Below are 56903 nucleotides of genomic sequence, written 5' to 3' on the forward strand. Positions count from 1 at the left end.
CCCAGCCCGCGGCGCCGGCCGCCGAGCCGGTCCAGTCCGCGGCGCCCGCCGCCGCTCCCGTCTCCGCCGACCCGACCAAGCCCGAGGACGCCCGATGAGCACCCATCAGCCCCCGATGCCGCAGGCGCCGCAGGCGGCCGTGGACGCGACCGACTGGCGGCCGGCCCCGGGCGGCTCGTTCCCCGGCTACACCTCGCCGATCCCGGTGGTGCGCACCCATCTCGGGCATGCGGTCGCCTCCGAGTGGACGAAGATCAAGTCGGTGCGTTCGACGATGTGGACGCTCGGCGTGTTCGTCCTCCTCGTGATGGGCATCGGCCTGCTGGCCGGGGCGCTGGTCAGCGGTTCGTCCTCGTCCATGTCCGGTGAGAACCCGCTGGCGCTCGGCTTCTTCGGACTGCTGCTCGGCAGCATGTGCATCATCACGCTGGGCGTGCTGACCACGGCGTCGGAGTACGGCACCGGCATGATCCGTACGACGACGGCGGCCTGCCCCTCGCGGGTGCGGGTGCTGGCGGCGAAGGCGCTGGTGTTCTTCGTCGTCGCCTTCGTCGTCACGCTGGCGGCCACCTCCGTCGTCGCCCTGGCGCAGACGTCCATGCTGGACGGAGTGCCCGGTGCCCGGACCCCGTCCGGCGGGGAGTGGCTGAAGGGCACGGTGGGCGCCAGCCTGTACATCGCGCTGCTCGGGCTGCTCTCGCTGCTCGTCGGCTCGATGATCCGGCACTCGGCGGGCGCGATCACCATCATGATCGGTGCCCTGCTCGCGCCGCTGGTGATCGCCCTGTTCATGTTCTCGTCGTCGCTGGAGAAGCTGCGCGAGGCGCTGTTCGAGTACTCGATCCCGAACCAGCTGAGCGTCTTCTACGCCAACTCGCTGAGCACATCGGGCCCCTCGGGCTGGGACCCGCTGTGGATCGCCCTGGGCGTGACGGCGGTCGCGTTCGGCGCGGCCTGCCTGATCCTGGAGAAGCGCGACGTCTGACCCTGGAGAAACGCGACGTCCGACCCCGCTCGCCGCCACCCCGGGCGGCGGGGCCTAGAACCGCGGTGCGTTACGGGACCGCTGCGCCCGTGTGGTGCGGCGGTCCTTCGCGTTCCAGCAGGCCTTGTGCCAGTGGCGGCGGTCGTCGACGCCCGTGTGCTCCGGCCAGGCCACCACATGCGGAAGGCCGGCGGGGATGACCTGGTCGCAGCCGGGGCAGCGGTAGGTCTTGCCCTCGGCGCCGGCCCCGGCGACATGGCGCACGCTCCAGTCCTCGCCCTGCCACCGCTCCGTGGACTGCCAGCCGCCGTAGCGGCCGGCGCGGTCGTCCTCGGCGCTCCGGCCGGACGGGGCCGCACCCTTGGGGACCTTGGGCCGGTTGCGACGCGGGGACACGGGACACCTCACGGGGCTATACAGGATGCAGGGCTGGGTCCAGCCTACGCGGCCCGCACGGGGGTACGCGAAGGGGTGTCAAAGCACACAAGTCGCCCATCACAGCCCCGCATTCTGCAGACAATCGGCAAATCCCGTCGCCAGGCCGTGTCCTCGGCACGTGTCAGAGGGTTATGCCGCGTGGGGGAGCTCCGCGTCGGAGCCAGGAAAGCAGGAAACACAATGCACGTTGGAAGTTTTGTGCTGGCCGCCCAGTTCCCGGGGCAGGGCCAGGGGGAGGCGCTGCACCGGGCCGTCCGCTCGGCGCAGGTCACCGAGGAAGCGGGGCTCGACGCGGTCTGGCTGGCCGAGCACCACTTCGTGCCGTACGGCACCTGCCCGTCCGCGATCACCCTGGCGGCGCTGCTGCTGGGCCGCACCAGCCGCATCCAAGTGGGCACGGCGGTCAGTGTGCTGCCCACGGTCCATCCGGTCGCCCTCGGCGAACAGGCCGCGCTGCTGCATGTGACGAGCGGCGGGCGCTTCACCCTGGGCGTCGGCCGCGGCGGCCCCTGGGTGGACCTGGAGGTGTTCGGCGCGGGTCTCGCCGCGTACGAGCACGGCTTCCCGGAGTCACTCGATCTGCTGGTGCGCTGGCTGCGCGAACCGGCCGTCGCGGCCTCGGGCGAGCGGTTCGCCTTCCGTGAGGTGCCGGTCGTGCCGCGCCCCGCGGAGGCGCTGACGGACGCGCCGGGCCCCGAGGTCGTGGTGGCCTGCACCTCCCCGGCGAGCGTACGGCTGGCGGCCGAGCACGGGCTGTCGATGCTGCTGGGAATGCACGTCGGGGACGAGGAGAAGGCCGAGATGATCGCCCTGTGGCGGCGGCACGCGCGCGCGGCGGGGCGCTCCGCCGACGAGATCGCCGGTGCCGCCCATGTGTCGGCGGGCGTCTGCCAGATCGCCGACCGGGGCAGCGAAGCAGTGGAGACGCTGCTGAAGGCGATGCCCGGTTGGCTGAAACAGGGACTGGAAGCACATATGACGGTGGACGGCCGGGTGCGCGCGATGCGCGATCCCCTCGCCTACACCGAACTCCTCTGCGGGCTGCACCCGGTGGGCACCCCGCGGCTGTGCGCGGACCGGCTCGCGGCGACGTCGGAGCGGACGGGCATCTCCCGTTTCGCCCTGCTCGTCGAGGGCTCGGGCGATCTCACGACGACGGAGGAGAACGTACGGCGGCTGGGCGCCGAGGTACTGCCGCAACTGCGCTGACGCCGTGCGGACTCCGTGCCGAGCGGGGAGCTTGCCGCCCCGGTGCCGATGGCACCTCCCGCGGGCGGGGCGGCAAGCAGGCGGCTCACCCCGTCAGCAGTCCCGGAGTTCGGGCGACTGGTTGAGCAACTGGCCGCGCACCGAGGTGAAGCGGGCCAACGTCTCGTCGACCGTGGTGTCCAGCGGGAACACCGCCACCCGATGGCAGTTCTGGAAGGCCAGCCGCACACCGAAGTGCCGCTGCAGCGCGCCGCGTATCGCGTCACTCGCGAGCGCACGCAGCAGCTGACCGCGTGCCTGCTCGTCCGGCGGGGGCGTCTGGTTGTCGGCGAATTCTCCGCCGTCCACCTTCAGCTGGGCCACCAGGGAGCTGATCATCTCCCACGCGTAGGGCAGGGAGGTCCGGACGCAGTCGACGAAATCGGCTTCGTCGACCTCGCCTCGCTCGGCCTGTTCGAGTAGGGCCGGTGAGACGTCGAGCGACATGGGTTCTCCTCTCGCACCCCCGCTGTGCAGGGGTTGCCGGACAGGTCAGGGAGTTCGCGATGACGGACACGCTGAGTACATATGCAGCGACCTCCCGTTTACTACGGTAGGCAACGGTCGGTGACGGCACCAGCAGAATGCGTACATGGGCCGATCGGATTGGGCTCGCAATCGGCCAGGGATGAACAACCCTTTACGCGCAAGCGGGACGACCCGCCCCGAGGACGGCCGGCGGGGGCGGGCCGGCGGGCGGATCGCGGGCATCGGGGCGCGTCGAGTAGCGTTGCCGACCATGCGTCTCGTCATTGCCCGGTGCTCCGTCGACTACGCCGGACGGCTCACCGTCCACCTTCCCACCGCTCCCTGCCGTGATCCTGGTCAAGGCGGATGGGTCTGACTTGTAGTTCTCCAAACGATCCCGCTACCTTTGGCCCGCACAACTGGACCCACGGGCGGCACGGTCGGGGATCCCGAGCGTGCGCAGGTTCCAGCGTCCGGCCGCGAAGCGCTTCCATTCCTTCCAGCGGATCTGCCGCATCCTGCGGCGCAGCCACTCCTCCAGATCCCGGAACGGCCTGGAGGCGTCCGAGAGCTGGAAGTAGCCCATCCATCCGGCCATGAACCGGTTGATCTTCGCGATACGGTCTTCCATCGCGATGCTCCACCGGCGAGAGGTCAGCTCCCGGATCCTCGCCTTCCAACGCGCCAGCGCCTTCGGGTCGATCCGGATCCTGACCCCGTCCCGAGTGAAGTAGAAGCCGAACCCCAGCAACGTCGCGACAGAGGCTGGAACCACCTTCGACTTCTCCCGGTTGACCTTCAGTTTCAACCGCTGCTCGACCACGGCCGTGACCGAGTCGAGCACCCTGAGAGCGGCCCGTTCGCTCCGCACGAAGACGCGCAGGTGAGTCGGCGGCGGGAATCTCACCCGCCGCCGCTCGCAGAACCGTGCGGGAACCTCTCGGCTCACACGGCTCCCATCGCCCAGCCATCAGGCTTGAGACCGAACCGCCAGTGGGCGAAGAGATTCGGGTACCGGCGGGCAGTGCCCGCCAACAGTTCCTTCGCTTTCCGCTCCCTGCGGTGAAGCCGTTTGTACTTCCGGCAAGCCCAGCGCACCAGATACTCGTTGAGGCGCCGGAGGAGGGGATACAACATGGACTTGTAGAAGCGCCCGTAATAGTTGACCCACCCGTGCACGACGCTGTTGAACATCCGCGCAAGGTCATTGAGGGACTTGTCACTGCGGGCGGCGATGTGCCAAGAGCGGATCTCCTTGCCCATCGCCTTGATCGCCTCCTTGCTGACCGCAGGCAGGAAGCTCACGAAGTGCTTCCCGTACCGGTTCTTGGCCAGCCTCGGACGGAACGTGTACCCGAGGAAAGTGAACGACGTGTGCTCGTACGAGCCGCGCCGGTCGGCGTCCTTGCAGTAGACGATGCGCGTCTTGTCCGGATGCAATTCCAGACCGACCTGCGCCAATCTCGCAGCGAGCGCATCCCGCACGAGGCGGGCCTGCCTCTCGCTCTTGCAGTGAATCACTGCATCATCGCAGTACCGCTCGAAGGTGACGTGCGGGAAGTTCCGCGTCAGCCACACATCGAACGCGTAGTGGAGATACAGATTCGCCAGCACGGGGGAAATAGCCGATCCCTGGGGAGTCCCACGAACCCGCTGCTGCACCGTGCCGTCCGGCTTCGCCAGCGGGGCCACAAGCCACCGCTTGACGTAGAGCAGGACCCACTTCCCGTCCGCGTCGACATGCCGCTCGACGGCCTTGAGCATCAACTCATGGTCCATGCTGTCGAAGAACGCCCGGATGTCGAGATCGACCACCCAGTCGCTGCGCCAACAGCGGCGCCGGCACTGCTCCACCGCATCCAACGCCGACCTCCTCGGCCGGTAGCCGTAGGAGTCCGGATGGAACACAGGCTCCACCCGCCGCTCCAGATACATAGCGGCCACCGTCTGGGCGATCCGGTCAGCCACAGTGGGCACCCCCAAGATCCTTTCGCCGCCACCAGGCTTCGGGATGATCACCTGACGGACCGGCGCCGGCCGGTAGGTGCCCGCATCGAGTTCGGCCCGAACCCCAGGCCAGTGCCCAGCGATCCACGACCGCAACTCCGCCGTGGTCATGCCGTCCACCCCGGGGGCACCCCGGTTCACCTCGACGCGGTTGAGCGCCACGAGCAGGTTCTCCCTGGAGAGCATCCGCTCCCACAACGAAGGCTCCCGTTCGCGGTGAACGTCCTCCATGGAGTGCGCCGACCGGACACTACGCTCCGCCGAGGGCCCCGCCGGACGCACCGGCTCCTCCCCCAGCGGCCCCGCCGAAGCGGGTCGGCTGCGATCACCGTGACCAGCACGAGCAACCACCACATCACCCGTTCCACTCGGTGTTCGGCCCTTCCCAGCCCGCCACCCATCGGCGGCCACCCCGGCTGGTACTACGGCCTCTGCTGACTTCTGCCCGGTCAGCCCACACCTCTCAGCACGAACCGTCGGCGCGGCGACATCTTCAGCACAACCGACACCCGGACAGATCTCCCCAGGTAAGAACGATCACTGTCCCCGGATCCCCGCCGCGTTTACGCACTGGCCTTCTTGGCAGTGACGGGCTTCACCTTCCGTTGCAGGCTCACCCGACCAGCACGCCTCATGCGCGGTTCGTGTTCCTCGGTACCCAGGTCTCGCCTCGGGCTTCCTCCAGACCCCACCTCACGATGACGCCCTTGCCTCCGGCTCGGGGTCAGCACCACCTCTTCCCCCAGGGGACTTCCACCCCCAAGCAATCGCCCATGCTGGGCGCACAACCAAAAGAGCCCCGGCGTTCACCGCCGGGGCTCTTTGTCGTATTGGGACGCTGTAAAGGCCCCGTGCGGTCCCGTGAGGGCCGAGCGGCTTTTCGATTACCCGTGATGACGACTGTTGCAACGTGGTCACGCAGCTTGGAGCACACGGGGCACACGTCGGGGTCAACTATCCCGGGGCGGGGCGTACACAAGTCACCGAACGGGTTCAGCATGCTTAACCCTTGGGGCAATTGACGTGCCGGTAGACCACGAACGGCGGTCCGGACTGCCTTTCAATGCTTCCACGGCGTACCTGTTCGAGCGGCTTAATCCGCTTCAGGCAGGCGGGGCATGTCTCGCCCCGTGGAGCGTAGGTCACATATTCCCACTGGCTTGCGTCTGTCGTATCAACCGGTGCCGTTGCACTCATCCCGTGGCCTTTCCCCGCGACTCCTGACGTCTCGGTAATGATGCCGGGTGCCGTGCAGCGGTATGCGTCTCATTCGCGTTGTCGGGTAAAGATCATGGACCACTCGGCCAAGATCTCCCGGCACTCGTCCCCGAACAGGGCGTAGGACTCGTACCGTTCAAAGTCGTCCCGGTACGCGTTCACGTCCCTGTGGTCTCGCAGGATCAGCGCCCCTGTGTGGGTTTCCACTTGGACTAGTCGCCGGTCGTACACGGTGAAGACGCTCAGCGGCGTCTCGGCGACGGGGCCGACCATTCCCAGAGGGATCACGCCTAGCCGAACGTTCGGAATGCGTGAGACGGACGCTAGCCGGTCGAGTTGCATAGCCATGGCGATAGGTGAGGATAGCGGCCATCGTACGGCCTGTTCTGTCAGTAGGAATGTGAAGTACTTCGAGGGGTCCATGAGGACCTGTTGGCGCTCTAGCTTTTTAGCGACGGTCTTGGACATGTCGCCGGGGTTCCGTGCGAGGCTCGCCCTTACGTAATCGGGCGTCGCCAGTAGGCCCGTAATCATCGTGGGCAGGAAGAATCGAAACTCCGTCGTGATGGCTTCAAGACGGGCTAGATCGTTCTGCTTCTTGTCAACGCCTCGGCGGCGTGAAGCCCATAGGTCTTGCCACTCTGTATTAGCCGTCCGGGCAAGCGCAAGGATGCGCGTGGCGACGGGGCTATCGGTCCCGATGGCTTCGAGGATTAGTTCAACGTCAACAATGGCGGGGGCTAGCTTTCCGCCTTCAATGTTGCTGATCTTTGTCTGTGACATGTTGCAGCGCTGAGCGAGCCGGGTTTGAGTCCACCCGGCCCGCTTGCGCTCGGCGCGTAGTGCTTCCGCTAGGTCTGACCTTGACTGACCTAGGGACTCTGGCTCAAAGGTCAAGGCCCTTCACGTACTCCTCGAAGGGAACCGACTCGGTTACTGCAATGCGCTGGTATTCGAGGAACGGAGTCACGTCCCCCTCGAACACTTCACGGCCGATCTGCGTACCGTCCGCGTCATAGTGCATGAGCACGACTTGGGACCGGTCGAATAGCCAGAAGTCCTGTACTCCTTCAAGGGGGTTGGGCCGGTCGGTGACGTCGAGGATGCGGATATCGTCCCCGGCCGCAGCGTGTACCCCGTAGTACATGAACTCGAACCGGAGATAGTCCGTGAGGGGCCTGGAGACGACGTGTACCCGTCCCTTGGCTTTTCCTTCGGCGCGCAGCTTCCGGAGTCCGTCCGTGTAGCTGGACGAGTAGTTAGCCGGGTCGATCCGGTGCCCGGCGAGGAAATCCCGGATATCCCCGTCTTCGCTCGGGACCCTGTACCAGGGCAGCGTCTCAAGTCGCCATGCCTCACGCTGGAATCCCTGCATGCGGGCCGTCCAGGCCTCACCATCCAAGAGCACGGAAAGCCTCCCTCAAGACGTGCTCGGGGATCTCCACCAACGCCTCACCCTGTGGGGGCTGGAATGCGTCGGATACGTCGCCCTGGACGACGATGGAGCCGGACGCGGTCCGGTAGACGTTGGGGCAATCGTCGTTGTTGCAGTTGCCGTTTCCGTTGCCGGTAAGGCGGGTCAGTTCCTCGCGGGCCATGTCGTAACCCCCTTGTGTTCGGCCCCTGTTGGGGCCCTCACACAGGACGGTACGAGGGTTGTTCATGGTCGTCTATGCGGCAACACCAATATTCGCGATGTCGGGTAAGGAAACCCTGTCGGCCCCATGCCTGCCCTCCAGGGGCGGCCATGAGGCCCGTGTGGGCCCGTGCGGTCTCTGGGTTGCGACGGGGCCGCTGGGGCCGGTGACACCCTCCGGGAGGACGGATGGCAACCCTTGCGGGCGGGGTGCTCCGAGGCTGGGGCGGGGGCGGCGCTGTAGCCCGTAGGCTGGCTCGCATGCGTCTTGTCATTGCCCGGTGCACCGTGGACTACGTAGGCCGTCTGTCAGCCCATCTGCCCTCTGCGAAGCGTTTGGTCATTTTGAAGATCGACGGCAGCGTCTCCATCCACGCGGACGACCGGGCCTACAAGCCCCTCAACTGGATGTCTCCGCCCTGCACGCTCAAGGAGGAGACGGGGGACTCCGACGGCTCCGCAAGTGTCTGGACCGTCATCAACAAGGCGGGCGAGAAGCTCATCATCACGATGGAGGAGGTGCTGCACGACTCCTCGCACGAACTCGGCGTGGACCCCGGCCTGATCAAGGACGGCGTGGAAGCGCACCTCCAGGAACTGCTCGCCGACCGCATCGAGACGCTCGGCGAGGGCTACACGCTGATCCGCCGCGAGTACATGACCGCCATCGGCCCGGTCGACATCCTGTGCCGGGACGCGGCGGGGCAGACCGTCGCCATCGAGATCAAGCGGCGCGGCGAGATCGACGGCGTGGAGCAACTCACGCGCTATCTGGACCTGTTGAACCGCGATCCGCATCTCGCCCCGGTGCGCGGCATCTTCGCAGCGCAGGAGATCAAGCCCCAGGCCCGGGTGCTCGCCACCGACCGCGGCATCGGCTGCCAGGTGCTGGACTACGACGCCCTGCGGGGCATCGAGGACGACAAGCTGCGGCTGTTCTGACGGGCGTGCGAGAGCCCGCGGCGGGCCGGATCCGGGGCGGCGGATCCGGCCCGCCGCGCGTCAGACGACGGAGTCCGGGCCGCTCGGCGAGCCCGTGCCGTCCGGTGCGCTCGCCGAACTGCTCGTCTGCGCCGGCGCGCTGGAGACGGGCCCGCCGGCCGAGTCGGACGTGGACGGCGAGGACTCCGGCGGCTGTGAGGTCGGCGACTCGGAGGGCGTCGGCTCCGAGGCCGACGGTGTCGTGGACGGCCCCGACGTCGGCGGCCTGGACGTCGGCGGTTTCGACGTCGACGGCTCACCGGCGGGCGGCTCGGACGGCGAACCCGACGAAGAGTCATCGCCCGGCCGCGTCCCGGTCGGGTCGTCCGACGGCCCGGTCGTGGCCGCGGGCGAGGGCGGCGTCGGGTCGTCCGAGGTGCCGAGCGTGCCGTCGGGGCCCGGGTCGGTGGGCCTGCTGGTCGCCGTGCCGGTGTCGCCGTTGTCGATCTTGGGCGTGTCCGCGCCCTGACCGCCGTCGTCGGCGCCCTGCCCTGCCGACGGGTTGACGTCGGCCTTGCCGGGCGGGTCGTCGGCGTTGTCGTGGGACGTCATGCCGAGTGTCACCACCGTGCCGAGCACGGCGGCGAGCAGCGCGCCGGAACCGGCGGCCACCAGGTTGCGCCGGGCCAGCCTGCGCAGCCCGCCCCGGGGCCCCGGCGCGGACGCCGGGCCCGGGGTCGCGATCCGGTGGGTGACGACCGTGTCGCCGACCGGCGGGAGTGCGGCGGAAAAGCCGGCGGGGACGCCGCCGGGCGGCGGGACGGGCGCCTCGCGGCGGGCCGCAGCTGCCTCCTGGCCCGGGCCGGCACCGCCCCCGGGCGCACCGCCCCCGGGTGCATCGCCCGCGCGGTCGGCGACCAGGGCGAGGGCGCGGCGGCCGGCCACGGCGCCCCGCTTGTCGGCGAGGGCGCCGTGCAGCCCGATGGATGCCTCCAGTTCGGCGCGGGCCCGGTCCAGTTGACCGCCGCACAGCGCGAGAACACCCAACTCGTGGTGGAAATAAGCCTGTTCGGCCACGTCCCCGGCCAGCCGGGCGGCCTCGGCGCCGGACCGCAGCGCCCGTTCCCAGGCGCCCCAGCGTAGCCCCGAGGCGAAGGCGGGCGCGGCCGTGCGGGCGAGCCCGACGGCGGGGCTCTCCTCGTCCTCGACGGCCGGCCCGGTCCGCGGCACGAGGACGGCCAGCGCGGCGAGCACGGCGTCGGCCTCGGCGCACACCCGCTCGGGCGTGACGGAGGGGTGACCGGCCCACCACGCGTAGTGCCGGGCGGCGGTCAGGGCCTCGGCCACCAGGTCGTCGGCGTAGCCCGCGGCCTCCAACTGGGTCTGTACGCCCGCCGCGAGGCGGTAGCGGGAGCCGACCGGGGAGACCAGTGCGCAGCTCGCGAGTTCACCGAGGGCGGCGTCCGCGTGGGTGTCGCCGACCAGGGCGGGCAGATGCGCCTGGTGCGGCACCTCGCCGCCGAGGGCGACGGCGAGCCGCAGGGTGGCGCGTGCCGAGGCGCTCAGCCGGGAGGCGAGCAGCGGTGCGGGCGCCGCCGCCTCACCGAGCGACGGCAGGGGTACCTCCTCGCCGTCCTCGGCGTCCGCGTCGAAGGACGCGGCGGAGCCACCCGGTTCGGAGCGCGCCGGCAGCGGGGAGGGCCGTACGTCCTCGAAGACACCGAACTGCTCCACGGCGCCCGCGCCGGCCCGCAGCCGGTCGCGCTGTCGCAGCAGGGCGCCGGCCTGGACGAAGCGCAGGGGCAGCCCTTCGGACTCGAACCAGAGGTCGCCGGCCCAGTTGGCCTCCTCCTCGGTGAGGACCCGGCCCACGGTGCGCTCCAGGAGTGCCACGCCGCCGGCCCGGTCGAGGCCGCCGAGGAAGACCTCCTCGACGCTGGAGTCGGCGGACGGTGCGGGCACCTCGGAGGTGGCGCCGATCAGGAACGCGCACTCGGGGGTGGCCCCGATCAGCTCGTCGAGGGCGGCACCGCCGAACTCGATGTCGTCGAGGACGACGACGGCGCCGATCTCCGCGACCAGGCCGAGCAGTTCGTCCCGCTCGGGCCGGTACCGGGGCGCGTCGTACACGGCGTGGAAGAGGTCGTACAGCAGCTCGCCCGCCGTGCGGTGGAAGCCGCTCAGCCGGACCACGCCGTCGGGGGCGAGGTCCGCGCAGTCCTCGGCGACGAGGTCGAGCAGAGAGGTGCGGCCGGACCCGGAGGGCCCGGTGAGGCGTACGGAGCGGCCGCGGGCGAGCAGCCGCAGCAGGCGCTCGCGCTCGTCCTGGCGTTCCAGCAGCGGCAGCGCGGGCCCCGCGGGGCCCGGCGGCACGGGCGGCCGCGCGGCACGCTCGGACTCGGTGCGCTCGGCCGCGGTGGACTTCACGGGCCGGCCGGGCCGCTGACTGGGCGGGCAGGGCTCTATCTCGCTGCCGTCGACGGGATTGACCGTGAGCAGGAAGTCACCGCAGACGAGCCGCGCCGTGCGGGCGAGTGCGGGTGTGCCCGGGCCGAAGTCCGCTGCGAGGGATTCCCGGGGCGGACGCGGGCGCGGCGGGTGGCCGGTGCCTTCGCGGCCGTGGTCCTCGGGTCCCGGGTTGATCGGGTCCATGGGTTCAAGCCCCCCAAAAGCGTCGTGTGCCCCTGTCCGGCCCCTGCCGGCCTGCTGCACACCGCGCTGTCGCCTCTGGTCCGGGCCCGCTCGAGGGTCGCATGGCAGCGGGCGACCGAACCTTAAACCTTGGCCCAGTATCTACGACAGGCCGGGGTACCGGTCGGCCCGAGACGTCACGGTCCAGTGAGGATTGCGTACGACGTGCGGTTCCAGGGGCCGCGCCCGGGTCCTTCCCGGCGCCCTGTTCACACCCGACCGCGGCGTCACACCCGGGGCGGGGACTCGACCCCGAAGCCCCCCTCGATGGCCAGGATCCGGTGCAGCCGGGTGGCGACGAGCAGGCGCCGCATCTGGGGCGGTACACCGCGCAGCACCAGGCGGCGACCGCAGCGGCCGGCCCGCCGGTGCGCCCCCATGATCACCCCGAGCCCGGTGGCGTCCCAGGAGTCGAGTTCGGACAGGTCGAGGACCAGGTCGCCGACGCCGTCGTCGACGGCCGAGTGCAGGACCGTACGGGCGTCCGCCGCGCTGCGGACGTCGAGGCGGCCCCCGACGACCAGCTCGGCGTGGTCGCCCCTGATGTGCATAATGCGCTCCCCGTGAGTGCGGCGGCGTACTCCGTGACGGTGCTGTGCACCGTCTGACTGCTTCAGCGGCGACCAGGTTGCCGTCTGTCAGCGAACCGATACCGATTTCACCCCTGAGGGTGATATCCCAGGGGTCGGTGCGGTCTCGGCGAGGCTGCTCGATCGGAGGTCAGCCGGAAGGTCGGCCAGAGGTCGGCCGGAGGTCAGTAGGTGTAGAAGCCCTGCCCGCTCTTGCGTCCGATGTCACCGGCGTCAACCATCCGGCGCATCAGCTCCGGCGGCGCGAACTTCTCGTCCTGCGACTCGGTGTAGATGTTGCTGGTGGCGTGCAGCAGGATGTCGACGCCGGTGAGGTCCGCCGTGGCGAGCGGGCCCATGGCGTGGCCGAAGCCCAGCCGGCAGGCCAGGTCGATGTCTTCGGCGGTGGCGACGCCCGACTCGTACAGCTTGGTCGCCTCGACGACGAGCGCCGAGATCAGCCGGGTGGTGACAAAGCCGGCCACGTCCCGGTTGACGACGATGCAGGTCTTGCCCACGGACTCGGCGAACTCCCGTGCGGTGGCGAGAGTTTCGTCGCTGGTCTTGTAGCCGCGGACGAGTTCTACCAGTTGCATCATCGGCACCGGCGAGAAGAAGTGCACACCGACGACCCGCTCCGGGCGCTCGGTGACCGCCGCGATCTTGGTGATGGGGATGGCGGAGGTGTTGGAGGCGAGCACCGTGTCCGGGCGCACCAGTTTGTCGAGCGCACGGAAGATCTCGTGCTTGACGTCCAGCTTCTCGAAGACCGCCTCGACGACGACATCGGCGTCGGCCGCGGCGTCCAGGTCGGTGGTGGCGGTGATGCGGGCGAGTGCGGCGTCGGCGTCGTGCGCCTCCATCCTCCCCTTGGCCACGAACTTGTCGTACGAGGCCCTGATCGCGTCGGTGCCACGCTCCACCGCCTCGTCGGTGACGTCACGCAGAACCACGTCCCAGCCCGCCTGCGCGGAGACCTGGGCGATACCGGACCCCATGAGACCGGCTCCGATGACGGCGAGCTTCCGTGCCACTCCGACTCCCCTTATGCACTGTTCGGATTGCCTCTTCGGCGGACCCTAGCAGTGCCCGTACGGGCCTGTGCGGCCGGTGATCGGCGATCCTCCTCACAGTCCGGAACGGGAGGATTCCTGCTCCCCGCGCATCACGCGGATCCGGGGCGGACCGATACCGGCGGGCCCGGGGCCGTCCGCCCTCCGCCGTACGCCGGTCACCCCTCGGCACACGTGGAGGCAGCGTCTAGATTGGCCACATGGTCAATCTGACGCGTATCTACACAAGGACCGGCGACCAGGGCACCACGAATCTCGGTGACATGAGCCGGGTCGCCAAGACCGACCTGCGGATCGCCGCGTACGCCGACGCCAACGAGGCGAACGCGGTGCTGGGCACGGCGATCGCGCTGGGCGATCTCGACGCGGAGGTCGTCGAGGTCCTGACCCGGGTGCAGAACGACCTGTTCGACGTGGGCGCGGACCTGTCGACCCCGGTGGTGGAGAACCCCGAGTTCCCGCCGCTGCGGATCGAGCAGTTCTACGTCGACCGGCTGGAGGCCGACTGCGACCGCTTCAACGAGCGGCTGACGAAGCTGCGCTCCTTCATCCTGCCGGGCGGCACCCGCGGCGCCGCCCTGCTCCACCATGCCTGCACGGTGGTCCGCCGCGCGGAGCGCTCGACCTGGGCGGCCCTCGATGCGCACGGCGACACCATGAACCCGCTCACCGCGACCTACCTCAACCGGCTGTCCGACCTGCTGTTCATCCTGGCCCGCGCGGCGAACAAGGAGACCGGCGACGTGCTGTGGGTGCCGGGCGGGGAACGCTAGCCGGGTATCGCCCCGAGGGTCGCGGGCGCGCTCAGGGCAGCTTGGCGGACTCCCGGTCCTCGGCGGGCGCGCGCTTGGGGAACAGGGTGTAGCCGGCGGCGATCACCACGTTGATCCCGATCAGCCACACCATCCTCAGCTGCCAGGCCCGCAGCGATCCGGTCCCGCCGTCGGAGCCGACGTACCAGATCGCGGCCTGCAACAGCGCGATGGCGACCGCGGAGGCGAGGATCCAGCGGCCCGCGGTCCGCCACTCGTGGACGGCACGGGCCATGCCGTACTTGGGCGGCTTCACCGGCGGCGGTCCGCCCGCGAAGCGATGGGCGACCCGGGCGTCGACCCACTTGATCGTGGCGTGCCCGAGGCCCACCGTGAAGCCGATGTAGACGGCCGCGAGACCGTGCCGCCAGTCCGGTTCCGCCCCGTTCTTGAGGTCGATCGCCGTGACGGTGAACAGCACGACCTCCAGCAGCGGCTCGCACAGCAGCAGCGCCAGGCCGGTGCGCGGCATCCGCAGCAGATACCGGAACGCCAGCCCGGCCGCCAGCAGCGCCCAGAACGCCACCTCACAGGCGATGACCAACCCGACGATCATGATTCGCTCCCCTCGGTCGCCCCTCCAGACTCCCGGACCTGGCCGCCCGTTTCGTCGTCACCGGCGATGAACTCGCGGTACATCGAAAGATGCAGTCACGGACCCTTCCCCGGGTGCAGGCGGGCCGCCCGCGGGCCGTGTTGGATGGGGCCATGGCCCCGACCCTGCCCCTCCCGCACCGCGACGATCTGCGCATCGCGGTGGGCGGCTGGTTGGCCGGGCTGCTGCTGTGGGCGGTCGGGATCTTCCCGAGAGCCATGTCGGCCGACCTGGTCCTGTGGCCCGGGCACTGGGCGCCCCTGGTGCCGCTGGCCGTGACGGCGGCCTGCGAGCCGCTGCGCCGCGTCCGGCCCGGTCTGGGCCTGCTGATCGGCACGGCCGCGGTGCTCGCGGACCTGCTGACCCGGGGCAGCATCGCCACGATCGTGCTCTACACGGACCTGGTGTACGCGGCGGTCCTGTACGGCACGCCCGCCGCCGCCCGCCGCATCCCGTGGATCACCGGGCTGCTCACCGTGCTCGGCGGGGTGGTGCCGACGGCGCTCTGGCGCGATCCGCAGGGGATGCTCATCGGGGTCGGCGTGGGCGTCATCGCCTTCGCGCCGGCCGCGACCGGCTGGGTGGTGCGCGACCACCGGGACGCGGCCGAGGCGGCGCGGCTGCGCGCGGAACAGACCGCGCTGCTCGCCGAGATGGACCGCGCCCAGGCCGTCACCGCGGAACGGACGCGGATGGCACGCGAGTTGCACGACCTGGTGGCCAACCATCTGTCCGCCATCGCCATCCACTCCACCGCCGCGCTGTCGATCGAGGACCCCGGCACCTCCGAGGAGGCGCTGCGGGTGATCCGGGAGAACAGCGTCGAGGGGCTGGCCGAGATGCGCCGGCTGATCCGGATCCTGCGGGACCACACCGACGGCGAGCCGTCCGCCACCCCCACGCTGGACGGCCTGGGCACCCTGGTGGACGGCGCCCGCGCCAACGGCCTCGATGTCACGCTCGACGCCGGGCACGGCCGGGTCCCGGCCCCTGTGGAGCTGGCCGCCTACCGGATCGTGCAGGAGTCCCTGACCAACGCGCTCAAGCACGCGGGTCCTGGCCGGGTCACCGTCCGCCTCGTCCGGCGTGACGACGTCCTGGACGTGCGGGTGAGCAGCCCGTACGGCCGTCCGCAGGGCCCGCGGGCACCCGGCTCCGGGGCCGGCCTGATCGGGATGCGGGAACGGGCCGTGCTGCTGGGCGGCGGCTTCGAGGCCGGCCCCGAGGGCGCCGTGTGGACCGTACGCGCCACCCTTCCCCTGACCGAAGGAGACCCCGAATGATCCGTGTTCTGGTCGCCGAGGACCAGGCCGCCGTCCGCGCCGGGCTGGTGCTCATCCTGCGCAGCGCGCCCGACATCGAGGTGGTGGGCGAGGCGGCGGACGGCGAGCGGGCGGTGGAGCTGGCCCGGGAACTGCGGCCGGACCTGGTGCTGATGGACGTTCAGATGCCCCGCATGGACGGGGTGTCGGCGACCCGCGAGGTCGTCGGGGACGGGCTGGCCGATGTGCTGGTGCTGACCACGTTCGACCTCGACGAGTATGTGTTCGGGGCGCTGCGGGCCGGGGCCGCCGGGTTCCTGCTGAAGAACACCGAGGCGAGGGATCTGCTGACGGCGGTGCGCACCGTGGCGCGCGGGGAGGGGATCGTCGCTCCGGCGGTCACCCGGCGGCTGATCGCCGAGTTCGCCGCCCGGCCGGTGCGCGGAACCACGGCCGATCCGGCGGTACTCGAGGCGCTGACGCGACGGGAACGCGAGGTCCTGTCGTGTCTGGGTGAGGGGCTGTCCAACGCGGCGATCGCGGAGCGGCTCGCCATGGCCGAGGGGACCGTGAAGACCCACGTCAGCCGACTGCTGGCCAAGCTGGAGCTGCGCAGCAGGGTGCAAGCCGCGGTGCTGGCACAGGAGTTGGGGATCTGACCGACCACATCCCTACTGGTCCAGACCTATTGACCCATGGTCCAGACCTTTCTATTCTCGCGGCACTGTGGGCGTGAAGGCTCAGTCATGCCCCGACACCCCGGTCACCGGTTCTGGCGCCCTGGTGGCCGACAACAGAAGAGGAGGCGCGCGATGCGCTTCAGACACAGAGCCGCGGCAGGGTTCGCGACCCTGTTGCTCCCCCTCGCCGGACTGGTCGGCCTCGCCGGTCCCGCCCATGCGGCCGAGACCGCCACGGCCACCTACACCAAGGCCCAGGACTGGGGAACCGGTTTCGAGGGCAGGTGGACCGTCAAGAACACCGGCACCACCACCATCAACTCCTGGACCGTGGAGTGGGACTTCCCCTCCGGTACGTCCGTCACCTCCGGCTGGGACGCGGACATCACGTCCGCCGGCACCCACTGGACCGCCAAGAACAAGTCCTACAACGGCACCCTCCCCCCGGGCGCCTCGGTCTCCTTCGGCTTCAACGGCGCCGGCTCCGGCTCCCCCGCCGACTGCAAGCTGAACGGCGGCAGTTGTGACGGCACCACGGTGCCGGGCGACAACCCGCCGTCCGCGCCGGGCACCCCGACGGCCTCGGACATCACCGACACCTCGGTGAAGCTGTCCTGGTCGGCGGCCACCGACGACAAGGGCGTCAAGAACTACGACGTCCTGCGCGACGGCGCCAAGGTCGCCACCGTGACGACCACCTCGTACACGGACACCGGCCTGACCGCGGGCACCGACTACTCCTACAGCGTGCGGGCCCGCGACACCGCCGACCAGACCGGCCCGGCCGGCGGCGCGGTCGCCGTGCACACCACAGGCGGCACCACTGAGCCGCCCACCGGCGACAAGGTCAAGCTCGGCTACTTCACCGAGTGGGGCATCTACGGCCGCAACTACCAGGTCAAGAACCTGGTGACCTCCGGCTCCGCGGCCAAGATCACGCACATCAACTACGCCTTCGGCAATGTCACCGGCGGCAAGTGCGCGATCGGCGACTCCTTCGCCGACTACGAGAAGACCTTCACCGCCGACCAGTCGGTCAGCGGCGTCGCCGACACCTGGGACCAGCCGCTGCGCGGCAACTTCAACCAGCTGCGGCAGCTGAAGGCCAAGTACCCCAACCTCAAGGTGCTGTGGTCCTTCGGCGGCTGGACCTGGTCCGGCGGCTTCCCCGAGGCGGCGAAGAACCCGGCGGCCTTCGCGCAGTCCTGCTACGACCTGGTCGAGGACCCGCGCTGGGCCGACGTCTTCGACGGCATCGACATCGACTGGGAGTACCCGAACGCCTGCGGCCTGAGCTGCGACAGCAGCGGGCGGGACGCCTTCAAGAACCTGATGTCGGCGGTGCGGGCCAAGTTCGGCGCCAACTCCCTGGTCACCGCGGCCACCACGGCCGACGGCTCCTCCGGTGGCAAGATCGACGCCGCCGACTACGCGGGCGCCGCGCAGTACGTCGACTGGTACAACGTGATGACGTACGACTTCTTCGGCGCCTGGGCGGCGCAGGGCCCGACGGCCCCGCACTCCCCGCTCACCTCCTACAGCGGCATCCCGACCGCCGGCTTCACCGCCGCCGACGCGATGGCCAGGTACAAGGCGCAGGGCGTACCCGCGAAGAAGCTGCTCCTCGGCATCGGCTTCTACGGACGCGGCTGGACCGGGGTCACCCAGGACGCCCCCGGCGGCACGGCCACCGGACCGGCGGCCGGCACCTACGAACAGGGCATCGAGGACTACAAGGTGCTCAAGACGTCCTGCCCGGCCACCGGCACCGTCGCGGGCACGGCGTACGCGAAGTGCGGCAGCAACTGGTGGTCGTACGACACCCCGGCGACCATCGGCACGAAGATGGCGTGGGTCAAGGCACAGGGTCTCGGCGGCACGTTCATGTGGGAGTTCAGCGGTGACACCGGCAACGGTGAGCTGGTGAGCGCCATCAACAGCGGCCTGTCGTAAGGCCGCTCGCAAGAAGGTTCGCCGGAACAACGGGCGGTGAGCGGCATTGACGCTCACCGGCAGCTCGTCCGGGTCCCACCCGACGGGTGAATGCGGCTGGGGCGTGTTGCGAAAGTAGCGTCGTCCGCCCGGAGGGCGGGGCCCGCGGCGTCCGGTGCGGTGCATCGCAAGGCGGAGGGTCGGGGGGGGGCCGGGGGGGGGGGGGCGCCCCCCCCCCCCCCGCGGGGGGGGGCGGCCCGCTCCGGGGGCCCCCCCCCCCCCCCCCGACAACGCGGCGTGGGGGCACCTCCCGGCCGAAGGCTGGGGGAGTGCCGTGCCAGGCGTCGCAGGCCAGACGGGACTTTCGAAACGCCCTAGGCCACATTCACCCGTTGGCCGGGCGGTGCTGCCTCTAGCCATGCGAGGAAACCGGTCAGCGCGTCTTCGCTCATGGCGAGTTCGAGGCGGATGCCGCGATGGGCGCAGGCCAGAATGACCGCGTCGGAGAGCAGGGCCAGTTCCTCCTCGCCCTCCGGGACCCGGCGGCCGGCCACCTCGATCGCGGAACGCTCCAGGAGGCGACGCGGGCGGTAGGCGTAGGAGAAGACGCGGTACCACTCGATGCGGTCGCCGTTGTAGCGGGCGACGCCGTAGCTCCATCCCTTGCCGCTGGTGTCGGGTTTCTCCGGCACGTCCCAGCGCAGCGAACAGTCGAACGTCCCCCCGGAGCGCTGGATGAGCCGGCGGCGCAGTCCGAACAGGAACAGCCCCACCACCACGAGCGCTACCACGACTCCGCACACAGTCAGAGCGAGGACCATCGGCACCGACCTCCTCGTCTCCTAGGTAACGGAACGGAAAAATCACCCACATCTGCCTCAGCCGCGGCCGGTACCGGATTGCTCCGGTACCGGCCGCGGCTGAGTGACGTCATCGCACGACGCTCCCCCAGAGCCTAGAGGACTGGGAGGCGTCCTCGGTCAGCGCGTCGTCGCCGCACGCAGGCGGACGTCCGCACGTCGCTCGGCGACGGCATCGCCTTCCGCCTTCGCACGCTCCAACTCCCGCTCCACGCGCTGGACGTCGATCTCGTCCGACAGTTCGGCGATCTCGGCCAGCAGCGACAGCTTGTCGTCCGCGAACGAGATGAAACCGCCGTGCACCGCGGCGACGACCGTTCCACCATCACTCGTACGGATGGTCACCGGGCCCGACTCCAGCACACCGAGCAGCGGCTGGTGACCGGGCATGACGCCGATGTCGCCGGACGTGGTGCGCGCGACGACCAGGGTGGCCTCACCGGACCAGACCTTACGGTCGGCGGCGACCAGCTCGACGTGCAGCTCAGCAGCCAAGGGGGGCTCCTCGGGTCACCACCCGGCGCAGGTGCCGGGTGTGGGGTCAATTCTAATGGGCTCTCATGGGCGTGGAGAGAGGGGCTGGACCCCACCCCCGCAAGGGTTGGATCCGCGCCCCTCTCGGACGAGCACGGGGCTCAGGAGACGCCCAGCTCCTTGGCGTTGGCCTTGAGGTCCTCCAGGCCACCGCACATGAAGAACGCCTGCTCGGGGAAGTGGTCATACTCACCGTCGCAGATCGCGTTGAACGCGGCGATCGACTCGTCGAGCGGCACGTCCGAGCCGTCCACGCCGGTGAACTGCTTGGCGACGTGGGTGTTCTGGGACAGGAAGCGCTCCACCCGACGGGCCCGGTGGACGACGAGCTTGTCCTCCTCGCCCAGCTCGTCGATGCCGAGGATCGCGATGATGTCCTGGAGGTCCTTGTACTTCTGCAGGATCGTCTTCACGCGCATCGCGGCGCCGTAGTGGTCGGCCGAGATGTAGCGCGGGTCCAGGATCCGGGACGTGGAGTCCAGCGGGTCCACGGCCGGGTAGATGCCCTTCTCGGAGATCGGACGGGAGAGCACCGTCGTCGCGTCGAGGTGGGCGAAGGTGGTGGCCGGGGCCGGGTCGGTCAGGTCGTCCGCGGGGACGTAGATCGCCTGCATCGAGGTGATCGAGTGACCGCGGGTCGAGGTGATGCGCTCCTGCAGCAGACCCATCTCGTCGGCCAGGTTCGGCTGGTAGCCCACCGCGGACGGCATACGGCCGAGCAGCGTGGAGACCTCGGAACCGGCCTGCGTGAAGCGGAAGATGTTGTCGATGAAGAACAGCACGTCCTGCTTCTGCACGTCACGGAAGTACTCGGCCATGGTGAGGCCGGCCAGCGCGACACGCAGACGGGTGCCCGGGGGCTCGTCCATCTGACCGAAGACCAGGGCGGTCTTGTCGATGACGCCCGAGTCGGTCATCTCCTCGATGAGGTCGTTGCCCTCACGGGTGCGCTCACCGACACCGGCGAACACGGAGACACCGTCGTGGTTGTTGGCGACACGGTAGATCATCTCCTGGATGAGCACCGTCTTGCCGACGCCGGCGCCGCCGAACAGGCCGATCTTGCCGCCCTTGACGTACGGGGTGAGCAGGTCGATGACCTTGACGCCCGTCTCGAACATCTCGGTCTTCGACTCGAGCTCGTCGAAGTTCGGCGCCTTGCGGTGGATCGGCCAGCGCTCGCCGTCGTAGGTCTCGTCGACGTTCAGCACCTCACCGAGGGTGTTGAACACCTTGCCCTTGGTGAAGTCACCGACGGGGACGGAGATGGCGGAGCCGGTGTTCGTCACCGGGGCCTGGCGGACCAGACCGTCGGTGGGCTGCATGGAGATGGTACGGACCAGGCCGTCACCCAGGTGCTGGGCGACCTCCAGGGTCAGCGTCTTCTTCTCGCCCTCGTTCGCCGGGTCGGCGACGTCCACGTGCAGGGCGTTGTAGATGTCCGGCATCGCGTCGACGGGGAACTCCACGTCGACGACCGGGCCGATGACCCGGGCGACGCGGCCCGTAGCCGTCGCGGTCTCAACAGTGGTGGTCATTAGCGGTCACTCCCCGCGGTCGCGTCGGCCAGGGCGCTCGCGCCACCGACGATCTCGCTGATTTCCTGGGTGATTTCGGCCTGACGGGCCGCGTTGGCAAGCCGGGAGAGCGTGTTGATCAGCTCGCCCGCGTTGTCGGTGGCCGACTTCATCGCGCGCCGCGTGGCGGCGTGCTTCGAAGCGGCCGACTGGAGCAGCGCGTTGTAGATACGGCTCTCCACGTAGCGCGGCAGCAGGGCGTCGAGGACGTCCTCCGCCGAGGGCTCGAAGTCGTACAGCGGAAGGATCTCGCCGCTGGGCCGCTGCTCCGCCACCTCGTCGAGGCGCAGCGGCAGCAGCCTGGCGTCCAGCGCCGTCTGCGTCATCATCGACACGAACTCGGTGAAGACCATGTGGAGTTCATCCACACCGCCGTCCGCCGTGTCCTGCTCGATGGCCGCGATCAGGGGCGCCGCGACCTTCTTGGCGTCCGCGTACGTCGGCTCGTCGGTGAAGCCGGTCCACGACTCCGCGACCTTGCGCTCACGGAAGTTGTAGTGGGCGAGCCCACGACGGCCGACGATGTATGTGTCGACCTGCTTGCCCTCGCGCTCCAGGCGCTCGGTCAGCTGCTCCGCCGCCTTGATGGCGTTGGAGTTGAAGGCGCCGGCCAGACCGCGGTCGCTCGTCAGCAGCAGGACCGCGGCACGGGTCGGGTTCTCCGCCTCCGTGGTGAGCGGGTGCTTGGTGTTCGAACCGGTGCCGACCGCCGTGACCGCGCGAGTCAGTTCCTGCGCGTACGGCGTGGAGGCCACCACCTTGCGCTGCGCCTTGACGACGCGCGAGGCGGCGATCATCTCCATCGCCTTGGTGATCTTCTTGGTCGCGGTGACGGATCGGATGCGACGCTTGTAGACCCGGAGCTGGGCTCCCATGAGTCAGGTCCCTTCCTTACGTCACTTGGCGGCAGCGGCCGGAGCGTCCTCGCCGAGCAGCTTGCCGTCGGAGGTCTCGAACTGCTTCTTGAAGTCCGCGATCGCGTCGGCCACGGCCGTCAGCGTGTCGTCGGACATCTTGCCGCCCTCCTTGATGGAGGTCATGAGGCCCTGCTCCTTGCGGTGCAGGTACTCAAGCAGCTCCTTCTCGAAGCGGCGGATGTCGGCGACCGGCACCTCGTCCATCCGGCCGGTGGTGCCGGCCCAGACGGAGACGACCTGGTCCTCGGTGGCCATCGGCTGGTACTGGTCCTGCTTCAGCAGCTCGACCATGCGCTGACCGCGCTCCAGCTGGGCCTTGGACGCGGCGTCCAGGTCGGAACCGAAGGCGGCGAACGCCTCCAGCTCACGGAACTGGGCGAGGTCCACGCGGAGCCGGCCGGAGACCTGCTTCATCGCCTTGTGCTGGGCGGAGCCACCGACGCGGGACACCGAGATGCCGACGTTCAGGGCCGGCCGCTGACCGGCGTTGAACAGGTCGGACTCCAGGAAGCACTGGCCGTCGGTGATGGAGATGACGTTGGTCGGGATGAACGCCGACACGTCGTTGGCCTTGGTCTCGACGATCGGCAGACCGGTCATCGAGCCGGCGCCCATGTCGTCGGAGAGCTTGGCGCAGCGCTCCAGCAGCCGGGAGTGCAGGTAGAAGACGTCACCCGGGTAGGCCTCACGGCCCGGCGGGCGGCGCAGCAGCAGGGACACGGCACGGTAGGCGTCGGCCTGCTTCGAGAGGTCGTCGAAGATGATCAGGACGTGCTTGCCCTGGTACATCCACTGCTGACCGATGGCCGAGCCGGTGTAGGGCGCCAGGTACTTGAAGCCGGCCGGGTCGGACGCCGGGGCGGCGACGATCGTCGTGTACTCCAGCGCGCCGTTCTCCTCCAGCGCGCGGCGGACCGACGCGATGGTGGAGCCCTTCTGACCGATGGCGACGTAGATGCAGCGGACCTGCTTGTTCGGGTCGCCGGTACGCCAGTTGTCGCGCTGGTTGATGATCGTGTCGACGGCCAGGGCGGTCTTGCCGGTCTGACGGTCACCGATGATCAGCTGGCGCTGGCCGCGGCCGATCGGGGTCATCGCGTCGACGGCCTTGTAGCCCGTCTCCATCGGCTCGTGCACCGACTTGCGCTGCATGACCGTGGGGGCCTGCAGTTCGAGGGCACGGCGGCTGTCGGTCTCGATCTCGCCGAGACCGTCGATCGGGTTGCCGAGCGGGTCGACGACGCGGCCGAGGTAGCCCTCGCCGACCGCGACGGAGAGGACCTCACCGGTGCGCTGCACCGGCTGACCCTCCTCGATGCCGCTGAACTCACCGAGGACGATGGCACCGATCTCGCGCTCTTCCAGGTTCAGCGCGAGGCCGAGGGTGCCGTCCTCGAACTTCAGCAGTTCGTTGGCCATGGCCGAGGGCAGGCCCTCGACCTTCGCGATGCCGTCGCCGGCAAGGGTGACCGTACCGACCTCCTCGCGCGAGGCCGCGTCCGGCTTGTACGACTGGACGAAGTTCTCCAGCGCGTCCCGGATCTCCTCCGGCCGGATCGTGAGCTCCGCCATCTGGGTTCCCTGCTCTCCTTGTTGGGCCCGAAGTTTCACTTGGGGGGATGGGGACTCCCCCCATCTGGAGGTGAATCCTCTGCACGGCCCAACCAGGGCCGCCATCAGTACGTACTGCTTGTTGAGTTGCTGCTAGCCCGCCATGCGGCGGGCGGCGTCCTCCAGCCGGTCCGCGATCGAGCCGTTGATGACCTCGTCGCCGACCTGCACCCGGATACCACCGACGACCGCCGGATCCACATCGAGGTTGAGATGCATCGTGCGGCCGTAGAGCTTCGCCAGGGCGGCGCCCAGGCGCCGCTTCTGTGTGTCGCTCAGCGGTACCGCCGAAGTGACGACGGCGACCGTGCGGTCCCGTCGCTCGGCGGCAAGCTTGGACAGGGATTCGATTCCCGCTTCCAGGCTACGTCCCCGCGGCGCGGTCACAAGGCGCGTCACCAGGCGCTCGGTGGTCGCGTCGGCCCGGCCCCCGAGCAGCCGGTGCAGCAGCTCGGTCTTGGCCGTGGCGCCGGCGCCACGGTTGGTGAGCGCGGCGCGCAGCTCGGTGCTGGAGGAGATGATCCGGCCGAACCGGAACAGCTCGTCCTCCACGCTGTCGAGCCGGCCCACCCGCTGCGCGGCCGTGAGGTCGGCCACATCGGCCAGTACCTCCAGCGCGTCCACCAGGTCGCGCGGCTGCGACCAGCGGGAGCGGACCATACCGGACACCAGGTCCGTGGCCGGGCCGCTGATCTGGCCGCCGACCAGGCGCCGGACCAGCTCGGCCTTGGCCTCGCCGGGCTGCGCCGGGTCGGTGAGGACCCGACGCAGCGACACCTCGCGGTCGAGCAGCGCGGTGACGGCCGCCAGCTCGTCGGCGAGCCGCGCCGCGTCCACGGACGTGGCGTCCGTCAGCGCGTCGAGACGCTCACGTGCGGCTGTCAGTGCCTCGCGGCTCGCTCCGTTCATCGCGCCGCCTCGGCCTTCTCGTCGAGCTCGTCGAGGAAGCGGTCGATCACGCGGCTCTGCCGGGCGTGGTCGTCAAGGGACTCGCCGACCAGCTTGCCGGCCAGTTCGGTGGCGAGCTTGCCGACGTCCTGGCGCAGCGCGGCCGAGGCGGCCTTGCGGTCGGCCTCGATCTGGGTGTGACCGGCGGCGACGATCTCCTCACGCTGCCGCTGGCCCTCGGCGCGCATCTCGGCGATGAGCGCGGCGCCCTGCTCCTGGGCCTCCTGGCGCAGCCGCGCGGCCTCGTGCCGGGCCTCGGCGAGCTGGGCCTTGTACTGCTCAAGGACGCTCTGGGCTTCGGTCTGCGCGGCCTCGGCCTTCTCGATACCGCCCTCGATGGCCTCGCGGCGCTGCTCCAGAACCTTGTTGATGTTCGGAAGGAGCTTCCAGGCGAGGAAGCCGAAGACGATGACGAAGGCGATCAGGCCGATGACAAGCTCGGGAATCGGCGGAACGAGAGGATTTTCCTTCTCGGCCGCCAGAATGAGCAGCTGGCTCATGTCAGTGCCTTTCGTCTAGTCGGCTGGTCGTGGATCGTCAGATCACTGGCCGTAGACGAACGGCATGACCAGACCGATCAGGGCGAGCGCCTCACAGAAGGCGAAGCCGAGGATCTGGTTGGCGCGGATGAGGCCGGCCGCCTCGGGCTGACGGGCCAGGGCCTGGGTGCCGTTACCGAAGATGATGCCGACGCCGACGCCGGGGCCGATGGCAGCAAGGCCGTAACCGATGGAGCCGAGCGAGCCGGAAACAGCGGCAAGGGTCTGGGACATGCCAGTTCTTCCTTCTTCTTTACGGACCGGTGGGGGTTGGCCACCGGACGACTTGAGGGTCGGGGTGCGGGGTGCTCAGTGGTGCTCGGCGAGCGCGCCCTGGATGTAGGTGCACGTCAGCAGCACGAAGACGTACGCCTGCAGTGCCTGGATGAAGAGCTCGAAGGCCGTCATCACGATGGTCATGATGAAGCTGACGCCCGCGTAGGCGATGCCGATGCCGTTCAGCAGGTACCAGCTGGCGATCGTGAAGAGCAGCAGCAGGGTGTGGCCCGCGAACATGTTCGCGAAGAGCCGGACCGCGTGGGTGAAGGGCCGCACCAACAGGTTCGAGAAGAACTCGATGACCATGGCGAGCGGCAGCACCGGGCCCAGCGACTTGTCGTAGCCCGTGACGTTCTTGAAGAAGCCGACGAAGCCGTGCCGCTTGAAGGTCAGCGACACCCACAGGACGTAGACGATCAGGGCCAGCACCATCGGGTAGGCGATGATCGACGTCACCGGGAACTGGGCGACCGGGATGATCGACCAGAGGTTCATCATCCAGATGAAGAAGAACAGCGAGACGATCAGCGGGACGTACTTCTCGCCCTCCTTCTTGCCGATCGTCTCGTACACGACGCCGCGCCGGATGAAGTCGTAGCCGGTCTCGGCCACCATCTGGAGCTTGCCGGGCACGACCTTCGGCTTACGGAAGGCGGCCCAGAAGAACCCGACGATGATGATCGAGCCGAGCAGGGCCAGCAGCATCGGCTTGTTGAAGTACTGGTTGCTGTCCGCATTGCCCCAGAGGGGCTCGAACAGGAACGAGTGCAGGCCCGGAGCGGGGAAGCCACAGCCGTCAAAGATGTGGCAGTCGGTCTCGAAGGCGAGCACCTGCGTCGGGTCAGCACTCACCGCGGGCTCCTTCTGCGTGGCGCATGGGTACGGCAACCTCGTTGTGTCGGCGCGGCGCACGGCCGCGGTTCGGCACTGGACTGGTGTTACGGATGTGGGGGCGGCTGGGGAACATCTCGCCTCGCAATTGAGCAGGCGTCAGCTCAGATGCCCGCGCCCGCGATGCCGCAGTTGGCACCGGACGATAGCAGCATCTCTCATGCGCCTTTATCCCGGCCCTACCTCTCACGACGAGTGCCCGGACTTCTCGGACCTGTCGCCGCTCGCAGGGGCGGCCGAACCGGGTTCGACGTAGAGGATCTTGGACTTCATGTGCGCACGCGTCTGGGCCGCGATCCAGGTGAGGGTGGCGAGGACGAGTGTGAGCGCGAAGGCCCGGGGGTTGAACAGCGTGGTGTTCTTGAACGCCGCGACGAACACGAACAGCAGCAGGATCTGCGCCGCGTAGAGCATCAGGCCCATGGCCTGGAACAGGTGCGGAAGCGATGCGGCGGTGCGCTGCAGGGCGTAGAGGCCGAGCCCCATGAACAGGATCACCACCAGCGTCGCGACGACGGCCCCGATGGCTCCCTTGCCGCCCGCGACCACCGCGCTGACGACGGCGGCGAGCGCGCCGGCGGCAGCCGTGGGCACGGCGGCCTGGACCAGGGTCCGGACGTCATTGGACGGCATGGCGGCAACTCCGCTTTTCACAGGGGGCGAGGGGTGTCGTCATGGACGAGCGTAGCCCCGGGCCGAGTGGGCGAGACCTCACGCCGATGGGCTGTGGCACTGCGGCCCGTCGGCTGCGTCCGGGGTTCTCGTGAACCGTATCACAAACTATTTGATGAGGTCTTTACCTGGTACGTGTGCTCGCTGTCACACATGAGGGTGACAGTGCGCGTCTGTGCAAAAACCCCGCCCAGTTGTCTGGTATTGGGGCTTTTGCTCCCCCACGGCTTGGCAATGCTCTCGTCAGATTCTTACCTTGGGCGTCAGCGGGACGTACCCGCGTTACGCCCGTCCAGAAGGCGCGAACGAGGGCCGATGGCGCTCGCCCCATTGACCCCGGCGGTGACCGGAGTGCGCTGTTCGTCCTCAACCGGCGCCGCCTCGGGGCAGGTTGCCACGGCCGCCGGCACCCGCCGGCGCCGGTAGCGCGGCGGCACGAAGTGCTCGGCCCAGCGCGGGGCGCGGGGCGTGAACCGCGGCAGCAGGAGCAGCACCAGGCCGATCGCGCTGAGGAGGACCACACCGAGCACGATCCACATCGACGCGGAGTTCACGGAGTAGGCCAGCGCCCCGAAGGCGATCAGCGCCGACCAGAAGTACATGATCAGCACCGCCCTGCTGTGCGAGTGGCCGATCTCCAGGAGCCGGTGGTGCAGATGCCCGCGGTCGGCGGCGAACGGCGACTGACCGCGCCATGTGCGGCGCACGATCGCCAGCACCAGGTCGGCGGCCGGCACCGCGATGATCGTCAGCGGCAGCAGCAGCGGAATGTAGACGGGCACCGTCTGGTGCACCGCCGCCTTCTCCGAACCGGCGTACAGGTTCAGCGCGTCCGGGTCGACCTGGCCGGTGATCGAGATCGCGCCGGCGGCCAGCACCAGGCCGATCAGCATCGAGCCGGAGTCGCCCATGAAGATCCGCGCGGGGTGCATGTTGTGCGGCAGGAAGCCCAGGCACATGCCCATCAGGATCGCCGCGAACAGCGTGGCCGGGGCTGCGGCCTCGATGCCGTACGAGTACCAGATCCGGTAGGCGTACAGGAAGAACGCCGCGGCGGCGATGCACACCATGCCGGAGGCGAGGCCGTCCAGACCGTCCACGAAGTTCACCGCGTTGATCGTGATGACGACCAGCGCCACCGTCAGCAACGTGCCCTGCCACGGGGTCAGCGCCACATTGCCGACACCGGGGATGGGCAGCCACAGGATGGTCAGACCCTGCATGACCATCACGCCCGCCGCGATCATCTGCCCGCCCAGCTTGATCAGGGCGTCGATCTCGAACTTGTCGTCCAGGACACCGATCAGCCAGATCAGCGCGGCCCCGGACAGCAGCGCCCGCGGCTCGTTGGACTTGGTGAAGACCTCGTTGAGGTTGGTCAGATGGTCGGCCGCCAGCAGGCCCGCGCACAGGCCGAAGAACATCGCGATCCCGCCGAGCCGCGGAGTGGGCTCCCGGTGCACATCACGCGCCCGGATCTCCGGCATCGCCCCGGCCACGATCGCGAACTTCCGTACCGGCCCTGTCAGCAGATACGTCACCGCGGCCGTGATGCAGAGCGTCAGCAGGTATTCACGCACAGGCTTCCCCACAGGTCTCGCTGGCCATCACAGCCCCACACCCTAGCGAGGGACGCATATGTATGGGGACTTCCGGGTAGCGACGATGGTTGCACGCGTGGCTGTGCGACAGATACACGACCTGTCGGCTACCCGCATTCAGCCGGGATACGGCGGAAATCCAGCGGCCAGCTCGCGCGCCTCGGCACGGGCCCCGACCGGGTCGGCCTCGCCGCGCAGCACCCCCGCGAGCAGCGCCCCGATCCGGTCCAGCTCCGCCTCCCCCATGCCCTGCGTGGTCAGCGCGGCCGTGCCCAGCCGCAGCCCGCGCGCCTCCCCGTGGGGCAGCGCACAGCAGTCGAGGACCAGCCCGGCGGCGGCGAGCCGGCCCCGCGCCGCCTTCCCGTCGACGCCGAGCGGCGCCGGATCGGCGGTGATCAGATGGGTGTCCGTGCCGCCGGTGGTCACCGCCAGCCCCTCGGCGGCCAGCCGGGCCGCCAGCACCCGCGCGTTGGCCACCACCTGCCGGGCGTACGCGGCGAACGCCGGGCGCGCCGCCTCACCGAAGGCCACGGCCTTCGCGGCGACGGCGTTCATCTGGGCCCCGGCCTGCGTGAACGGGAACACGGCCCGGTCGACCCGCTCGGCCAGTTCGGCCCCGCACAGGATCATCCCGCCGCGCGGCCCGCGCAGCACCTTGTGCGTGGTGGCGCACACGATGTCGGCGTACGGCACCGGGCTGGGCGCCACTCCCCCGGCGACCAGCCCGATCGGATGGGCGGCGTCCGCGATGAGGTACGCGCCGACCTCGTCGGCCACTTCCCGGAAGAACGCGTAGTCCAGGTGCCGCGGATAGGCGATCGACCCGCACACGATCGCCTTGGGCCGGTGCGAGCGGGCCAGCGCCCGCACCTGGTCCCGGTCGATGAGCCCGGTCTCCGCGTCCACCCCGTAGCCCACGAAGTCGAACCAGCGGCCGGAGAAGTTGGCCGGCGAGCCGTGGGTGAGATGGCCGCCGTAGGACAGCCCGAGGGCGAGGACGGTGTCGCCCGGCCGCAGCAGGGCGGCGTACGCGGCGAGCACGGCGGAAGAGCCGGAATGCGGCTGGACGTTGGCGTGCGCGGCGCCGAACAGCGCCCTGGCCCGGTCGACGGCGAGCCGCTCGGCGACGTCCGCCAGCTCACAGCCGCCGTGGTAGCGGGCGCCCGGGTAGCCCTCCGCGTACTTGTTGGCGAGCGGCGAGCCGAGCGCCGCCAGCACGGCCGGTGACGCGTAGTTCTCGGCCGCGCTCAGTTGCAGGGTGGTGGACTGCCGGGCCAGCTCGCCCAGCAGGATCTCGGCCAGCTCGGGGTCCTGCCCGCGCAGTACATCGGCCTCTACGAGGGTGTGGGTGACCGACATGACGGACTCCCGGGCGGTCGACGGTGACGTACGTCCAATGTAGGCCCGGGGCCCAAGGGGCGCTCGGCCGGCTACATCCGTGCGGGGACACCGGTGAGGGCCGTGACCACCGGGTCCAGTGCCTCGTGTATCTCGTCGCCGATGGACCGGAAGAAGGTCAGGGGCGCGCCGTACGGGTCGTAGACCTCGTCGGCCTCGGCCGTGGGCGCCAGCAGCCAGCCGCGCAGCGCCGCGGCCGCCCGGACCAGCGCGCGGGCCCGCGCGACCAGGCCGTCCTCCAGCGGCGGCAGCGTCGTCGGGTCTATCGCCCGGACCAGCCGGGTGAACTCCTTCAGCGTGAAGGTCCGCAGCCCGGCCGAATGACCCATGGAGATGACCTGGGCCCGGTGGTCGCGGGTGGCGGTCAGCACCAGGTCGGCCGTGATCACATGCTCGTCGAGGAGTTCCCGGCCGGTGAAGCCGGAGGCGTCCGCGCCGAACTCGGCCAGCACGGCCTCCGCGTTGGCCTCCATCGGCGCGCCCTCGTGACCCCAGGTGCCCGCGCTCTCCACGATCAGCCCGCCCCCCAGGATGCCGAGCCGCTCCATCACGAAATGGCGGGTCAGCCGCTCGGTGATGGGCGAGCGGCACACATTGCCGGTGCTGACGTGGAGGATGCGGAAGGTGTCGCGCGGGAATCCGAAGGTCGTCGTCTCCTCCGCGCTGCCGTCCCCGTTTCCTATGCCACGCATGGGGGTCCCCCCTGCTCGAGCGCAGCCGAGAGCTCGGGGGATGCAGGGGCCGTCAATTCGCCACCTCGAGGTCGGGTACGACCTTTCGCAGCTCGTCCGGGCCGAGCGCGCCCTCGCGCAGCAGCACCGGCACCTCGCCGGTGACGTCCACGATGGACGACGGCACATTGCCGGGGGTCGGGCCGCCGTCGAGGTAGACGGAGACGGAGTCCCCGAGCATCTGCTGGGCGGCGTCGCAGTCCTCCGGCGCCGGGTGGCCGGTGAGGTTCGCCGACGACACGGCCATCGGGCCGACCTCGGTCAGCAGCTCGATGGCGACCGGGTGCAGCGGCATGCGCACGGCGACCGTGCCCCGGGTGTCGCCGAGGTCCCACTGCAGTGACGGCTGGTGCCGGGCGACCAGGGTGAGGGCGCCCGGCCAGAACGCGTCGACCAGTTCCCAGGCCATCTCGGAGAAGTCCGTGACGAGGCCGTGCAGGGTGTTCGGGGAACCGATGAGGACGGGCGTGGGCATGTTGCGGCCGCGGCCCTTGGCCTCCAGCAGATCGGCCACGGCCTCCGCGGAGAACGCGTCGGCGCCGATGCCGTAGACGGTATCGGTCGGCAGCACCACGAGTTCGCCCCGGCGGACGGCGGACGCGGCCTCACGCAGACCCGTCGTACGGTCGGTGGCGTCATTGGTGTCGTATCGCCGTGCCATCTCTAGCGGTCTCCTTCTGTTGTCGCTCGGTTCGCCTCCGGGGTGCCCTCGGTCGGCCCGCCCGGCCCGGCCGGCACGCGCGTCGGCGTCACGGCAGGGCCCTGCGGGCGGTCGCGAACCGGGGGCGGTTGTTGAGGTCCGGGTGGTCGGCCGCGTCGGCCCAGCCCCGCGCCTCGGTGAAGATCCACGGCACCTGGCCGCCCTGGGTGTCGGCGTGCTCGATGACCACGACGCCGCCGGGCCGCAGCAGCCGGTGCGCGGTGCGCTCCAGGCCACGGATCAGGTCGAGGCCGTCCTCGCCGGAGAACAGGGCCAGCTCCGGGTCGTAGTCGCGGGCCTCGGGGGCGACGTACTCCCACTCGGTGAGCGGGATGTACGGCGGGTTGGAGATGACGAGGTCGGCCTGGCCGTCGAGGTCCCGGAAGGCGTCCAGGGCGTTGCCCTGGCGCAGATCGACCCTGGAGTCCGCCATGTTCTTGCGGGTCCACCGGAGGGCTTCCTCGGACAGCTCGACGGCGTGCACGCGCGAGCGCGGCACCTCCTGGGCGAGGGCCAGCGCGATGGCACCGGAGCCGGTGCACAGGTCGACGATGAGCGGCTCGACCACGTCCATGGCGCGCACGGCGTCTATGGCCCAGCCGACCACCGACTCGGTCTCCGGCCGCGGCACGAAGACCCCCGGCCCGACCTGCAGCTCCAGATACCGGAAATAGGCGCGCCCGGTGATGTGCTGGAGCGGTTCACGCTGCTCGCGGCGGGCGACGACCTCCCAGTAGCGGGCGTCGAAGTCGGAGTCCTTCACGGAGTGCAGCTCGCCCCGCTTCACGCCGTGCACGAACGCGGCGAGTTCCTCCGCGTCGTTGCGGGGCGAGGGCACGCCGGCGTCCGCCAGCCGCTGGGTGGCCTGCGCCACCTCCGCGAGCAGCACGCTGCGGGAGGTCGGGGGTCGCCCCCCAAAAGGTTGCTGCACGCTCGTCCTCCGGTGTTCGGTACGTCGCCCAGTCGTCCTGGGTGCCTTAGGCGGCGGCCAGCTTCGCCGCCGAGTCCGCGTCGACACAGGCCTGGATCACCGCGTCGAGTTCGCCGTCCAGGACCTGGTCCAGGTTGTACGCCTTGAAGCCGACGCGGTGGTCCGAGATGCGGTTCTCCGGGAAGTTGTACGTACGGATCTTCTCGGAGCGGTCGACGGTGCGGACCTGGCTGCGCCGGGCGTCGGCGGCTTCCCTCTCCGCCTCCTCCTGCGCCATGGCGAGCAGCCTGGAGCGCAGGATACGCAGAGCCTGCTCCTTGTTCTGCAACTGGCTCTTCTCGTTCTGGCAGGAGGCGACGACTCCGGTCGGGATGTGTGTAATGCGCACGGCGGAGTCGGTGGTGTTGACGGACTGGCCGCCCGGTCCGGAGGACCGGTAGACGTCGATACGGAGGTCGTTGGCGTTGATCTCCACGTCCACCTCCTCGGCCTCCGGGGTGACGAGGACACCGGCCGCCGAGGTGTGGATCCGGCCCTGCGACTCGGTGGCGGGCACCCGCTGCACCCGGTGCACCCCGCCCTCGTACTTCAGCCGGGCCCATACGCCCTGCCCCGGCTCGGTCTGCCCGCGGGACTTCACCGCGACCTGGACGTCCTTGTAGCCGCCCAGCTCGGACTCGGTGGAGTCGATGATCTCGGTCTTCCAGCCGACGCGCTCGGCATAGCGCAGATACATGCGCAGCAGATCGCCGGCGAACAGGGCCGACTCGTCGCCGCCCGCGCCCGCCTTGATCTCCAGGATGACGTCCTTGTCGTCGCTGGGGTCGCGCGGGATCAGCAGGACGCGCAGCTTCTCGGTGAGTTCCTCGCGCTGCTTCTCCAGCTCCTTGACCTCGGCGGCGAACTCCGGGTCGTCCGCGCCCAGTTCACGGGCCGTGTCGATGTCGTCGCCGAACTGCTTCCAGGAGCGGTAGGCGGCGACGATCGGAGTCAGCTCGGCGTAGCGCTTGTTGAGCCTGCGCGCGTTGGCCTGGTCGGCGTGCACCGACGGATCGGCGAGCTGCTTCTCCAGGTCGGCGTGCTCACCGACGAGTTCCTCGACGGCCTCGAACATCTTGGGGCTCCTGTACTGCTCGGAAGAGGGGAAGGCGGGCGACCAAAAACGCCGGTCCCGGGCGTGCCCCGGCGAGGGGCACGGCCGTGGACCGGCGCATGGGGGCTCGCTACTTCTTGGAGCCGGCGGCAGCCTTGCCGAAGCGGGCCTCGAAGCGGGCCACACGGCCACCGGTGTCGAGGATCTTCTGCTTGCCCGTGTAGAACGGGTGGCACTCGGAGCACACCTCGGCCCGGACGGTGCCGGACTCGATGGTGCTGCGGGTGGTGAACGACGCGCCACAGGTGCAGCTGACCTGCGTCTCGACGTACGCGGGGTGGATGTCGCGCTTCAAGGTGTCTCCTAGGTTTCGGGAGGGCGCCGGGTCGCGACCGCGGGGTGCGGAGGCGTGAACCGGAGCCGACGTACCAGTCTGCCAGGACTGGCGCCATCCCCCAAAACCGGGGGCACGGCGCATCTATTCCACCGGACGCCGAACGGCGTGCCACGGTCTCGCCGCGGGCGACTGCGGGTTCATGGTGGCTGCGCGCGCCCAAGGAGGTGCCACGGTCTCGCCGCGGGCGACTACGGGTTCATGGTGGCTGGGCACGCCCGAGGGGGTGCCGGCTTGGCGCCGTGGGCGGGTGCGGGTTCGATGTGGCTGGGCGCGCCGTTCCCCGCGCCCCTGGGGGGCCGGCCAGGGCGCTTCCCCGGCGGCCGGTGGGGGTGCGCCCACAGGGGTGCCGGCTTGGCGCCGTGGGCGGGTGCGGGTTTGGTGTGGCTGGGCGCGGCGTTCCCTGCGGCCCTGGACTGTCACCCGGAGCCCGTCACCGTCGGGGAGGTGCGGCGTGCTTGGTGGGGGACGGCGCGGGCGTGCACAGGTCAGTGGCCACGAGCGCCGCCTGGGTGGTCGAATCGCTTCATGCGCTCCAGTACCTGGTCCGCGCCCGGCTGCTGGATCTCGTCGACGATACGGCCGTCGGCCAGGAAGACCACGCGGTCCGCGTACGTCGCGGCGACGGGGTCATGCGTGACCATGACGATCGTCTGCCCCATGTGTCGCACCAACTGACCTAGCAGGGAAAGGACTTCGGCGCCGGAGCGGGTGTCCAGGTTCCCCGTCGGCTCGTCCGCGAAGATGATCTCGGGACGGCCCGCCAGAGCGCGGGCGCAGGCCACCCGTTGCTGCTGGCCGCCGGAGAGCTGGCCCGGACGGTGGGTGAGACGGTCCCTGAGGCCGAGGGCGGTGATGACCTGGTCCAGCCACTGTGGATCCGGACGGCGGCCGGCGATACCCAGGGGCAGGGTGATGTTCTCGGCCACGGTCAGTGTGGGCAGCAGGTGGAAAGCCTGGAAGATGAAGCCGATCCGTTCCCGGCGTAACCGGGTCAGTCGCCGGTCCGAGAGCCGGGAAAGTTCCAGGTCACCGATCCGCGCCGACCCGGAGGTGGGCGAGTCGAGCCCGGCGAGGCACTGCATCAGGGTGGACTTGCCCGATCCGGAAGGCCCCATGATCGCGGTGAACTGACCTCGGTGGAAGGCCACGGTGACCCGGTCGAGCGCGGTGACACCGCGCGCACCGTCGCCGTACACCTTGGTGAGGTCGACGGCGGAGGCGGCCGCCGGGAGACTGTGCGACTGGTACGGCGTGCCGTGGTGGAAGTGAGCCGAGGTCATGTGGCGCTCCTCGTGGGGGGTGCGGGTACGGACGGTTGCCCGACCGGCGGTGCTGCCAGACCGGTTCGGGCGGCGAGCAGCGCGAGGACGCGGGCGCTCAGGGACCGGGCGTCGTCGCCGGCTCGTCCGTAGTGCCCGGTGTTCTCCTGGTGATCGAGGAGGATGGGCGATGTGCCGCAGGTGGTCTCTTGCAGCGCGGCGCAGAGTTTCCAGGCGTGCCACGGCCGTACCCGGGCGTCGTTGCCTCCGGTGATGAAGAGCACGGCGGGGTAGGCGTCCCTGCCCCGCACATGGTGGTACGGGGAGTACGTCAGGAGGGCTCGCAGTGCCTCGGGGTCGGTGGGATCCCCGTACTCCTCACACCACAGCTTTCCGAGTCCGCCCACGTGATAGCGGGCCATGTCGGTGAGCGGGGCGGAACAGGCCACGGCCGAGAACAGCCGCGGCGCCCGTACCAGGGCGGCGGACAGAATGAGGCCGCCGTTGCTGGCGGCGAGCGCGGCGAGCTGGCCCTGGCGTGTCTCTCCCTCGGCCTGGAGCGCCCGGGCCGCAGCGCACAGGTCGTCGACGGTGTCGGACTTGCCCGGACCGCGTCCCGCCGCGGCCCAGTCGGGCCCGAACTCGCCCCCGCCCCGGGCGTGGACCCAGGCGATGCGCCCGCCGGCGGCGAGCCACCCGGCGAAGATCGGGTCCCAGGAGGGTTCGAGAGGGACACCGAAGCCGCCGTAGACCGTGACCAGTGTGGGTGCCGGTTCATGCCGGGTTCTGGTGGGAGGGTCACAGATCGTGATGGGGAAGGCGGTTCCGTCACGGCTGGTGGCCGTCATCGTGCGGAGCGTGGACCGCCGGGATGCCGTTCCGATGGGGGTCCTGGCGGTGACACGGTGACTCAGGGCACCGTACTGAGGGTCGTCGGCGAGGAACCAGAGTGAGTCACCGGGGTGTCCGTCCCGGTCGTACGAGGTCGGGCCGAGCCGCAGACGGGCGTGCCAGGTGAAGCCGAGATCCCCTGCCTCGTCGGCCTCGGTGTGCGCGGGTACGCCGGCTGCCCCGCGCACGCGTCGGACATCGAGTCGGCGCATGGTCCCGGACTGCCTCAGCACGGCGAGGTGTGGATCCGTGCGGGAGCCCAGCATCCGTAATGCCCGGATGTCCGCTGCCGGTGCGGTCTTCGGACCGGAAGGCGACGCGAGGGGGATCGGGCTCGCCACGTCTCCTCCGGCGGCGCGGGAGAGGTCCAGTACGAACAGGTCACGGTGGTCTACGACGACGTACACCTCGTCGGTTCCCAGCGCGATGGCTGTGACGCTCAGGTCTTCCAAGGGCAGTGGCTGCCAGTCGGGGGCGCCCCTGCCGGTCCACCGAGTGCACCACCAGCGAGCCGACGAGGTGCCCGGGAACCGGGTCCGGAGCAGCAGGTGCCCTTCCGCGCCCACATGCAGGGACAGTCGTACGGGTCCCGCGACCGGGAGTTGGACGGTTCGGGTGCTGCCGTCGCCGAGGTGGTGGGCTTGCAAGGCGTGTTCGGTGCGCGTACCCGAGCTGTACAGCAGCAGTCCGTCGAGGAATGCGACGGCCGGGTGCGGTGATGCGTCGGACAGCTGCCTCGGTTCCTCTCCCCGGCCGACCGGCAGAATGTGCAGACCGCCGTTCTCGTGTCCGTCGTGGTGGAGTTGCGCGGCGACCACGCGCCCTGTGGGGTCGGGCTGCCAGCCCACCAGACGGCTGACCGAAGGGTGCCCGCTCGTGTTCAACAGGACGTGAGGGCGACTGCCGACGCCGGTGGACGACAGCAACTCTCCGCCGTCTTCGGTGAGTTCGTGCCGGAAGAGCATCCCTCCGGCTTCCACCGGTGGGGCCAGCGGGCGGCCCGCCGCGGATGTTTCGACCTCGGTGAGGAAGCGTCGCCAGGCCGCTTCCGACGCGTGCTGTCGGCGGGTATGGCGGTCCAGCAGAGCCTGCTGGGCCGCCAGCCAGGAACGTGTCCGCGGGGACCCGGGGTCCTCCAGCCAACGGAACGGATCGGGGGGGCCGCCGACGCCCGTCCCCGGCACGACACGGTCGGCCACCGGCCCGGAGTCAGCCACGCCGCACCTCCATGGATTCCTCCTCGAACTCCTCGGACACCTCGCTCGTCGCCCCGTGCCGAGCCACGACGAAGCCACCGCTGACGGCGAGCAGCAACACCACTGCCGCAGCGCCCACCACCGTGGGCGTCAGGCCGAACGCATGCGAACTCGCACCGGCCAACGCCGGTCCGAAGGGGGCGACGCCCTGGGAGATGAACCCGCTGCCGCTGTGCACCCGGCCTTGGAGACGCGGCGGAGTGATACGCATCTGCGTCGAGGTGATGATCACAGTGATCACGGGACCCGCCGCAGCGGCGACGGCCAGCAGAAGTGCCGCGCCTGCTGTGCTGCGTACCGTCGCGAACCCGAGCAGCGCGGCGGCGACGACGCCGGTGGAGCAGGCGATGCCGGGACCTGCCGGCAGCCGCCGCGCCACCGGGGCTGCGGCGAAGGAGCCCGCCAGCGCCCCGGTACCAAGCGCCGCGGTCTGCACGCCGATGCTGAGGCTGCCCGCTCCGGAGCCTTCGGCGGAGGCGATGATGACGATCAGAAGGCCGTTGAACACCAGGTTGAGCACGGTCGCGTTGAGTGCGCCGTAGCGCAGGAACGGGGAACGCCACAGGAAGCGCAGTCCTTCGGCTGCGGCCTGCAGAGGAGGCTGCTCATCACTCCTCGGCCCCGCTCCCGCGGGCAGCAGGGCGGCGCAGCAGGCCGCCACCAGGTAGGTGGTGGCATCGGCGGCGAACACCCAGGCGGCATCGGCCTTGAGCAGCATGCCGCCCGCCAGGGGCCCGGCGATCATGGCCACGGCGGCCCGGCTCTGGAGCAGGGCCAGGGCCCTGGGGAGCAGTTCGGCGTCGACGAAGTTCCGTACGGCGACGTTCTCGGCGGGGGCGAGTGTGCTTCCCACCGCGCCGAGCAGGAACGCCGCGCCGAGGAGGACCCCCCAGCGCACCTCGCTCACGGCTTCCAGGGTGGCAAGCGCCCCCAGCACCAGGGCACCGACACCATTGCAGGCGAGGAGCAGGGTCCGGCGCTCGTACCGGTCGGCGAGCACGCCGGCGGGCAGCCGGGCCAGGACGATCCCGAGCGACAGCGCGGTGCTGATGAATCCGGCGAGCCGAACGTCTCCGCTGTTGTCGAAGGAGACGACGGGCAGCGCGATGACCGAGGCGCCGGTGCCCACGGCGGAGGCCGACTCGCCGAAGTACAGGAGCCAGAACCGCCTGCCGAACCCCCCTCGCGTGCGGCTCGCCGCCTTCTGCCCGTACCGCTCCTTCATGCCGCTCTCCTCGCGAACTGTTCCTGGACGCCGGACAGGGGGTGAGCGGTCATGGCCGACGGCACGGCGACCGCGAGAGCGGCGGCGATCAGCACTCCGACGGTCCACGGCATGTCGAAGCCCGGCGTCGCGCCGGCCTTGAGGACGAGGGACAGAGGAACCAGGCAGGTCACGGCCGTGACGGCGGCCAGAGCCACGCCGACCACGGTGGCTCCGGCCGCTTCGTACAGGACGCAGCGCAGCAGCTGGAATCTGCCCAGCCCCATCGCCCGCAGGTGGGAACGCTGGGCGCGGCGGTCACGCTGGGCGAGCGAGCAGGTGTTCGCCGCGGACAGCAGGGCATACCCCGCGACGACGGCCACGACCAGGCGGGAGGCCAGGTCGTCGGCGGGGTTGCGGGGGGAGAGGTCGTCCAGGTACCCGGCCCGTGAGGCGACCTTCTGGCCCGGCTCCTTCGGCCAGGCCCGGATCTGGCCCGTGAGCAGGATGCGGTCGGCGTACGGAGAAGGAGTGTGGTCGAGGGCGGTGGAACGCGGGATCACGAACTCCGGGAAGGCGAGGTCGCGTTCGTACACGGCGACCAGGGTCAGCGTCCGGTGCGAGCCGTCGGCCAGGGTGAGCCGCGCCTTATCGCCGACGCGCCAGTGATGACCGTCGGCCTGCATGGCTCCGGCCGCGAAAGCGCCTTGGCGAAGGTCCACGAGACGCCCTTCGCGTACGTCGAGGTCCACGACCTTGGCCAGGGCGGGCCCGTCCACCCCCCAAGCGCTGGTGGCCCCGGGCTGGTCGTCGAAGGAGGTCGCAGGGGCGGTGACCTCCGACGCCACCAAGGGTGTGGCCGTCCCTCCGGGGAACCGTGGAGCGGTGACGGGGAGGCGGCTGCCCGGCTCGGCGGTGACCACGGCGTCGGCGCGCAGCCCTTCCCCGGTCTGCCGCTCGACCGCCCGCCCGATGGTGGCACCCGCTCCCAGCAGGGACACGGCGACGCCGACCGCCAGCAGCACCGGCACCGCCATCGCCGTCGTACGCGCGGGAGTGGCCCGCAGCCCGGCGGCGGCGATACGGCCCACGCGGCGGTCCAGGATCCGCATGGCCCAGCAGGCCGGGACGACCAGAACGGGCACGATCCACGGGGCGAGCACGGCAAGGGTGGGGATCACCATCAGGGCCAGGCCGGGGGCGATCGCGCCCCGCACCGTCGCGGGGAGATCCATGAACGCCATGGCGGCCAGCAGGGGGGCGCACAGCGTCAGGGCCATGACGACGCCGGTGACCAGCCGTGCCCGGCTCCGGGACGACGCCACGGACAGCTCCGCGTCCTTGAGCAGGACCCCCGGGCTGACCCGGCCCGCGGCCAGCACACTGGCCAGGGCGGCCAGCAGTCCCACCCCCGCCGTGATGAGACAGACGGCAACCGCCGTCCACCACGTCTGACCGGCCGGCGGAAGCGGAGCCGCCTCGGGGAACAGCTCGCGTTCCACGAGCAGGTCCCTGCCGAGGTGGGCCAGTGGCACCATGCCCGCGGCCGCGCCCACCACGGCCGCGAGGAGGGCGAGGCTCACCACGTCCACGGCGACCGTGCGGCGCAGTCCGCCGACGGTGACCCCGAGGGCGCGCAACACGGCGAACTGGGACAGGCGTTGCCGTGTCCACAGCGAGACGGTCGAGCCGATCACGACGACCGCGCACATCAGCAGCATGGACAGCAGGAGCGACAGAAGGTTCCTGGCGTCCAGGGCGGCGTCGGCCGCCACGGAGTTGTCCGGGAAGTCCGGCAGGCCGGCGCCGATGAACAGCAGCGCGCACGCGCCCACCCCGGCCGCCGTCATCGCGCATGCCAGCGCCGCACCGGCGACTCTGCCGGGGTACGCCCGCACTTCGGAGACGAAGAGGCGACGCATGCTCGTCGTGCCGACAAGGGCATAAGGGGTGCGAGACGCCTCAGGCACGGTTCTCTGTCCTTTGCGGGGGCATAAGCTGGAAGGAGCCCGGGGAGGCCACCCTCATCGTGGCCTCCCCGAACTCGCTTCTCGGAACGAGTGGTTCTGGTCGCTGCCGTACGTCAGTGACACACGACGATGCTGACGGAGCCAACGGGAGCGTCGACGACAATCTCCTCGTCCAGCTCCTGCAGAGCCAGCACCTGCACCATGCGAACCACCTCCTCGTTCCCTCGAAGCAAGCGATCACTGTCCTACGAAGCCGTGCCTCAGTGGCAGGCGACGATGCTGACAGTACTCACGGGAGCGTCGATGACGGTCTCCTCGTCGAGCTCCTGCAGGGCCAGAACGTTCAGCATGCGAAACACCTCCCTCCTCATCTCGTCGGGCAGTTCGATGTCCGACCGCGATCGAGCGCCTGCCTCAGTGGCAGCCGCCCAGGCTGATGGTGCTGATCGGGGCGTCGACGACGGACTCCTCGTCGAGCTCCTGCAGAGCCAGAACGTTCAGCATGCGAAACACCTCCCTCCTCATCTCGTCGGGCTGGGCACCGGCGCAGTCGTCCGGCCGGTGCTCACTCGTGGATCGGGTGAGCACCGGGGAGCAGACAGCTGCCGGGGGTCTGTGCGGCTTTCAGCGCGATGATCGCGCCGGCGGAGCCGGTCGCCAGGTCCGTCGAAAGACGGACCAGCTGATCTCCGTGCAGCACCTGGGCGTCCTTGAACGGCGCGAGGTGCAGAGCCAGGGCTCGGAGGTGGGTGGCCAGCTCTTCCCGCCAGTCAGGCAGGCGCACGACGGCATGGGAGAGCAGGTATGCGAGTCCGGAGCGTCCATGGAAAAGCCCTCCCTGTATGACGACTTGTACGCTTCCCGCGCGAAGCGCGCCGAGCACGACACCGGGGGCGTCGATGTTCGCGGCCTGTGCCTCGGGCAGTGCCAGTGCGCCCAGCGCGACGCCTGCTGTCCCTTCGGCGAGGTAGGGCAACAACCGGTTGGAGCTGTGCATCTGCAGCATGCCGTCGAGTTCGCGGGCGTGCCGCAGGTCGCAGCGCACAGCCTCTTCGGCGGCTTGGTCCCACCCCAGGTCCCCGGTCGAGAGGGCACAGCGCGCGAAGAGGATCGCGGGGCCCGACCAGCCGTACATCAACCCCGGCCGGTCCAGCAGCCCTTGGTCCCCTATCAGCTCACGGACGCGAGTGGCCAGGCCGATCGCCTCGTCCTTGAGCCCCAGCTCCAGGAAGAGGTGGGCGATCCCGGTGAGCCCGCTGAACAGGCCCGGCGAGGACGGCAGCGGGCCGGTCAACAGCCGGTCGACAAGGTTGGCCGTCTCGCTGTGGCCAAGCGTGTGCAGCAACCACGCGGTCCCCGCGAGTCCGTCGTACAGGCCGGTCGGCGCGTCGAGGGGGGCCCGTCGCGCAGTACGCACGAGCCACTCCACATGCTCGTCCGACGGGACGCTCCCGGCGGCCTGTTGCGCCAGCAGCACTCCGGGCGTGCCGTACGCGAGGCCCCATGCGGCTCCCGGCCGGTGGCCTGCGACATCCCCGGGGAACAGTCGGTCCGTACGGCCGGGGTCGGCCGCGCGGGCGATGCCGCGCAGCAGTTCGTCGACGGATGGCGCAGGCAAGGGGGCAGCCGGCTCAGAGGTGTTCGCGGCCGGAAGATGGGGCCGCAGGGCGGGCGACAGCGCCAGCCGTTCGGTCATGCGCCGCACGAACTCGGGCGGGAGCGTGGGGAATGATGTCGTCGCCAGTTCGAGCAGCGAGGCCACTGCCGCGGGGTTACGCAACGTCAGTACGGTGAGCGGCGCGAACGAGGCGAGTTGGCAGCATCCCAGGGCGAACAGATCCGCGTCACGGGGGTCGGTGATCGTCGGATCTGTGAAACCGGGAGCTCCGAGAGCGACCGTCCGTACGGAGTCCAGCGGCATGGCGAGTTCGAAGTCGACGAGGGCGACGCTGTCGTCGGGACGGACCAGGATGTTGCGGTGGTGCAGATCGCCGAAGGCCACCGCGGCGTCGTGCAGCGCCGTCACGCACTCCTCGACCTGCTCCATCCTCCCAACAGCGCGAGCGGCGAACTCGGCTCGGACGGCCTCGGTGGGCTGGTACCGCGTGAGCGGGTACTCCCGTCCCAGCCAGGCGTTGACGGTCTCCCCTTCGACGTACTCCATCGCCAGGTATTGATGCTCCCAGGCAGTGAAGGAGCCGTACAGGCGCGGTACGAAGGGCAGGTGCGCGAGCCTTTCGAGGATCGCCTCCTCGGTGCGCAGCCGAGCCACCGCGTCGGCGCCGAGCGCGTCGAGGCCCGCGTACGGCCGGGCTTCCTTGAGGACCGCCGGCCGGCCCTGCGCGTCCTCGGCCAGGTAGACGCCCCCGCCGTTGGAGAAGTGCAGCGCCTTGCGCACCCGATAGCCGCCCAGGGTGCCATCGCCTTCGGCCACGGCACCGGCCGCCATCTGCTGGGCGAGGAACTTTGGTGTGTCCGCCCACTCGGGCACGGTGAACACGGGGCGGCGTTGATCCGGTGTCAACTGCCCCCGGGGATCGCGGAGCGCGGGCACGCGGGTGCCGTCCGGCAACTCGCACCACAGCAGGGTGAAGGCTCCGTACCGTACGGAGACCGGGCCCTCGTTCCAGCGGTGATCGGACAGGACATACGGTCCGGGGCGCCCGTGCAGCGCGACATCGAGTTCTGTGAGGGCGGCGCGCAGTTCGTCCTCCGTGCGCGGGTACACGGTCACGGTCTTGCCGCTCGTGGCCCGGTTCGCGTACTTGGTGTTCATCGCTGTGACGATGTGCCGACTGCGCAGGAACTTCCAAGGCAGGGCGAGCCGTTGGCACACCCTCCAGACCGCCTCGACCGTCTCCTCGGCGCCGTCGGGGGTGGCGCTGACATGAATCTTCCAGCCTTGTTCGGGCAGGTCCGAGTCGCCGTCCGGCGTAAGGAACACCCAGACACCCTGGTGTTGACGTCGCCAGCCCTCCGGAATTCCCCGCACGCTCAACGAGAAACGGGATGAGGAGTCTTCGCAGCGATCCAACGGTTCGTACCACGTGGAATCGGCGATGGTGTACGCCTCATATCTGGGGTCCATGCACCCTCCCGCTTCTCGGCCACTGCCCGCTCACGGCTCTGATCCTTCCCTCCGTACACGTCGTTCGGCAACCACGGAAAGGCGGGACTTAATAGGAATCCGGGCATCCGGTTCAAGCCGGAATGTGAACCCGGGCATGTCGTGAACCGTCGAGGCAGTCACGCACCATGGCAGATGCTGGCCGAAACCGATGCATGAATGACCAGATTCATTCAGCCGTGCGGCTTCTGCCGGCCATGGCACCATGAGCCGTATGGTGACGCGCATTGTTCTTGCCGACGATCAAGCCAGCATACGTATGGGATTCCGGCGGATCCTCGAAGCCGAGGCCGACCTGCAAGTCGTCGGAGAAGCGGACAACGGAGTCGCGGCGCTGGTGGCGACCCGCTCCCTGGAACCCGACGTCCTGCTGGCGGACATCCGTATGCCGGAGATGGACGGCCTGGAACTGACGCGCGAGATCGCCGGTTCCATGCCCTCGGTACGCGTCGTCGTGGTCACCACGTTCGACCTCGACGATTACGTGCACACAGCACTGCGCGAGGGGGCTTGCGGATTCCTCCTCAAGCGCTCCCGATCGGCCGTACTCGTCGAGGCCGTCCGCGCGGCCGCCGCCGGGGACTCCATGATCAGCCCTGAGATCACCACCCGGCTGCTCAGCCGCTTCCGGCACGAACGCCGGGCGGCCCGCCGGCCCAGGGAGCCGCTGACGTCACGCGAACAGGAGGTGGCCCGGCTCGTCGCGGAGGGGCTGACCAACTCCGACATCGGCGCCGAGCTCTTCATCTCGGCGGGCACGGTCAAGACCCATCTGGCTCGACTGCAGAAGAAGTTGGGCGTCCAGAACCGCGTGGGCATCGCCGCATGGGTCTGGGAGTCCGGCCTGATGGGTCCGCCGTAGATTCCGCTCTGGGCCGGGCACCGGTCTGCCGAACGGCTGATACCGCGGGGACCCGACTCTGCGCCACCATGGGCATCATGCCGAGACCATCAGGGAGCCATGCCATGGATGGGGCAGCCGACGCCCCTCACACGATGGTCGGCTGCCGTGTGGCGATCTGCTGGGCCGGCACAGGCAGCACCCGCCGCAACTCCGCGCCGTTGCCCCGCAGCAGCAGAGTCCCCAGGTGTGTCACGGTGTGCACCGCGTGGCTGCCCCTCCGGCACGTCGAGATCAGCCCGGCCGCTCGCAGGACTGCCGCGTGCTGGCTCACCGCCGCGGTGGTCACACCGAGCCTTTCGGCGAGTTCGGCGTTGCCGCAGCCTTCCTCCACCGCGCGCAGCGCGGCCGCCCGCGTTCTGCCCACGAGCGCGGCCAGGCTGTCGACGTCCGCGCTCCGGCCGCCTCGTACGGCATCGGCGCCCGCCAGGAGGCTGGGAAGCTCCTGCGAGCGCGGCCAGTTGGGGAACGCCAGGATCGGCGCGCTCTGTGGGTCGCCGCGGTCGAATCGCGCCACGTGGGCAGGCCGGTGCAGGAACAGAGAAGGCGTCAGCACCAGGCCGCGCCCGGCCGGCTTCAGCTCGCCCGGGCCCACACCGTCGATCTCCAGCACCGGCGGCTTCCAACGGATGCCGGCCCCGAGGTTGCCGAGCAGGGCTCCCACCCCGTCGCGGCCCATGATGTGCCGCAGGGACTCCCGTGCGCTGTCCAGATGCACGCCGATGCGCTCCCAGTGGGGTGCCACGGCCAGTTGGGAGAAATACTTGACCGCGGACACCACATGCGGATGCTGTGCGCCCAGACAGAGGTCCAACAGCCCTGAACAGTTGCCCGCGAGACGTAACAGCCGAGCGACGCGCTCTGTACTCGCGGTGGATGTCATGAGTTGTCTGCGTACCCGCCGACGCCACTCGTGAAATCCCTCTTCCTCGGTGTCGAGGAGTCTGTCCAGGGCGAAGATGGTTTCGAGGAGAGGAATGTCACCATCGCTGATTCTGATACGTGCCAGGTCATCAGCGGACAGGAAGATGCGGTACATGATGAGGCGACTCCCATTCCAGTGCGTATCGCTCCGTGCGCCAATTGGCGCGGCTGGTTGATTCTTTCCATGTGTGTCCCGGGCATCGGATGCTCTTCTTCTCGGTGATTCCGGATTCTGACGACTCTCCTGTCGGTACGGGCGACTATGCTCCGTGCCGCCGACGGACGTCCATGATGTCGACGTGTACACCACCCGTTTCCGGCCCAGCCATCGACGCTACGACGCCGTGATGCCGCCTCCCGGCGTCATGGACATGGCGACGCCGTTGGGTCAACTGCCGTGGCGAGTAGGTGGAAGGCGGAGCGTGTCCCCGTCGAGCGCCCGGTTCACCCGGCCCTGCTCGGCGGCGGCTCCGGCGAGTTCCCGGCCATGCCGAGGCCGTCCCCGCGCCCACACTCCAGCCGCAGTGCGCCGTCCCGCCCACCACGACGGAAAACCGCCGCCCGGTGAGCCGAAGCGGCGTTGATCATCTCAAGGAGAAGCGCCGAGATCGTCCATCGCACCGGTGCCCTGGCAAGCCGGCGCGGCGCTCATCACCACCGACGTCAGACATTTCGTCCCCCGTTCGCTCAGACATGCGGATCAGGTTGGCAGGCGAGCGCTCGCATCGGTATCAGCCTTTCGGCAGATTGCGTCCCCCGGGTGCCTTGCACGAGGAGGCCAGGGGCAGCACTACGGCAACCCGCCACCCATCCCCCTTGTGAGGGCCCGCTGTCAAGCTCCCGCCCAGTGCCGCGGCCCGCTCGGAGAGACCGCTGATACCGGTGCCTCCCGCTCCTGCCGCCCGTGCGACCAGGCCGGGTTCGGCCGTCGGGTGCCGTGCGTCATCGGTGATCTGCACACGCAACAGCGGCGCGCCGTCGACCACTTCGCGCCGGAGGAGGATCTCCACCCGTGACGCGCTCGCGGCGTGCCGCCGCACATTGGTGAGCGCCTCCACGATCACCCGGTACCCCATCGCACTGACCTCGGCCGGGAGGTCGTCCGCGGTCCCCTCTGCCATGAGGAGGACAGCCTCGGGCGAGCCCGTCCCGTTGAACCGCTCGACCAGGGAGACGAGTTCGCTGAGGTCACGACGCGGACCGCTGGGCGAGAGCGGGATCGTGTTCTTCTTCCCTTCACCGCCGCTGCCGGAAGCGAGTTCCCGGCGTCCGGCCCGGTCCAGGGCGCGCTCCTGTCTGTCACCCGGCGCTTCGGCCAGGAGTTGAACGGTGTGATCCATTGCCTCCAGGGCCTGGGCACCCGCCGCGCCGATCTCGGGAAGCAGGTCCAGCGCCTGCCGCGGGTCCTTCTTGGCCAGCACCTGCGCCGCCTCGACGAGTACGACCACCGCCGTGACGTCATGAGCGGCGTAGTCATGCAAGTCCCGTGCCAGGCTGAGCCGTTCGGCTCGGCGTTCCGCTGCGGCGATGGCGTGGCCGCGCGCGTCGAGGTTCCGCAGGTAAACCCCGACACCCATGGCGACCATGCCCAGGATCGCCCAGATCAGACAGAGCTGAAGAGTCTCGCTGCAACTGGAGGGCGGAACGGCGTTCATGGTGATGCGCAGGGGTGACAGCGTGATCGTCGTCGTCAGCAGCACCGCGAGGCCGGTCGCCGTCCAGGAGCCCGGACGGCGCACCCCGACGACCACCAGCATCATCAGCGCCACCGTCTCAGCCGCCCACCAGTTCGCCGCGGCTGACCGGGCCGGGCCCTCGTAGGCGAAAGTAACGACGGTGGAGACCCCTGCGGCCCCCGGCAGGACGAACAGCAGTGTCCTTTGCTGTGGGGGACTCCACACCGTCAGCACCAAAGCCGTGGTGACCGTGACTGCACCCGATCCGCTGATGAGGGGCCCGACCGACTCGGTCGTCATGGCGGCGATCCCCCACGTCGCCAAGACGAGCAGCGCGCAGAGGAAGCCGCGTAACCTGATCCGCCGTCGTCTCCCTGTACGCCTTCGCTTCGTCACACAGCGCAAGGCTAGTACGCCGAGTAGCCGGGGGAAATCTCACCTCCCGGCCACAGATCCGTACGTGACGGTCGCACGTCGTACGGCTCTTGTCGGGCCACCCGCACGGCCGACCCCTGAACGGTCACCCCAGCCACCGCACAGACCGAGAGGCCGCCCACCTACGACCGGGCACCCCCTCAAGAACCTCGCAGGAGCCTCGAAGCACCGCGGCACGCGCTCATGCGGCCCCGGGCGAGCCGTCCCCGCCGTACGCGAGCCGCAGGAAGGTGGGGCGTGGGACGAGGACGCCGACGCGTTCCCCGCCGACGTTCCGCTGGAAGACACTGGTCTCGCACCGCCTGCGGACCTCACCGCCACGCTCCGCTCCCGGTGCTGCCCCTGTCCGAGGGCTTCCCCCGGACCTGCGCAAGCACATCTCGCAGGGCGTGACACGCGCGGACCAGCCGTCGGCACCCGCGCCCGCCGACGCCGGCGCCGTATGACGGCGGCGACCGCCCGCGCGGCGGCCCTCTTCCCGGACGCGCCGCCGGTCTCGTCCACCTGACGCCCCGCGGTGTCACCCGAGGGAGCAGGCGTACGGACCGATCGGCTTCAGGGTGGTCGGGCCTGGCCCGGTCCTTCCCCGGCGGCCGGGGTGGGGGCGTAGTTGCGTCCCGTGGGCCCTATGGCGTGGTGATGACGTCGTTGGCTTTGCCGGTTGCTGTTTGGCGGGTGGCTGACTTCGGGATCGGGTCGTCGTTCTTCAGGGCGGTCCAGATCAGCTGGGACTTGGTCTTGTCGAGGAGGACCCGGTTGGGGTTCGCGGGGTCGTACTGGACCGGCATCGTGACCATGGTCATATGCGACGCGCTGATGCCCTTGAGGCCGTTCGCGAAGCTCACGAGCGAGTTGACCGAGCCGAGGTCGGAGTCGGTGGTGACGGCCTTGGTGGCGGTGTCGGCGAGGCCGTACAGCTTCGTCGGGTCGGTGAGGACGCCGATCTGCTTGACCTGCTCGACCAGCGCCTTGACGAACGCCTGCTGGAGCTGGATGCGGCCGAGGTCGGAGCCGTCGCCGACGCCGTGCCGGGTGCGGACCAGGCCGAGCGCCTGCTCGCCGGTCAGCTGGTGGGTGCCGGCGGTCAGGTCGAGATGACTCTGCGGGTCGTTGATGTCCTTGGTGGTGGTGACCCTGACCCCGCCCAGCTCGTCGATGAGCTTCTGGAAGCCGCTGAAGTCGACCTCCAGGTAGTGGTCCATGCGCAGGCCGGTGAGGGATTCCACGGTCTTGACCGCGCAGGCGGCGCCGCCGGTGGAGTAGGCGGAGTTGAACATCACGCCGTTCGCGGCCGGGTGGCTGCCGCCGTCGGTGCCGGTGCACTCGGGCCGGTCGACCAGGGTGTCACGGGGGACGGAGACCACGCCGGCCGTCTTGTGGCCCTCGTAGATGTGGACGATCATCGCCGTGTCGGAGCGGGCGCTGCCGTCGTCGGCGCCGCCGCCGAGCTTCTCGTTGGAGCCGGAGCGCGAGTCCGAGCCGAGGACCAGGATGTTCTCGGAGCCGTTGTCGGCCTTCGTCGGCCGGTCGGTGCCCAGGGCCTGGTTGATGTCGACGCTCTTGATGTTGCCGTTGAGCTTGAAGTACACGTATCCGGCGCCCGTGCCGCCCAGCACCACGATGCCCGCGGCCGTCCAGGCCGTGATCAGCAGGGCCTTGCTGCGCTTGCGCGTCCTGCGATGACGGGACCGGCTGCTACCGGACTCGGGTATGCCGGGCTCCGGCGTGCTCTCGGCGGACATGTGCTCCTCGGTCCTGGTCGGCTGCTTCGGTTACCCCCTGCTTCCGGGGTCGGTCGCGGTGCCTGTCGCACCATCGTCGCTCCGCCCGGTCAGACGGCGAAACCGGGGACAGGGTTGCACGACCCGCTGTGCCCGCCCTGTGCAGGGGCGGGCACAGCCGGTGGCGACCCGAGCCGGACAGGCCGGGCCCTGTCCGGCTCACCTGGGTTTTCAGCCCCAGATGTCGTACTGCTGGTAACCGGTGCCGAGCGAGACCCTTGTGGTGAAGATCTCGCTGGTCCCCTTGCCGGTGCCCTTGTACAGGTAGAGCGTGCCGCTCTTGGTGCGGGCCAGGAAGTCGGCCTTGCCGTCGCCGGAGAAGTCTCCGACGGCGTCGAAGGCGTCGAAGCCGGTCCAGGCGCTGCGAACCTTGACCCGGGCGGAGAACGCCCCGCTGCCGGCCTTGCCGGTGCCCTTGTACAGGTACAGGTCCCCGGTGCTGCTCTTGCGCGCGAGCAGGTCGGCCTTGCCGTCGCCGTTGAAGTCGCCGTGGCCGCGCACGACGTTGTACTGGTTCCAGCCCGTGCCGACCTCCACGCGCGAGCCGAAGGTGCCGTTGCCCTTGCCGGGGTAGATCCACAGGGCCCCGCCGGAGTCGACGGACAGGACGTCGGGCAGATAGTCGCCGGTGACGTCACCGGGCGTGATGATCCGGGTACGGGTCTTCCAGCCGGTGAAGATCTTCGTCTGCGCCCAGGAGCCGCTGGCGATCACGTAGTGCATCCAGTAGACGTCGCCGGTGCCGCTGTCGCGGACCACCAGGTCCTGGATGCCGTCGCGGTCGAGGTCGGTCTGCAGGACGACGTTGACGCCGTTCCAGTTGCCCCAGGAGATACGGGCGGTGAACGAGGACCCCTTGGAGTCCTTCTCGTAGCCGGTCTTGCTGCTGGCGGCGCGCACCCAGACATCGGCCTTGCCGTCGGTGTGGCTGAGGTTCGCGTCGTCGACCTGTGCGTAGGCGGCGCCGACGTAGGTGCTGACCTTGGTGAAGACGCTGTAGGCGCCCTTGGCGACGCAGTCCGTCACGCCCCAGGAGACGACGCCCACGATCCGGCCGCCGACCACGAGCGGGCCTCCGGAGTCGCCGTTGCAGGCGGAGGTGGTGCCGGTGTCACTGCCGGTGGCGGGGGTGCCCGCGCACACCATCTGGGTCTTGACGAACTCGGCGCCGTAGTAGCCGGCGCAGGTGGTGTCCGACTGGACGGGCAGCGTGGCCGTCTTCAGCGTCCCGGAGATGTCGTCGGAGGTGGAGCTGGTGCGGCCCCAGCCGTACACCTTGGCGCTGGTGCCCGACGCGTACGAGGCGGTGTCGCCGGATGTCGTCATCCGGATCGGCGTGGCCTTGACCGGGGCGCCCAGGGTGAGCACCGCGAGGTCGTTGCCGAGTGTACTCGCGCTGTACGACGCGTGGTTCCACTGGCGCAGTACGCCGGTGACGGTGCCGCCGTGCAGGTCCGTGCCGCCGGAGGTGTCGCTGGTCGGCAGCTGGGCGGTGCCGGTGACGATCGCGCCGTTGGCCTTCCAGTTGTAGCCCTTGACGCAGTGCGCGGCGGTCAGGATCTTCGTCGGCGTAACGACCGCTCCGCCGCAGAAGAAGCCGATGTCATCGCTCTCGGTGGCGGTGCCCCGGTCGTCGTAGTACCAGAGCTGGGCCATCCACGGGGCGGAGGTGATGGTGGTCTGGCTGCCGCCGATGATCTTCGGGTCGACGCCGGTGGCCCGGGTGTCCGCGCTCAGCGACGTCTTCTTGGCCGGCTGCCCCGGAGTGTCGTCGCCGGCGAGGGCGCCCGCGACGCGCTGCTCCAGCGTGGCGAGCGAGGGTGTGGTGAGGGCCGGCTCGACCTTCGGGGTCGGTACGGCGGTGCTCGCGCCCGCGGAGGTGGTCAGCAGCGTGGCGGCGAGGGCAGCGGCGACGCCGACGGCGGCGACGGGCAGCCCGATGCGTATCCGACGTCTGTGACGCCCGCCGGACATGGTGGTAGGCAAGGAGGTCCCCCCAGCTGAAAAAGCGTTGGAAGGGGTGCACAACAGCACACCCGTTCCTATCAGCGCCAAAAGGCCGGTTGCCGTCACTCAGTGACGGCAACCGGCCCAAAGCCCTCCAAGTGGCGCGGGAAACTACCCAAAACCACGCCCAACCAACAACAGCCGACTCCACAAAGGGGCGCGGGGAACTGCGCGACCAGCCACACCCCACCCGCACCCAACCCACGACAGCCGACCCCCCAAGGGGCGCGGGGAACTGCGCGACAAGCCACAACCCACCCGCAGCCGACCACAGCAGACGCTCAACGGCGCTGCCACCCCGGCCAAACCCAGCGGAGCGCCTAGTCGCCGTTACCCGGCGCAGGCGTCGTCTTCTGGATCTGCATCAGGAACTCGACGTTCGACTTGGTCTGCTTCATCTTGTCGAGCAGCAACTCGATCGCCTGCTGCTGGTCGAGCGCGTGCAGAACGCGACGCAGCTTCCAGACGACGGACAGCTCCTCGTTGCCGAGCAGGATCTCTTCCTTGCGCGTACCGGACGCGTCGACGTCCACCGCCGGGAAGATCCGCTTGTCGGCGAGCTTCCGGTCGAGCTTCAGCTCCATGTTGCCGGTGCCCTTGAACTCCTCGAAGATCACCTCGTCCATGCGGGACCCGGTGTCCACCAGGGCGGTGGCGAGGATGGTCAGCGAGCCGCCGTCCTCGATGTTGCGGGCCGCACCGAAGAACCGCTTCGGCGGGTACAGGGCGGTCGAGTCGACACCACCGGACAGGATGCGGCCGGAGGCCGGCGCGGCCAGGTTGTAGGCGCGGCCCAGACGCGTGATCGAGTCGAGCAGCACGACGACGTCGTGGCCCAGTTCCACCAGCCGCTTGGCCCGCTCGATGGCCAGCTCGGCGACCGTGGTGTGGTCCTCGGCCGGGCGGTCGAAGGTCGAGGAGATGACCTCGCCCTTGACCGACCGCTGCATGTCGGTGACCTCTTCCGGACGCTCGTCGACGAGGACGACCATCAGGTGGCACTCGGGGTTGTTGTGGGTGATCGCGTTGGCGATCGCCTGCATGATCATGGTCTTGCCGGTCTTCGGCGGGGCCACGATCAGACCGCGCTGGCCCTTGCCGATGGGCGAGACGAGGTCGATGATCCGGGTGGTGAGGACGCCGGGGTCGGTCTCCAGACGGAGCCGGTCCTGCGGGTACAGCGGGGTCAGCTTGTTGAACTCCGGTCGGCCGCGCCCGTGTTCGGGGGCCATGCCGTTGACGGAGTCCAGACGGACCAGCGCGTTGAACTTCTCGCGCCGCTCGCCTTCCTTGGGCTGGCGGACCGCGCCGGTGATGTGGTCGCCCTTGCGCAGGCCGTTCTTGCGGACCTGGGCGAGGGAGACGTACACGTCGTTCGGACCCGGAAGGTAACCGGACGTACGGATGAAGGCGTAGTTGTCGAGGATGTCCAGGATGCCCGCGACGGGGATCAGGACGTCGTCCTCGGCGAGTTGCGGCTCGGCGATCTCGTCACGGCCCCGGCGCCCACGGCGGTCGCGGTAGCGTCCGCGCCGGCCCCGGCGCCCGCCCTCGAAGTCGTCGTCGTCCTGCTGCTGCTGCCGGTCCTGGCGGCCGCCCTGCTGGTTCTGCTGCCGGCCGCCCTGGCCCTGGCCCTGCTGCTCGTCGCCCTTGCCCCGGCGGTCACGCTCACGGTCCCGCCCGCGCTCGCGGCGGTCGCGACGGCCGCGGCCATCGCCCTCGCCGCCGTCGCCCTTGGCCTCGCCCTGCGCGGAGCCGCCGGCCTGCTCGGCCGAGGTCGCGGCCTTGGCGGCCGGCGTCTCGGCCCTGGTCTCGTTCTTCGCCTCGGCGACGACGGACTCGGGGCTGCCCGCCTCCGCGGTGGCGCGGCGCCGCCGGCGCTCGACGGGGGCGCCGTCATCGGTGCCCGGCTGCTCGGTGGGGGCCGCGACCTTGGGAGAGGGCTGGCCGGGGATCTCGATCTGCTGCTGGGCCACGGCCTTGTCGGCGGGGGCCTCGGCCTTGGCCTCGGTCTTCTTGTCCGCCTCCTCGCCCGTACGGGTCCGAGAGGTGGCCCGGCGCTTCGGCTTGGTCTCGGCGGCGTCCGCCTTGGCCGCGGGGGCACTTGCCCCGGCGGGGGCGCCCCCGGCCTGCGCCTCCTTGATGACCTCGATCAGCTGGCTCTTGCGCATGCGCGCCGTGCCCCTGATGCCGAGGCCGGATGCGACCTGCTGCAGCTCGGCCAGCACCATGCCCTCAAGGCCGGTACCGCGGCGCCGCCGGGAGCCGGCACCGCTGGCAGGCGCGGAGGCGTCCGTGGCGGGCGCGGCAGCGGTCTCCTCGACACGTGCGCCCATCAGATCGGTGGTGTCGCTCACGAAGGGTCCTTCCCTGGAGCGGACGTCGGCCTGTCTGGCTCGGCGACCGGTTGTGCTGTCCGGCTTCGGCCCTTGCTGTGTGGACCGTGCCGGGGCGGTGGTCCGCCAAAGCGGCGGAAGAGATTTCTGGTGATGGCGCTTCCTTGAGCCGTGGCACCCAGTGTCACGTGGCGTGGTCGCACCGATTCCGGAGCATGCCCGGCAATCCACTCAGTGCCCTAGTGCGGCGTACTGCCCAGGTACGACATACAGAACACGAAGTGGCTTGGGAGGCTCCCGGAAGAATGTCTGTCCCGGACGGGGACACGAAGCACCTCGCCATGGTGGGGTCGGGTGCAGACTTGAGGTTAACACTACCGGATCCAACAAACATTCCCCCTCTCCAAATCCGGCAACCGGGTGTCAGGTCGCAAGCGGAAGCACGCTCGCTCCCCGAAGGTCAAGGGCCAGCCGGTTGGCGGCCCAGCCGACGCCCGCCAGGGCCTGCACCTTGTCGGCGGTGCCGACGTCGGCCAGCGCCATGACGGTGGGTCCGGCGCCGGAGATCACCGCGGGGATCCCGTCGGCGCGCAGCCGCTCCACCAGCGCGGCGCTCTCCGGCATCGCCGGTGCGCGGTACTCCTGGTGGAGGCGGTCCTCGGTGGCGGGCAGCAGCAGCTCGGGGCGCCTGGTCAGGGCCTCGACGAGCAGGGCGGCACGGCCCGCGTTGGCGGCGGCGTCGACATGCGGCACGGTGCGCGGCAGCAGGCCGCGCGCGGTCTCGGTGAGAACCGGCTTCCCGGGCACGAAAACCACCGGAACGATGGAATCGTCGGGCTCCATCCTGATGGCCCGGGCGGCGCCCTCCTCGGTCCAGGACAGGGTGAAGCCGCCGAGCAGACACGCCGCCACGTTGTCGGGGTGGCCCTCGATCTCGGTGGCCAGTTCCAGCAGGGCGGGGTCGTCGAGCCGGGCCTCGCCGCCTATGGTCACCGCCCGCGCGGCGACGATGCCCGCACAGATGGCGGCGGAGGAGGAGCCGAGGCCCCGGCCGTGCGGAATGCGGTTGGCGCAGACGATCTCCAGGCCCCGGGGCTGTCCGCCCAGCAGGTCGAAGGCGGTGCGCAGGGAGCGTACGAGGAGGTGGTTCTCGTCACGTGCGAGCGTCTCGCTGCCCTCGCCCGCGATGTCGATGTGCAGTCCGGAGTCGGCCACCCGGACGACCACGTCGTCGTAGAGCCCCAGTGCCAGGCCGAGGGCGTCGAAGCCCGGGCCGAGGTTGGCGCTGGTGGCGGGAACGCGCACCCGGACGGCGGCGGCGCGGAACGCTGGACCGGCCATCGCTCGATGACTCTCCTTGAGCTGCGTGCTTGTCGAATGACATTCGATACGTACGTGACCTCGGGCCGCGGAGACGACGCGGCGCCGCTGTATGCGCGGCATATGCGGCAGGCGGGTTCTGTACAGCCTATCGAAGGAAGGTTCTGCGGCGACATAGGGCGCACAGGAGGCGCACGATGCGTGTCGCAAGCCCCCCGTGCACCCCTCCTAGGGAGCCCCCAGGTTAGGACGCCGGGAAGGCCGACCCGGTTGACCCGTCCGAAGGGTTCGCCGGTTCGGCCGCCGAGCCACCGAGGCCGTCAGGCCAGCCCCAGCCGCTGGGCCGCGGAGGCCGCGTCGACCGGGACGGTGACCGGCTGCGGGGCGCCCGCGACGGCCCAGTCGGGGTCCTTGAGGCCGTTGCCCGTGACCGTGCAGACGATGCGCTGACCGGGGTCGACCCGGCCCTGCTCGGCGGACTTCAGCAGGCCGGCCACCGACGCGGCGGACGCGGGCTCCACGAAGACGCCCTCCTGCGCGGCCAACAGCCGGTAGGCGCGCAGGATTTCACGGTCCGTCACCTCGTCGATGAGGCCACCCGACTCGTCCCGGGCCCGCAGCGCGTACTGCCAGGACGCAGGGTTGCCGATGCGGATGGCGGTGGCGATGGTCGAGGGGTCCTTGACGATCTCACCGCGTACGATCGGGGCGCTGCCCGACGCCTGGAAGCCCCACATCCGCGGGGTCCGGGCGGCCACGCCGTCGGCGGCGTACTCCTGGTAACCCTTCCAGTACGCGGTGATGTTGCCCGCGTTGCCGACCGGCAGCACATGGATGCCCGGGGCGTCGCCCAGCATGTCCACGATTTCGAAGGCGGCCGTCTTCTGCCCCTCGATACGCACCGGGTTGACCGAATTGACCAGCGCCACCGGGTAGTTGTCGCTCAGGTTACGGGCGAGCGTGAGGCAGTCGTCGAAGTTGCCGTCGACCTGGAGGATCTTCGCACCGTGCACCAGCGCCTGGCCCATCTTGCCGAGCGCGATCTTGCCCTGCGGGACCAGCACGGCCGAGACCATCCCGGCCCGCACCGCGTACGCGGCGGCCGAGGCGGAGGTGTTGCCGGTGGAGGCGCAGATGACCGCCTGGGCCCCCTCCTCCTTGGCCTTGGAGATGGCCATGGTCATACCGCGGTCCTTGAAGGACCCCGTCGGGTTGGCGCCCTCCACCTTCAGGTGGACCTCGCAGCCCGTGCGCTCGGAGAGCACCTGCGCGGGCACGAGGGGCGTGCCGCCCTCGCGGAGCGTCACGACCGGCGTGGTGTCGGATACCGGCAGCCGGTCCCGGTACTCCTCGATGATTCCGCGCCACTGGTGGGTCATTGCTGCTTACTCTCCTTCAACCCGCATGATGCTGGCGACACCCCGCACGGTGTCGAGATTGCGCAGCGCCTCGACGGTCCCGGACAGGGACGCGTCGGACGCGCGGTGGGTGACGACGACGAGGGACGCCCCCCCGCCCTCCCGTCGCCCAGCGCCGCCCGGTTCGATGGCGACCGCGTCGCCGCTGCTTTGATTTCTACCCTGCTGGCGAACCGTATCGATG

At 70.0% G+C, this 56903-nt stretch carries 51 protein-coding genes and 1 pseudogene (1 of these 52 running past the window's edge); 9 read left to right on the forward strand and 43 right to left on the reverse strand.

The genetic code is table 11. From position 1 onward, the window contains the following. Positions 1 to 94: 94 nt before the first annotated feature. Entirely contained in the window at positions 95 to 985 is an 891-nt protein-coding gene (locus tag ABT245_RS30990) for an ABC transporter permease (protein WP_351739847.1), read from the forward strand. A 54-nt stretch (positions 986 to 1039) separates the two neighbouring features. Here the strand turns inward: ABT245_RS30990 and ABT245_RS30995 are convergent, their stop codons facing one another. After that, positions 1040 to 1381, reverse strand: a complete 342-nt coding sequence (locus tag ABT245_RS30995) for an Rv1322 family protein (RefSeq protein WP_351739850.1) — start codon at positions 1379 to 1381, stop codon at positions 1040 to 1042. A 222-nt stretch (positions 1382 to 1603) separates the two neighbouring features. Between ABT245_RS30995 and ABT245_RS31000 the strand changes: the two genes are divergently transcribed. After that, entirely contained in the window at positions 1604 to 2632 is a 1029-nt protein-coding gene (locus ABT245_RS31000) for an LLM class flavin-dependent oxidoreductase (RefSeq protein ID WP_351739853.1), read from the forward strand. 93 nt (positions 2633 to 2725) lie between these two features. Here the strand turns inward: ABT245_RS31000 and ABT245_RS31005 are convergent, their stop codons facing one another. Further along, positions 2726 to 3118: an SCO5389 family protein gene (locus tag ABT245_RS31005; protein WP_351739855.1), complete on the reverse strand. Its 393-nt coding sequence runs from the start codon at positions 3116 to 3118 to the stop codon at positions 2726 to 2728. Positions 3119 to 3410: 292 nt separating this feature from the next. Between ABT245_RS31005 and ABT245_RS31010 the strand changes: the two are divergent. Then, positions 3411 to 3513: pseudogene (locus ABT245_RS31010) on the forward strand (endonuclease NucS); the annotation flags it as partial. Between the two features lie 26 nt (positions 3514 to 3539). Here ABT245_RS31010 and ABT245_RS31015 read toward each other — a convergent pair. From ABT245_RS31015 to ABT245_RS31035, 5 genes are all read right to left on the reverse strand, one after another. Beyond that, the gene (locus ABT245_RS31015) at positions 3540 to 4088 is read right to left on the reverse strand and encodes a group II intron maturase-specific domain-containing protein (protein WP_351739858.1); all 549 of its coding nucleotides are present in this window, start codon (positions 4086 to 4088) and stop codon (positions 3540 to 3542) included. Continuing rightward, entirely contained in the window at positions 4085 to 5377 is a 1293-nt protein-coding gene (gene ltrA / locus ABT245_RS31020) for a group II intron reverse transcriptase/maturase (protein WP_351739860.1), read from the reverse strand. The genes ABT245_RS31015 and ltrA overlap by 4 nt, the downstream gene beginning before the upstream one ends. A 1035-nt stretch (positions 5378 to 6412) precedes the next feature. Continuing rightward, positions 6413 to 7261, reverse strand: coding sequence for a helix-turn-helix domain-containing protein (locus tag ABT245_RS31025; protein WP_351739863.1), 849 nt, complete (start codon positions 7259 to 7261; stop codon positions 6413 to 6415). Beyond that, complete coding sequence (locus tag ABT245_RS31030; protein ID WP_351739865.1) at positions 7251 to 7772, reverse strand: DUF6879 family protein; 522 nt, start codon at positions 7770 to 7772, stop codon at positions 7251 to 7253. The genes ABT245_RS31025 and ABT245_RS31030 overlap by 11 nt, the downstream gene beginning before the upstream one ends. After that, positions 7756 to 7962 carry a hypothetical protein gene (locus ABT245_RS31035; protein WP_351739868.1) on the reverse strand — a complete coding sequence of 69 codons (207 nt, stop codon included), beginning with the start codon at positions 7960 to 7962 and terminating at the stop codon, positions 7756 to 7758. Before ABT245_RS31035 ends, ABT245_RS31030 begins: the two co-directional genes overlap by 17 nt. 299 nt (positions 7963 to 8261) lie before the next feature. On the opposite strand from ABT245_RS31035, the gene nucS reads away from it, so the two are divergent. Further along, a complete protein-coding gene (gene nucS, locus ABT245_RS31040) occupies positions 8262 to 8942 on the forward strand; it encodes an endonuclease NucS (RefSeq protein WP_351739871.1) in 681 nt (226 codons plus the stop codon). A gap of 60 nt (positions 8943 to 9002) precedes the next feature. Here nucS and ABT245_RS31045 read toward each other — a convergent pair whose 3' ends face one another. The 3 genes from ABT245_RS31045 to ABT245_RS31055 form a co-directional block, all read right to left on the reverse strand. Continuing rightward, positions 9003 to 11573 (reverse strand): ATP-binding protein, encoded by a 2571-nt coding sequence (locus tag ABT245_RS31045; protein ID WP_351739873.1) that lies wholly within the window; start codon positions 11571 to 11573, stop codon positions 9003 to 9005. A 266-nt stretch (positions 11574 to 11839) separates the two neighbouring features. Then, positions 11840 to 12163, reverse strand: coding sequence for an STAS domain-containing protein (locus tag ABT245_RS31050; RefSeq protein ID WP_351739876.1), 324 nt, complete (start codon positions 12161 to 12163; stop codon positions 11840 to 11842). Positions 12164 to 12366: 203 nt separating this feature from the next. Further along, positions 12367 to 13215 carry a 3-hydroxyacyl-CoA dehydrogenase family protein gene (locus tag ABT245_RS31055; protein WP_351739879.1) on the reverse strand — a complete coding sequence of 283 codons (849 nt, stop codon included), beginning with the start codon at positions 13213 to 13215 and terminating at the stop codon, positions 12367 to 12369. A gap of 239 nt (positions 13216 to 13454) precedes the next feature. Between ABT245_RS31055 and ABT245_RS31060 the strand changes: the two genes are divergently transcribed. After that, positions 13455 to 14027 (forward strand): cob(I)yrinic acid a,c-diamide adenosyltransferase, encoded by a 573-nt coding sequence (locus tag ABT245_RS31060; RefSeq protein ID WP_351739882.1) that lies wholly within the window; start codon positions 13455 to 13457, stop codon positions 14025 to 14027. A 31-nt stretch (positions 14028 to 14058) separates the two neighbouring features. Here ABT245_RS31060 and ABT245_RS31065 read toward each other — a convergent pair whose 3' ends face one another. Beyond that, positions 14059 to 14622, reverse strand: a complete 564-nt coding sequence (locus ABT245_RS31065; protein ID WP_351739885.1) for a hypothetical protein — start codon at positions 14620 to 14622, stop codon at positions 14059 to 14061. A 152-nt stretch (positions 14623 to 14774) separates the two neighbouring features. On the opposite strand from ABT245_RS31065, the gene ABT245_RS31070 reads away from it, so the two are divergent. The 3 genes from ABT245_RS31070 (at position 14775) to ABT245_RS31080 (ending at position 18556) form a co-directional block, all read left to right on the forward strand. After that, positions 14775 to 15944 (forward strand): sensor histidine kinase, encoded by a 1170-nt coding sequence (locus ABT245_RS31070; protein WP_351739888.1) that lies wholly within the window; start codon positions 14775 to 14777, stop codon positions 15942 to 15944. Continuing rightward, positions 15941 to 16582, forward strand: a complete 642-nt coding sequence (locus ABT245_RS31075) for a response regulator (RefSeq protein WP_351739891.1) — start codon at positions 15941 to 15943, stop codon at positions 16580 to 16582. The genes ABT245_RS31070 and ABT245_RS31075 overlap by 4 nt, the downstream gene beginning before the upstream one ends. A gap of 153 nt (positions 16583 to 16735) precedes the next feature. Next, positions 16736 to 18556, forward strand: coding sequence for a glycosyl hydrolase family 18 protein (locus ABT245_RS31080; protein WP_351739894.1), 1821 nt, complete (start codon positions 16736 to 16738; stop codon positions 18554 to 18556). Positions 18557 to 18909: 353 nt separating this feature from the next. On the opposite strand, the gene ABT245_RS31085 is transcribed toward ABT245_RS31080, so the two are convergent. From ABT245_RS31085 to lanKC, 24 genes are all read right to left on the reverse strand, one after another. Beyond that, positions 18910 to 19356, reverse strand: a complete 447-nt coding sequence (locus ABT245_RS31085) for a DUF2550 domain-containing protein (RefSeq protein WP_351739896.1) — start codon at positions 19354 to 19356, stop codon at positions 18910 to 18912. A gap of 159 nt (positions 19357 to 19515) precedes the next feature. Continuing rightward, on the reverse strand, positions 19516 to 19890 hold the full coding sequence (locus tag ABT245_RS31090) for a F0F1 ATP synthase subunit epsilon (RefSeq protein ID WP_351739899.1): 375 nt from the start codon (positions 19888 to 19890) through the stop codon (positions 19516 to 19518). 140 nt (positions 19891 to 20030) lie between these two features. Further along, positions 20031 to 21467, reverse strand: coding sequence for a F0F1 ATP synthase subunit beta (atpD, locus tag ABT245_RS31095; protein WP_351739906.1), 1437 nt, complete (start codon positions 21465 to 21467; stop codon positions 20031 to 20033). Beyond that, the gene (locus ABT245_RS31100; protein ID WP_351739908.1) at positions 21467 to 22381 is read right to left on the reverse strand and encodes a F0F1 ATP synthase subunit gamma; all 915 of its coding nucleotides are present in this window, start codon (positions 22379 to 22381) and stop codon (positions 21467 to 21469) included. The genes atpD and ABT245_RS31100 overlap by 1 nt, the downstream gene beginning before the upstream one ends. A gap of 21 nt (positions 22382 to 22402) precedes the next feature. Further along, positions 22403 to 23995 carry a F0F1 ATP synthase subunit alpha gene (gene atpA, locus ABT245_RS31105; RefSeq protein ID WP_351739910.1) on the reverse strand — a complete coding sequence of 531 codons (1593 nt, stop codon included), beginning with the start codon at positions 23993 to 23995 and terminating at the stop codon, positions 22403 to 22405. Between the two features lie 132 nt (positions 23996 to 24127). Further along, on the reverse strand, positions 24128 to 24943 hold the full coding sequence (locus ABT245_RS31110) for a F0F1 ATP synthase subunit delta (RefSeq protein ID WP_351739913.1): 816 nt from the start codon (positions 24941 to 24943) through the stop codon (positions 24128 to 24130). Next, positions 24940 to 25482: a F0F1 ATP synthase subunit B gene (locus ABT245_RS31115; protein ID WP_351739916.1), complete on the reverse strand. Its 543-nt coding sequence runs from the start codon at positions 25480 to 25482 to the stop codon at positions 24940 to 24942. Before ABT245_RS31115 ends, ABT245_RS31110 begins: the two co-directional genes overlap by 4 nt. A 42-nt stretch (positions 25483 to 25524) precedes the next feature. After that, entirely contained in the window at positions 25525 to 25755 is a 231-nt protein-coding gene (gene atpE / locus ABT245_RS31120; protein ID WP_030915976.1) for an ATP synthase F0 subunit C, read from the reverse strand. A 75-nt stretch (positions 25756 to 25830) separates the two neighbouring features. Continuing rightward, positions 25831 to 26652: a F0F1 ATP synthase subunit A gene (gene atpB / locus ABT245_RS31125; RefSeq protein ID WP_351739919.1), complete on the reverse strand. Its 822-nt coding sequence runs from the start codon at positions 26650 to 26652 to the stop codon at positions 25831 to 25833. 225 nt (positions 26653 to 26877) lie between these two features. Then, positions 26878 to 27324 carry a Cg1360 family ATP-synthase-associated protein gene (locus ABT245_RS31130; protein ID WP_351739921.1) on the reverse strand — a complete coding sequence of 149 codons (447 nt, stop codon included), beginning with the start codon at positions 27322 to 27324 and terminating at the stop codon, positions 26878 to 26880. Positions 27325 to 27626: 302 nt separating this feature from the next. Continuing rightward, positions 27627 to 28943 carry an MraY family glycosyltransferase gene (locus tag ABT245_RS31135; RefSeq protein WP_351739923.1) on the reverse strand — a complete coding sequence of 439 codons (1317 nt, stop codon included), beginning with the start codon at positions 28941 to 28943 and terminating at the stop codon, positions 27627 to 27629. Between the two features lie 138 nt (positions 28944 to 29081). Next, the gene (gene glyA / locus ABT245_RS31140) at positions 29082 to 30323 is read right to left on the reverse strand and encodes a serine hydroxymethyltransferase (RefSeq protein WP_351739926.1); all 1242 of its coding nucleotides are present in this window, start codon (positions 30321 to 30323) and stop codon (positions 29082 to 29084) included. A 71-nt stretch (positions 30324 to 30394) separates the two neighbouring features. Beyond that, positions 30395 to 31054, reverse strand: coding sequence for an arsenate reductase/protein-tyrosine-phosphatase family protein (locus ABT245_RS31145; protein WP_351739928.1), 660 nt, complete (start codon positions 31052 to 31054; stop codon positions 30395 to 30397). A 52-nt stretch (positions 31055 to 31106) separates the two neighbouring features. Next, on the reverse strand, positions 31107 to 31754 hold the full coding sequence (locus ABT245_RS31150; RefSeq protein ID WP_351739930.1) for an L-threonylcarbamoyladenylate synthase: 648 nt from the start codon (positions 31752 to 31754) through the stop codon (positions 31107 to 31109). 88 nt (positions 31755 to 31842) lie between these two features. Continuing rightward, positions 31843 to 32682: a peptide chain release factor N(5)-glutamine methyltransferase gene (gene prmC / locus ABT245_RS31155; RefSeq protein WP_351739932.1), complete on the reverse strand. Its 840-nt coding sequence runs from the start codon at positions 32680 to 32682 to the stop codon at positions 31843 to 31845. A gap of 88 nt (positions 32683 to 32770) precedes the next feature. After that, a complete protein-coding gene (gene prfA / locus ABT245_RS31160; protein ID WP_351739935.1) occupies positions 32771 to 33838 on the reverse strand; it encodes a peptide chain release factor 1 in 1068 nt (355 codons plus the stop codon). A 109-nt stretch (positions 33839 to 33947) separates the two neighbouring features. Continuing rightward, entirely contained in the window at positions 33948 to 34172 is a 225-nt protein-coding gene (gene rpmE, locus ABT245_RS31165) for a 50S ribosomal protein L31 (protein WP_100568051.1), read from the reverse strand. A gap of 527 nt (positions 34173 to 34699) precedes the next feature. Next, the gene (locus tag ABT245_RS31170) at positions 34700 to 35494 is read right to left on the reverse strand and encodes an ABC transporter ATP-binding protein (protein WP_351739938.1); all 795 of its coding nucleotides are present in this window, start codon (positions 35492 to 35494) and stop codon (positions 34700 to 34702) included. Beyond that, positions 35491 to 37581, reverse strand: a complete 2091-nt coding sequence (locus ABT245_RS31175) for a prolyl oligopeptidase family serine peptidase (RefSeq protein ID WP_351739941.1) — start codon at positions 37579 to 37581, stop codon at positions 35491 to 35493. Before ABT245_RS31175 ends, ABT245_RS31170 begins: the two co-directional genes overlap by 4 nt. After that, positions 37574 to 38845 carry an MFS transporter gene (locus ABT245_RS31180; RefSeq protein ID WP_351739943.1) on the reverse strand — a complete coding sequence of 424 codons (1272 nt, stop codon included), beginning with the start codon at positions 38843 to 38845 and terminating at the stop codon, positions 37574 to 37576. Before ABT245_RS31180 ends, ABT245_RS31175 begins: the two co-directional genes overlap by 8 nt. Further along, positions 38842 to 40794: an FtsX-like permease family protein gene (locus ABT245_RS31185; protein ID WP_351739946.1), complete on the reverse strand. Its 1953-nt coding sequence runs from the start codon at positions 40792 to 40794 to the stop codon at positions 38842 to 38844. Before ABT245_RS31185 ends, ABT245_RS31180 begins: the two co-directional genes overlap by 4 nt. A 260-nt stretch (positions 40795 to 41054) precedes the next feature. Beyond that, positions 41055 to 41144 (reverse strand): class III lanthipeptide, encoded by a 90-nt coding sequence (locus ABT245_RS31190; RefSeq protein WP_351739948.1) that lies wholly within the window; start codon positions 41142 to 41144, stop codon positions 41055 to 41057. A gap of 64 nt (positions 41145 to 41208) precedes the next feature. After that, complete coding sequence (locus ABT245_RS31195) at positions 41209 to 41298, reverse strand: class III lanthipeptide (RefSeq protein ID WP_351739951.1); 90 nt, start codon at positions 41296 to 41298, stop codon at positions 41209 to 41211. 61 nt (positions 41299 to 41359) lie between these two features. Continuing rightward, positions 41360 to 43882: a class III lanthionine synthetase LanKC gene (gene lanKC / locus ABT245_RS31200; protein WP_351739953.1), complete on the reverse strand. Its 2523-nt coding sequence runs from the start codon at positions 43880 to 43882 to the stop codon at positions 41360 to 41362. 244 nt (positions 43883 to 44126) lie between these two features. Between lanKC and ABT245_RS31205 the strand changes: the two genes are divergently transcribed. Further along, positions 44127 to 44783 carry a response regulator gene (locus tag ABT245_RS31205; protein WP_502982234.1) on the forward strand — a complete coding sequence of 219 codons (657 nt, stop codon included), beginning with the start codon at positions 44127 to 44129 and terminating at the stop codon, positions 44781 to 44783. Positions 44784 to 44910: 127 nt separating this feature from the next. Here ABT245_RS31205 and ABT245_RS31210 read toward each other — a convergent pair whose 3' ends face one another. From ABT245_RS31210 to ABT245_RS31245, 8 genes are all read right to left on the reverse strand, one after another. Beyond that, on the reverse strand, positions 44911 to 45861 hold the full coding sequence (locus ABT245_RS31210) for an ArsR/SmtB family transcription factor (protein WP_351739958.1): 951 nt from the start codon (positions 45859 to 45861) through the stop codon (positions 44911 to 44913). Positions 45862 to 46477: 616 nt separating this feature from the next. Next, on the reverse strand, positions 46478 to 47722 hold the full coding sequence (locus ABT245_RS31215) for a sensor histidine kinase (RefSeq protein ID WP_351739961.1): 1245 nt from the start codon (positions 47720 to 47722) through the stop codon (positions 46478 to 46480). A 761-nt stretch (positions 47723 to 48483) separates the two neighbouring features. Further along, positions 48484 to 49599, reverse strand: a complete 1116-nt coding sequence (locus ABT245_RS31220) for an LCP family protein (protein ID WP_351739964.1) — start codon at positions 49597 to 49599, stop codon at positions 48484 to 48486. Positions 49600 to 49809: 210 nt separating this feature from the next. Next, the gene (locus ABT245_RS31225; protein WP_351739967.1) at positions 49810 to 51612 is read right to left on the reverse strand and encodes a trypsin-like serine protease; all 1803 of its coding nucleotides are present in this window, start codon (positions 51610 to 51612) and stop codon (positions 49810 to 49812) included. A gap of 353 nt (positions 51613 to 51965) precedes the next feature. Then, positions 51966 to 54002 carry a transcription termination factor Rho gene (gene rho / locus ABT245_RS31230; RefSeq protein ID WP_351739970.1) on the reverse strand — a complete coding sequence of 679 codons (2037 nt, stop codon included), beginning with the start codon at positions 54000 to 54002 and terminating at the stop codon, positions 51966 to 51968. 402 nt (positions 54003 to 54404) lie between these two features. After that, the gene (gene thrB, locus ABT245_RS31235; protein ID WP_351739972.1) at positions 54405 to 55322 is read right to left on the reverse strand and encodes a homoserine kinase; all 918 of its coding nucleotides are present in this window, start codon (positions 55320 to 55322) and stop codon (positions 54405 to 54407) included. Positions 55323 to 55621: 299 nt separating this feature from the next. After that, the gene (thrC, locus tag ABT245_RS31240) at positions 55622 to 56680 is read right to left on the reverse strand and encodes a threonine synthase (protein ID WP_351739974.1); all 1059 of its coding nucleotides are present in this window, start codon (positions 56678 to 56680) and stop codon (positions 55622 to 55624) included. A 6-nt stretch (positions 56681 to 56686) separates the two neighbouring features. After that, a protein-coding gene (locus tag ABT245_RS31245; protein ID WP_351739977.1) for a homoserine dehydrogenase crosses the window boundary here: on the reverse strand, positions 56687 to 56903 show its end. 1133 nt of this gene lie beyond the right edge of the window; 217 of the gene's 1350 nt are visible here — the last part of the coding sequence; its start codon lies off the right edge, out of view — the gene reads right to left on this strand; the stop codon is at positions 56687 to 56689.

It is taken from the genome of Streptomyces sp. NPDC001508, assembly GCF_040298665.1.
In the GTDB taxonomy this organism is placed as follows: domain Bacteria; phylum Actinomycetota; class Actinomycetes; order Streptomycetales; family Streptomycetaceae; genus Streptomyces.

Excerpts from the sequence above, each read along its gene's own strand:
- ABT245_RS31115 (WP_351739916.1), bottom strand. The coding sequence starts at position 25,482 with ATGAGCCAGCTGCTCATTCTGGCGGCCGAGAAGGAAAATCCTCTCGTT.
- ABT245_RS31225 (WP_351739967.1), bottom strand. The coding sequence starts at position 51,612 with ATGTCCGGCGGGCGTCACAGACGTCGGATACGCATCGGGCTGCCCGTC.
- ABT245_RS31170 (WP_351739938.1), bottom strand. The coding sequence starts at position 35,494 with ATGACCTCGGCTCACTTCCACCACGGCACGCCGTACCAGTCGCACAGT.
- ABT245_RS31005 (WP_351739855.1), bottom strand. The coding sequence starts at position 3,118 with ATGTCGCTCGACGTCTCACCGGCCCTACTCGAACAGGCCGAGCGAGGC.
- ABT245_RS31110 (WP_351739913.1), bottom strand. The coding sequence starts at position 24,943 with ATGAACGGAGCGAGCCGCGAGGCACTGACAGCCGCACGTGAGCGTCTC.
- ABT245_RS31145 (WP_351739928.1), bottom strand. The coding sequence starts at position 31,054 with ATGCGTGGCATAGGAAACGGGGACGGCAGCGCGGAGGAGACGACGACC.
- ABT245_RS31080 (WP_351739894.1), top strand. The coding sequence starts at position 16,736 with ATGCGCTTCAGACACAGAGCCGCGGCAGGGTTCGCGACCCTGTTGCTC.
- thrC (WP_351739974.1), bottom strand. The coding sequence starts at position 56,680 with ATGACCCACCAGTGGCGCGGAATCATCGAGGAGTACCGGGACCGGCTG.
- atpE (WP_030915976.1), bottom strand. The coding sequence starts at position 25,755 with ATGTCCCAGACCCTTGCCGCTGTTTCCGGCTCGCTCGGCTCCATCGGT.
- thrB (WP_351739972.1), bottom strand. The coding sequence starts at position 55,322 with ATGGCCGGTCCAGCGTTCCGCGCCGCCGCCGTCCGGGTGCGCGTTCCC.
- atpD (WP_351739906.1), bottom strand. The coding sequence starts at position 21,467 with ATGACCACCACTGTTGAGACCGCGACGGCTACGGGCCGCGTCGCCCGG.
- ABT245_RS31205 (WP_502982234.1), top strand. The coding sequence starts at position 44,127 with ATGAGCCGTATGGTGACGCGCATTGTTCTTGCCGACGATCAAGCCAGC.
- ABT245_RS31190 (WP_351739948.1), bottom strand. The coding sequence starts at position 41,144 with ATGCTGAACGTTCTGGCCCTGCAGGAGCTCGACGAGGAGACCGTCATC.
- ABT245_RS31050 (WP_351739876.1), bottom strand. The coding sequence starts at position 12,163 with ATGCACATCAGGGGCGACCACGCCGAGCTGGTCGTCGGGGGCCGCCTC.
- lanKC (WP_351739953.1), bottom strand. The coding sequence starts at position 43,882 with ATGGACCCCAGATATGAGGCGTACACCATCGCCGATTCCACGTGGTAC.
- ABT245_RS31060 (WP_351739882.1), top strand. The coding sequence starts at position 13,455 with ATGGTCAATCTGACGCGTATCTACACAAGGACCGGCGACCAGGGCACC.
- ltrA (WP_351739860.1), bottom strand. The coding sequence starts at position 5,377 with ATGGAGGACGTTCACCGCGAACGGGAGCCTTCGTTGTGGGAGCGGATG.
- ABT245_RS31000 (WP_351739853.1), top strand. The coding sequence starts at position 1,604 with ATGCACGTTGGAAGTTTTGTGCTGGCCGCCCAGTTCCCGGGGCAGGGC.
- glyA (WP_351739926.1), bottom strand. The coding sequence starts at position 30,323 with ATGTCGGTCACCCACACCCTCGTAGAGGCCGATGTACTGCGCGGGCAG.
- prfA (WP_351739935.1), bottom strand. The coding sequence starts at position 33,838 with ATGTTCGAGGCCGTCGAGGAACTCGTCGGTGAGCACGCCGACCTGGAG.
- ABT245_RS30990 (WP_351739847.1), top strand. The coding sequence starts at position 95 with ATGAGCACCCATCAGCCCCCGATGCCGCAGGCGCCGCAGGCGGCCGTG.
- ABT245_RS31220 (WP_351739964.1), bottom strand. The coding sequence starts at position 49,599 with ATGTCCGCCGAGAGCACGCCGGAGCCCGGCATACCCGAGTCCGGTAGC.
- ABT245_RS31180 (WP_351739943.1), bottom strand. The coding sequence starts at position 38,845 with ATGAAGGAGCGGTACGGGCAGAAGGCGGCGAGCCGCACGCGAGGGGGG.
- ABT245_RS31130 (WP_351739921.1), bottom strand. The coding sequence starts at position 27,324 with ATGCCGTCCAATGACGTCCGGACCCTGGTCCAGGCCGCCGTGCCCACG.
- ABT245_RS31195 (WP_351739951.1), bottom strand. The coding sequence starts at position 41,298 with ATGCTGAACGTTCTGGCTCTGCAGGAGCTCGACGAGGAGTCCGTCGTC.
- ABT245_RS31070 (WP_351739888.1), top strand. The coding sequence starts at position 14,775 with ATGGCCCCGACCCTGCCCCTCCCGCACCGCGACGATCTGCGCATCGCG.
- ABT245_RS31035 (WP_351739868.1), bottom strand. The coding sequence starts at position 7,962 with ATGGCCCGCGAGGAACTGACCCGCCTTACCGGCAACGGAAACGGCAAC.
- ABT245_RS31075 (WP_351739891.1), top strand. The coding sequence starts at position 15,941 with ATGATCCGTGTTCTGGTCGCCGAGGACCAGGCCGCCGTCCGCGCCGGG.
- ABT245_RS31150 (WP_351739930.1), bottom strand. The coding sequence starts at position 31,754 with ATGGCACGGCGATACGACACCAATGACGCCACCGACCGTACGACGGGT.
- atpA (WP_351739910.1), bottom strand. The coding sequence starts at position 23,995 with ATGGCGGAGCTCACGATCCGGCCGGAGGAGATCCGGGACGCGCTGGAG.
- ABT245_RS31100 (WP_351739908.1), bottom strand. The coding sequence starts at position 22,381 with ATGGGAGCCCAGCTCCGGGTCTACAAGCGTCGCATCCGATCCGTCACC.
- ABT245_RS31085 (WP_351739896.1), bottom strand. The coding sequence starts at position 19,356 with ATGGTCCTCGCTCTGACTGTGTGCGGAGTCGTGGTAGCGCTCGTGGTG.
- ABT245_RS31210 (WP_351739958.1), bottom strand. The coding sequence starts at position 45,861 with ATGTACCGCATCTTCCTGTCCGCTGATGACCTGGCACGTATCAGAATC.
- ABT245_RS31045 (WP_351739873.1), bottom strand. The coding sequence starts at position 11,573 with ATGGACCCGATCAACCCGGGACCCGAGGACCACGGCCGCGAAGGCACC.
- nucS (WP_351739871.1), top strand. The coding sequence starts at position 8,262 with ATGCGTCTTGTCATTGCCCGGTGCACCGTGGACTACGTAGGCCGTCTG.
- ABT245_RS31065 (WP_351739885.1), bottom strand. The coding sequence starts at position 14,622 with ATGATCGTCGGGTTGGTCATCGCCTGTGAGGTGGCGTTCTGGGCGCTG.
- ABT245_RS31215 (WP_351739961.1), bottom strand. The coding sequence starts at position 47,722 with ATGACGACCGAGTCGGTCGGGCCCCTCATCAGCGGATCGGGTGCAGTC.